Annotated in this window: 53 protein-coding genes and 2 pseudogenes (1 of these 55 running past the window's edge); 37 read left to right on the plus strand and 18 right to left on the minus strand. The window is 34.0% G+C overall.

Annotation, left to right across the window (positions count from 1 at the left end; all coding sequences use genetic code 11):
• The 5 genes and pseudogenes from ES674_RS13945 to ES674_RS13965 form a co-directional block, all read right to left on the minus strand.
• Positions 1 to 475 (minus strand): annotated as a pseudogene (locus ES674_RS13945) (helicase); the annotation flags it as partial.
• 2 nt (positions 476 to 477) lie between these two features.
• Positions 478 to 918: a hypothetical protein gene (locus tag ES674_RS13950; RefSeq protein WP_148405034.1), complete on the minus strand. Its 441-nt coding sequence runs from the start codon at positions 916 to 918 to the stop codon at positions 478 to 480.
• Between the two features lie 29 nt (positions 919 to 947).
• Positions 948 to 1,232 (minus strand): helix-turn-helix domain-containing protein, encoded by a 285-nt coding sequence (locus ES674_RS13955; protein WP_148405036.1) that lies wholly within the window; start codon positions 1,230 to 1,232, stop codon positions 948 to 950.
• Between the two features lie 109 nt (positions 1,233 to 1,341).
• Positions 1,342 to 2,400 (minus strand): hypothetical protein, encoded by a 1,059-nt coding sequence (locus tag ES674_RS13960; RefSeq protein ID WP_148405038.1) that lies wholly within the window; start codon positions 2,398 to 2,400, stop codon positions 1,342 to 1,344.
• A gap of 178 nt (positions 2,401 to 2,578) precedes the next feature.
• Positions 2,579 to 3,859, minus strand: coding sequence for a tyrosine-type recombinase/integrase (locus tag ES674_RS13965; RefSeq protein ID WP_148405040.1), 1,281 nt, complete (start codon positions 3,857 to 3,859; stop codon positions 2,579 to 2,581).
• A 399-nt stretch (positions 3,860 to 4,258) separates the two neighbouring features.
• On the opposite strand from ES674_RS13965, the gene ES674_RS13970 reads away from it, so the two are divergent.
• The 20 genes from ES674_RS13970 (at position 4,259) to ES674_RS14065 (ending at position 27,379) form a co-directional block, all read left to right on the plus strand.
• Positions 4,259 to 5,503, plus strand: a complete 1,245-nt coding sequence (locus ES674_RS13970; RefSeq protein ID WP_148405042.1) for a site-specific integrase — start codon at positions 4,259 to 4,261, stop codon at positions 5,501 to 5,503.
• Positions 5,504 to 5,574: 71 nt separating this feature from the next.
• Entirely contained in the window at positions 5,575 to 6,417 is an 843-nt protein-coding gene (locus tag ES674_RS13975; protein ID WP_148405044.1) for an RteC domain-containing protein, read from the plus strand.
• A gap of 251 nt (positions 6,418 to 6,668) precedes the next feature.
• Positions 6,669 to 6,938, plus strand: coding sequence for a helix-turn-helix domain-containing protein (locus ES674_RS13980; RefSeq protein WP_148405046.1), 270 nt, complete (start codon positions 6,669 to 6,671; stop codon positions 6,936 to 6,938).
• 110 nt (positions 6,939 to 7,048) lie between these two features.
• Positions 7,049 to 7,543, plus strand: coding sequence for a hypothetical protein (locus tag ES674_RS13985; protein WP_246126067.1), 495 nt, complete (start codon positions 7,049 to 7,051; stop codon positions 7,541 to 7,543).
• A 216-nt stretch (positions 7,544 to 7,759) separates the two neighbouring features.
• Positions 7,760 to 8,488: an ATPase gene (locus ES674_RS13990; protein ID WP_148405048.1), complete on the plus strand. Its 729-nt coding sequence runs from the start codon at positions 7,760 to 7,762 to the stop codon at positions 8,486 to 8,488.
• Between the two features lie 924 nt (positions 8,489 to 9,412).
• On the plus strand, positions 9,413 to 10,120 hold the full coding sequence (locus ES674_RS13995; protein WP_148405050.1) for a VIT1/CCC1 transporter family protein: 708 nt from the start codon (positions 9,413 to 9,415) through the stop codon (positions 10,118 to 10,120).
• Between the two features lie 29 nt (positions 10,121 to 10,149).
• On the plus strand, positions 10,150 to 10,728 hold the full coding sequence (locus tag ES674_RS14000) for a cytochrome b/b6 domain-containing protein (RefSeq protein WP_148405052.1): 579 nt from the start codon (positions 10,150 to 10,152) through the stop codon (positions 10,726 to 10,728).
• Between the two features lie 268 nt (positions 10,729 to 10,996).
• Positions 10,997 to 11,404: an OsmC family protein gene (locus ES674_RS14005; protein WP_148405054.1), complete on the plus strand. Its 408-nt coding sequence runs from the start codon at positions 10,997 to 10,999 to the stop codon at positions 11,402 to 11,404.
• Between the two features lie 749 nt (positions 11,405 to 12,153).
• Entirely contained in the window at positions 12,154 to 12,822 is a 669-nt protein-coding gene (locus tag ES674_RS14010) for a response regulator transcription factor (RefSeq protein ID WP_148405056.1), read from the plus strand.
• Positions 12,823 to 12,860: 38 nt separating this feature from the next.
• A complete protein-coding gene (locus ES674_RS14015; protein WP_246126068.1) occupies positions 12,861 to 14,195 on the plus strand; it encodes a sensor histidine kinase in 1,335 nt (444 codons plus the stop codon).
• An 86-nt stretch (positions 14,196 to 14,281) separates the two neighbouring features.
• Complete coding sequence (locus tag ES674_RS14020; protein ID WP_148405060.1) at positions 14,282 to 14,716, plus strand: thioredoxin family protein; 435 nt, start codon at positions 14,282 to 14,284, stop codon at positions 14,714 to 14,716.
• Positions 14,706 to 15,695: an FAD:protein FMN transferase gene (locus ES674_RS14025; RefSeq protein WP_246126069.1), complete on the plus strand. Its 990-nt coding sequence runs from the start codon at positions 14,706 to 14,708 to the stop codon at positions 15,693 to 15,695. Before ES674_RS14020 ends, ES674_RS14025 begins: the two co-directional genes overlap by 11 nt.
• Entirely contained in the window at positions 15,688 to 15,900 is a 213-nt protein-coding gene (locus ES674_RS14030; protein WP_148405064.1) for a DUF4266 domain-containing protein, read from the plus strand. The genes ES674_RS14025 and ES674_RS14030 overlap by 8 nt, the downstream gene beginning before the upstream one ends.
• 15 nt (positions 15,901 to 15,915) lie before the next feature.
• The gene (locus tag ES674_RS14035) at positions 15,916 to 17,307 is read left to right on the plus strand and encodes a DUF3570 domain-containing protein (RefSeq protein WP_148405066.1); all 1,392 of its coding nucleotides are present in this window, start codon (positions 15,916 to 15,918) and stop codon (positions 17,305 to 17,307) included.
• 357 nt (positions 17,308 to 17,664) lie between these two features.
• Complete coding sequence (locus ES674_RS14040) at positions 17,665 to 21,999, plus strand: CusA/CzcA family heavy metal efflux RND transporter (protein ID WP_148405068.1); 4,335 nt, start codon at positions 17,665 to 17,667, stop codon at positions 21,997 to 21,999.
• The gene (locus ES674_RS14045) at positions 21,999 to 23,168 is read left to right on the plus strand and encodes an efflux RND transporter periplasmic adaptor subunit (RefSeq protein WP_246126070.1); all 1,170 of its coding nucleotides are present in this window, start codon (positions 21,999 to 22,001) and stop codon (positions 23,166 to 23,168) included. The genes ES674_RS14040 and ES674_RS14045 overlap by 1 nt, the downstream gene beginning before the upstream one ends.
• 34 nt (positions 23,169 to 23,202) lie before the next feature.
• Entirely contained in the window at positions 23,203 to 23,694 is a 492-nt protein-coding gene (locus tag ES674_RS14050) for a hypothetical protein (protein ID WP_246126071.1), read from the plus strand.
• Positions 23,684 to 24,271, plus strand: a complete 588-nt coding sequence (locus tag ES674_RS14055; RefSeq protein WP_148405070.1) for an HD domain-containing protein — start codon at positions 23,684 to 23,686, stop codon at positions 24,269 to 24,271. Before ES674_RS14050 ends, ES674_RS14055 begins: the two co-directional genes overlap by 11 nt.
• An 87-nt stretch (positions 24,272 to 24,358) precedes the next feature.
• Positions 24,359 to 25,996, plus strand: a complete 1,638-nt coding sequence (locus ES674_RS14060) for an ArnT family glycosyltransferase (RefSeq protein ID WP_148405072.1) — start codon at positions 24,359 to 24,361, stop codon at positions 25,994 to 25,996.
• Between the two features lie 1,089 nt (positions 25,997 to 27,085).
• The gene (locus ES674_RS14065) at positions 27,086 to 27,379 is read left to right on the plus strand and encodes a helix-turn-helix domain-containing protein (protein WP_148405074.1); all 294 of its coding nucleotides are present in this window, start codon (positions 27,086 to 27,088) and stop codon (positions 27,377 to 27,379) included.
• Positions 27,380 to 27,688: 309 nt separating this feature from the next.
• On the opposite strand, the gene ES674_RS14070 is transcribed toward ES674_RS14065, so the two are convergent.
• The 4 genes from ES674_RS14070 to ES674_RS14085 form a co-directional block, all read right to left on the minus strand.
• On the minus strand, positions 27,689 to 27,868 hold the full coding sequence (locus ES674_RS14070) for a hypothetical protein (protein ID WP_148405075.1): 180 nt from the start codon (positions 27,866 to 27,868) through the stop codon (positions 27,689 to 27,691).
• 1 nt (position 27,869) lies between these two features.
• Positions 27,870 to 28,043 (minus strand): hypothetical protein, encoded by a 174-nt coding sequence (locus tag ES674_RS14075; RefSeq protein ID WP_246126072.1) that lies wholly within the window; start codon positions 28,041 to 28,043, stop codon positions 27,870 to 27,872.
• A 77-nt stretch (positions 28,044 to 28,120) separates the two neighbouring features.
• The gene (locus tag ES674_RS14080; RefSeq protein ID WP_148405078.1) at positions 28,121 to 28,549 is read right to left on the minus strand and encodes a DUF5675 family protein; all 429 of its coding nucleotides are present in this window, start codon (positions 28,547 to 28,549) and stop codon (positions 28,121 to 28,123) included.
• A gap of 1 nt (position 28,550) precedes the next feature.
• Complete coding sequence (locus ES674_RS14085; RefSeq protein ID WP_148405080.1) at positions 28,551 to 29,306, minus strand: hypothetical protein; 756 nt, start codon at positions 29,304 to 29,306, stop codon at positions 28,551 to 28,553.
• Between the two features lie 149 nt (positions 29,307 to 29,455).
• Between ES674_RS14085 and ES674_RS14090 the strand changes: the two genes are divergently transcribed.
• From ES674_RS14090 to ES674_RS14110, 5 genes are all read left to right on the plus strand, one after another.
• Positions 29,456 to 29,650 (plus strand): hypothetical protein, encoded by a 195-nt coding sequence (locus tag ES674_RS14090; protein WP_148405082.1) that lies wholly within the window; start codon positions 29,456 to 29,458, stop codon positions 29,648 to 29,650.
• 1,106 nt (positions 29,651 to 30,756) lie between these two features.
• Entirely contained in the window at positions 30,757 to 31,419 is a 663-nt protein-coding gene (gene ribB, locus ES674_RS14095; RefSeq protein WP_148405083.1) for a 3,4-dihydroxy-2-butanone-4-phosphate synthase, read from the plus strand.
• Positions 31,420 to 32,001 carry a Crp/Fnr family transcriptional regulator gene (locus tag ES674_RS14100; protein ID WP_148405085.1) on the plus strand — a complete coding sequence of 194 codons (582 nt, stop codon included), beginning with the start codon at positions 31,420 to 31,422 and terminating at the stop codon, positions 31,999 to 32,001. It abuts the gene before it with no gap.
• Between the two features lie 12 nt (positions 32,002 to 32,013).
• The gene (locus ES674_RS15495) at positions 32,014 to 32,757 is read left to right on the plus strand and encodes a hypothetical protein (RefSeq protein WP_211359300.1); all 744 of its coding nucleotides are present in this window, start codon (positions 32,014 to 32,016) and stop codon (positions 32,755 to 32,757) included.
• Between the two features lie 75 nt (positions 32,758 to 32,832).
• The gene (locus ES674_RS14110; RefSeq protein WP_148405087.1) at positions 32,833 to 33,498 is read left to right on the plus strand and encodes a metallophosphoesterase family protein; all 666 of its coding nucleotides are present in this window, start codon (positions 32,833 to 32,835) and stop codon (positions 33,496 to 33,498) included.
• 113 nt (positions 33,499 to 33,611) lie between these two features.
• Here the strand turns inward: ES674_RS14110 and ES674_RS14115 are convergent.
• Positions 33,612 to 34,576: pseudogene (locus ES674_RS14115) on the minus strand (IS110 family RNA-guided transposase).
• 773 nt (positions 34,577 to 35,349) lie between these two features.
• On the opposite strand from ES674_RS14115, the gene ES674_RS14120 reads away from it, so the two are divergent.
• From ES674_RS14120 to ES674_RS14145, 6 genes are all read left to right on the plus strand, one after another.
• Positions 35,350 to 35,712 carry a hypothetical protein gene (locus ES674_RS14120; protein WP_148405089.1) on the plus strand — a complete coding sequence of 121 codons (363 nt, stop codon included), beginning with the start codon at positions 35,350 to 35,352 and terminating at the stop codon, positions 35,710 to 35,712.
• 189 nt (positions 35,713 to 35,901) lie between these two features.
• Positions 35,902 to 37,179, plus strand: coding sequence for a DUF2130 domain-containing protein (locus ES674_RS14125; RefSeq protein ID WP_148405091.1), 1,278 nt, complete (start codon positions 35,902 to 35,904; stop codon positions 37,177 to 37,179).
• A 103-nt stretch (positions 37,180 to 37,282) separates the two neighbouring features.
• Positions 37,283 to 38,050 (plus strand): M90 family metallopeptidase, encoded by a 768-nt coding sequence (locus ES674_RS14130; RefSeq protein ID WP_148405092.1) that lies wholly within the window; start codon positions 37,283 to 37,285, stop codon positions 38,048 to 38,050.
• 921 nt (positions 38,051 to 38,971) lie between these two features.
• On the plus strand, positions 38,972 to 40,102 hold the full coding sequence (locus ES674_RS14135; protein WP_148405094.1) for a T9SS type A sorting domain-containing protein: 1,131 nt from the start codon (positions 38,972 to 38,974) through the stop codon (positions 40,100 to 40,102).
• Between the two features lie 539 nt (positions 40,103 to 40,641).
• Complete coding sequence (locus ES674_RS14140) at positions 40,642 to 41,304, plus strand: peroxiredoxin (protein WP_148405096.1); 663 nt, start codon at positions 40,642 to 40,644, stop codon at positions 41,302 to 41,304.
• A gap of 80 nt (positions 41,305 to 41,384) precedes the next feature.
• Positions 41,385 to 42,728 (plus strand): rhodanese-like domain-containing protein, encoded by a 1,344-nt coding sequence (locus tag ES674_RS14145; RefSeq protein ID WP_148405098.1) that lies wholly within the window; start codon positions 41,385 to 41,387, stop codon positions 42,726 to 42,728.
• A gap of 120 nt (positions 42,729 to 42,848) precedes the next feature.
• Here ES674_RS14145 and ES674_RS14150 read toward each other — a convergent pair whose 3' ends face one another.
• The 5 genes from ES674_RS14150 to ES674_RS14170 form a co-directional block, all read right to left on the minus strand.
• Positions 42,849 to 44,510, minus strand: a complete 1,662-nt coding sequence (locus tag ES674_RS14150; RefSeq protein WP_148405100.1) for a bifunctional metallophosphatase/5'-nucleotidase — start codon at positions 44,508 to 44,510, stop codon at positions 42,849 to 42,851.
• Positions 44,511 to 44,513: 3 nt separating this feature from the next.
• Positions 44,514 to 44,936, minus strand: coding sequence for a sulfur reduction protein DsrE (locus ES674_RS14155; RefSeq protein ID WP_148405102.1), 423 nt, complete (start codon positions 44,934 to 44,936; stop codon positions 44,514 to 44,516).
• 15 nt (positions 44,937 to 44,951) lie between these two features.
• On the minus strand, positions 44,952 to 45,350 hold the full coding sequence (locus ES674_RS14160) for a DoxX family protein (protein ID WP_148405104.1): 399 nt from the start codon (positions 45,348 to 45,350) through the stop codon (positions 44,952 to 44,954).
• 123 nt (positions 45,351 to 45,473) lie between these two features.
• Positions 45,474 to 45,806 carry a hypothetical protein gene (locus ES674_RS14165; protein WP_148405106.1) on the minus strand — a complete coding sequence of 111 codons (333 nt, stop codon included), beginning with the start codon at positions 45,804 to 45,806 and terminating at the stop codon, positions 45,474 to 45,476.
• A 169-nt stretch (positions 45,807 to 45,975) separates the two neighbouring features.
• The gene (locus tag ES674_RS14170; RefSeq protein ID WP_148405108.1) at positions 45,976 to 48,000 is read right to left on the minus strand and encodes a cation:proton antiporter; all 2,025 of its coding nucleotides are present in this window, start codon (positions 47,998 to 48,000) and stop codon (positions 45,976 to 45,978) included.
• A gap of 364 nt (positions 48,001 to 48,364) precedes the next feature.
• On the opposite strand from ES674_RS14170, the gene ES674_RS14175 reads away from it, so the two are divergent.
• From ES674_RS14175 to ES674_RS14190, 4 genes are all read left to right on the plus strand, one after another.
• Positions 48,365 to 49,696, plus strand: a complete 1,332-nt coding sequence (locus tag ES674_RS14175) for a cytochrome ubiquinol oxidase subunit I (RefSeq protein WP_148405110.1) — start codon at positions 48,365 to 48,367, stop codon at positions 49,694 to 49,696.
• 2 nt (positions 49,697 to 49,698) lie between these two features.
• Positions 49,699 to 50,775 carry a cytochrome d ubiquinol oxidase subunit II gene (cydB, locus tag ES674_RS14180; RefSeq protein WP_148405112.1) on the plus strand — a complete coding sequence of 359 codons (1,077 nt, stop codon included), beginning with the start codon at positions 49,699 to 49,701 and terminating at the stop codon, positions 50,773 to 50,775.
• 17 nt (positions 50,776 to 50,792) lie between these two features.
• Entirely contained in the window at positions 50,793 to 51,101 is a 309-nt protein-coding gene (locus ES674_RS14185) for a hypothetical protein (protein ID WP_148405114.1), read from the plus strand.
• Positions 51,102 to 51,173: 72 nt separating this feature from the next.
• Entirely contained in the window at positions 51,174 to 52,631 is a 1,458-nt protein-coding gene (locus tag ES674_RS14190; protein WP_148405116.1) for an NAD(P)/FAD-dependent oxidoreductase, read from the plus strand.
• 463 nt (positions 52,632 to 53,094) lie between these two features.
• On the opposite strand, the gene pncA is transcribed toward ES674_RS14190, so the two are convergent.
• The 3 genes from pncA to ES674_RS14205 all read right to left on the minus strand — a co-directional run bounded on the left by pncA (position 53,095) and on the right by ES674_RS14205 (position 55,863).
• Positions 53,095 to 53,700: a bifunctional nicotinamidase/pyrazinamidase gene (gene pncA, locus ES674_RS14195; RefSeq protein ID WP_148405118.1), complete on the minus strand. Its 606-nt coding sequence runs from the start codon at positions 53,698 to 53,700 to the stop codon at positions 53,095 to 53,097.
• 131 nt (positions 53,701 to 53,831) lie between these two features.
• Positions 53,832 to 55,229, minus strand: a complete 1,398-nt coding sequence (locus ES674_RS14200) for a nicotinate phosphoribosyltransferase (protein ID WP_148405120.1) — start codon at positions 55,227 to 55,229, stop codon at positions 53,832 to 53,834.
• A gap of 184 nt (positions 55,230 to 55,413) precedes the next feature.
• Entirely contained in the window at positions 55,414 to 55,863 is a 450-nt protein-coding gene (locus ES674_RS14205; RefSeq protein WP_148405122.1) for a KTSC domain-containing protein, read from the minus strand.
• 233 nt (positions 55,864 to 56,096) lie between these two features.
• On the opposite strand from ES674_RS14205, the gene ES674_RS14210 reads away from it, so the two are divergent.
• Both ES674_RS14210 and ES674_RS14215 read left to right on the plus strand, forming a co-directional pair.
• Complete coding sequence (locus ES674_RS14210; RefSeq protein ID WP_148405124.1) at positions 56,097 to 57,404, plus strand: TolC family protein; 1,308 nt, start codon at positions 56,097 to 56,099, stop codon at positions 57,402 to 57,404.
• 61 nt (positions 57,405 to 57,465) lie between these two features.
• On the plus strand, positions 57,466 to 57,671 hold the 5' end (the start) of the coding sequence (locus tag ES674_RS14215; RefSeq protein WP_148405125.1) for an efflux RND transporter periplasmic adaptor subunit. 874 nt of this gene lie beyond the right edge of the window; 206 of the gene's 1,080 nt are visible here — the first part of the coding sequence; it begins with the start codon at positions 57,466 to 57,468; the stop codon falls past the right edge of the window.

The raw sequence follows: 57,671 nt of genomic DNA on the forward strand, positions 1-57,671 counted from the left end.
TTCTAAAGTCCTCATTCTTATTAATAGTCATGTTACCTTGAAAAATTAGTTTTAGCCAATTTAAAAACGTCGTTTTACCCGTTTTGCGCTCTTCACTTACCAAACATAAAATTGGTAGTATTTGCGTTGGATGCTTCCAAAGAATTGTGAGATAATCTAAACCTATTTCATAATGCTCATCAAAAATGTGTTTTAAGAAGGCTTTAGTTTTTTTAAAATCACCACTTAAAAATTCATGTTGTAACTTTTCATATTCATTATAGAATCCATCAATATCTTGCTTGTAACTTACATGTGATGGTATTAAGCAAAATCCATTATATTTTTCAATTTCATCTAAATAATCCTTTCCTTCATCTGTAATTATTTCACCTTTTTTCCATTTTAATAGCGTACTCCATTTGTCTCCGCTATGTAAAGGCACCAAAGCTTTCTTATAGTATTCGGTGCCTATTCTTAAATATATGCTGTCCATTATTAAAACAATTGAACTTTTAATCTTCCAGCTCTAATAATTTGAGACGGTTTAATATCTAACTCCAAAATTATTTGTGTCATTTCAGGGTCTTTAATGCTCATTTCATTAATTTCAGAAGCAATAGCATTTAATTTCAAGGTTCTTTTACTTAAATTACTCATATTGTTTTGTAATATTTTTGAAGATGTTAATTTTGATGTTTTTTTATTGAAAGCTGAACTATTTTCTTGGATATTCTTTGAAAAATTAGACCTTTGAGGGCGTATTGAATTGAGTTTTTTAATGTTACCCATAGCACATACTTCTCCACTTAAGGAATCAAGATATTTTAATATTAATTCTGTGATTTTTTTAAGTTGAACGCTTGAGCTACTTTGCGCTAATAATTGTTCACAGCGCTTTTTCTCAATTCTGATAGCTTTTAGAAGTTCTTTTTGCATATCTGATATATTTGTTTTAGTCATCATCATTATCTTCTATATTTTAAAGATTTAACTTCAGATAATGCCACGTCAAAGTCTTGACGTTTTATAAAGACACGTCTTCCTATTTTAAAGGCGGGTAGAATACCTTTCTTAATATAATTATGGATTGTTAATTTTGCTACTCCTAATTCTTCGGCAGCTTCCTTAATGGAGAGTTTTGTGTTTTCTTTTGTAGAGAATAAAGGAGAGAGTCTCTTTTCAAATAGGGCATCTATATGACCTAGTAATTCTTGTTTAGTAAGTTCTTCAACTTGAAAAATTGTTTTCATTTATATAGTTTTACGATTAATAATACCGCTAAACTATATTGAATGAAGATGAATTAGTTTGACTTAATTTTACCTGTCAAAGAGTCAAAGAGTCAAAGAGTCAAAATAATTAAAAAGGGAAATCCACCATATTGGTCGCCTTGTCAATAAAAGATGTGTATGACAAATAAACATCTTGATTGGTGGAATTGAGGAATGCGTTGTAATTTTGCTTTGATATATTTACATTAAAAGTGTTATTTAAAGCCTGTACTTTGTCAACATCATTGCAAAACTTTAAATATCCCTTATTATCTAATTGAAACATAAGAGCACAAATAAAGAATTGAGCCCCGCGTTTTTCATATTTTACTGGAATTATAAACTCCATTTTTTCTGTAATAACCCCTTTGAGAATTAAATCACTTATAATAGTGAAATATTGCGAATTATTTATGAATAGTGATTGAGTAGTAATAATACTCCCATTTTTTTTGTTTTTATTTAAACATATTGGATTCTCTATTTTTTCAATTTCTAATTTAATATGGAAAAGCATATAACTACTTTCCATGAATTCTCTCCATAAATCTATTAAATCTGAAAACAAGAAATCATTTTCTAAATTTTTATTATCACTGAGTGTACTTCGGATCCATCCAAAAAATCCAATTTTTGGTGCATTCTCGTTTAAATACATTTGGGCGAATAAAGGATATGAACCTATAACATCATAAACTAAATCTTTCCAATTTGTAAATTCTTGATTTCGCGAAACAAGGTTATCATCATATAGAGAGTACAAATCACTTTCTGGAAATTGTTTTTGATGTTCTTGTTTTAGATATTTAAGTTTTTCGTCTTTTCCTATAAAGCCATCTAATCTATATATAAGTTTTTCTCTATCCACTTGAATACCCAATGCATCATAATTAATACAAAAACTTAAACACAGATAAACCTCTTCTAGAAACTCATCATTAAAACTATATATAACACCATTAAAATATAGAGGTACCTCAAATTCTTCAGAATTAAAACTAAAGCCTGAATTAAGGTTACTTATAAAAATAATCTCTTTTTTCAATAAAACACCAATCAAGGTTTCGTCAACCGTATCAAAGCTAACCTCTTCTAATATCCCAAAAAATTTGGGGACTAACTCTTCATTAGAATCATTTAGTATCATTTATATTATTTTTTTATTAGTTAAGCAACAATGATCCAAATTACAAATAAGCACCAAAATTTAGTGACTTACTGTTTATTAAGCCATCGAATTATGCCGTAAACATAATCAACATGCTTTTCAATTCAGCTCTAAAAGAAATAAAAAACATCAAACTTTTTGTCCCTCTATTTAACAATTAATTATCCTTGTTTTTACTTTCAGAGGTATCTTCTAACTTCCAAACATCCTGCATAAAATCATTTCTCTCTTCATTGTTTGGTTTATAATATTTATTAAAGACTTCTAGACTCCTATGCCCTGTATAACTCATAATAACCTTGTCTGGTATCTTTTTATTCTTCATAATGGTGATGAAGCTTCTGCGTGCTGTATGAGAGGATATACGGTCATATAGGTGGTCTATTTGCTCAATAATCTCCTTCCCTATTTTGGTAGTCTTTTTGATATTTTCATCAAATCCCATTTTAGAAAATGCCTCTTTCACATATTCATTAAATTTCTGATTAGATATTTTTGGTAAGTTATAATTATACTTCTCAAGTATGTAAGTTGAAAAATCATTTAAGGGCACTTTCAGGGTTTTATCATTATTCTTTTGATCCCTTACTACAATTGCGCCATCTTGAATATCCTTCTTCTGTACTTTAGAGTAATTACTATAACGCATACCTGTAGCGCATCCAAAAACAAATAAATCCCTTACCTTTTCTAGCCTTTCGTTTCCTGTGAAATCAAAATCAAATACTTCTTGAACTTGAACCAATGTTAACGCTACCTCTTCGGTTTCTTGAGCTTTAGGTGCCTTAAATTTTTGGAAGTCTAATTTATAAGTATGGTTATTCTCAACTGCCCAATACATAAAGGTTTTAAACAATCCTATATTTCTTCTTAAGGTATTAGAAGAATGCTTTTTAGTTTTAATGCAAAAGCTAACAAGGGAATTATAAAATGACTTATCAATTTGATTAAAGTAGATTTTCTTTTTTATACCTTCTTGATAATCCTCTAGCAATTTCCTGTTATACTCGTACCGTTTTATTGTAGTTGGGGAATTGGCTTCTTCTGTTTGGTCATTTTTCTTTTCATTTAAGAATAGGTCGTAAACCTCAAAAAACTGGGTTGAAATGGATTCTGTTCGTTTAAATTCTTTATTAAATTCCTCTTTTAGGCTTGCTAATAAAATCTCTCTATTAGATAGCTTATAATTCTGAATCGTATCAGAATAAAAATTATGATACCTATCTAATTGTCTTTTTATAACTCTGTGCTTTTCCGCCTTTACAGAACGTCCATTTAAGCCTTTTGGTTGCCTATTTTCAAAATCCCATTCATCAGGATGAATTACCTCTCCAGTTGAGTAAATAAATTTCCTTCCCTCGGTTTTAATATATGCAGAAAATAGTATTAACGTCTCCTTATTTCCTTTCGGTTCCTTAATATTAAATGTACTTCTCATAGATTTCCAGTTGACAGTATCGTTGACAGTAAAGGTATGTTTTAATAGTGTTTTGACCTAAAATCTAAATATAATATTTATTAACAATCCTTTGGAAACAAGCATTACGAGTACATTTAGCTATATTGAGGTACATAAGGTTCAATTACCTCTTTCTCCGCTAGGAATAGCATAAATTCCACCAAAACCCTATAAACACTATGTTTATGGGGTTTTTACTTTTCTGCAAATATCAAAATAAACCATCTAATTACATTCTATAGGTGCACTATTCGGTTCACTATTAAAAAACCTCCTACAGTGAACCGAATTTCAGCAAACACCCACAAATACAATGACTTACAGTAGGAGTTATATGAAATTTTACGTATTTTTATAAGGCATTTATAGAGTGAACCGATGTACAATACTTTTTCTATATTATTCTTTCTCCAAAAAAATAGGGTTACCCCGGATGGTAAAGCTCCTATTTACGTACGTATCACCGTAAATGGAAAAAGAGCCCAAACCACAATCAAACGTAAGGTATTAGTAGAAAAATGGGACAGCTCCAAAGGAATAGTTCTAGGCAGTTCCCCTGAATCTAAAGCAATAAATAAGTACATAGACGATGTTAGATACAAACTAAATAAAATTCAAGAACGCTTTTTAGATGCCAATAAACCATTCACGGCAATAGCTATTAAAAACCGCTATACGGGAAAAGACAACATTACTAAAATGCTCCTGGTAATATTTCAAGCTCATAATGATGAGGTAGACAGCTTAATAGGCAAAGACTTTGCCCCTGGCACTGCAGAACGTTATCGCACCACTAAAAAGCACGTGCAAGAATACATCCAGAAAGAATACAAAGTAGAAGACATACCTGTAAAGCATGTAGACCATAAATTTATTACCGGTTTAGAATACTACTTAAAAACCACTCGAAAAACCAGTCACAATACGGCCATTAAATACATTACCAATTTCAAGAAAATTATACGCATTGCCTATGCAAACGATTGGATAACTAAAGATCCGTTCTTCCATTGGAAAGCGAAACTCAAAACAATAGATCGAGAATTTCTTTCCAAAGAGGAACTTCAAACTATTATAGATAAGGAATTCAAAATCCAACGACTACAATTAGTCAAAGATATTTTTATCTTCAGCTGCTTTACCGGCCTTGCTTACATTGATGTCAAACAGTTATCCAAAAATGACATAGTAATTGGTATTGATGGCGAATTTTGGATTAAAACAAAGAGAGCCAAAACACACACGCGAAGTAATATACCGGTACTTCCCATTCCGTCAGATATTATTGAAACCTATAAAGAACATCCGCAGGTAATAAACACTGAAAAGCTCTTACCTATTTTAAGCAATCAGAAAATGAACTCTTATTTAAAAACGATTGCAGACAGTTGCGAAATAAACAAAAACCTAACCGATCATTTGGCTCGGCATACCTTTGCTACCACCGTAACATTAACCAACGGAGTTCCTATAGAGTCCGTTAGTAAAATGCTCGGTCATAAATCACTCAAAACGACACAGCACTACGCCAAAATTTTAGATAGAAAGGTAAGCGCCGATATGAATGCTCTAAAATCTATCTTAAGCAACCAAGAATTACAAGCCAAAGAAGCAAACAAATAGTTAATTCACTCACATTTAATCCTTTCATATTTTTTATTATATTTAATACCCCATCCTAAATCTCATCATTTATGAATAAGATTAACGCCTTGATTGATGATTTTAAACTAAAAATCAATAGTCTCCCTCAAGATAGACTAAATGAAATTACCTATTTAAAAAACTACGTAAGCTTAAGCAGTGAATATTTACACTTATTAAGACTATATATTCGAGAAAAAGATTTTTCATCACAATCTGATGAAATTTACTTTTTTAAAGAGGTAAAACCCCTAATCAATGGGCATTTAAAGTACTTCTCTCACGTTCATTATTATTTGCTGAATCGTCCCAAATTAAGCCTTCCTCGGCAAAGAAAATACATATATCTTATTTTAAAGAAGTTCGAAATTCAAAAAATTAGAGAATTTGATTTTGTGAAATATTATAGGCATAAAGAAACCAGGCTCGATCATATATATTTTCTTCGTGGTACAAATAACTTGGCAATTACAAATGCTATTTGTCATTTCACAGACCCGGAATTCTCAACAAGTCACGATGACCTCGTAGCTAAAATTATTACATATGATCTTTTGATGGTATATTACAAACATGAATTGAAATTATTAAAAGGAAATAAAAATTCATTACATACACAGCAACCAATTTGCATTCCTCCCGGAGTTTCATGGACAGCATCTAAAACTGACCTTGTCAAGTTAATGTATGCAACATTTGCCACCGGTGCATTTACAAATAGCAATATGGATTTAAAAAGTCTGGCCAAAATTTGTGAAACCGTGTTTAATATAGAACTCGGAAATTTCTATAAAACTTATGGTGAAATAAAAGCACGCGAAGGTAGCCGAACCAAGTTTTTAGATAAAATGCGCACTTCATTAATCAAAAAAATGGATAATGACTACAGATAATTTATCCATGGTTCTTGTCAAACTTTAAGTACACTTCTGCCCTATTCCCTTTTTCTAGTTTGTTCTAATTATGTTAAATTCTTTCGGTAGTTGTTCGGTACTACCGAAGAATTCTCAACAAACTACCTCAAATTTGCTGTATGATGGCCAGATTAATAGCAGCCATCATCTAAAGCGAAAGCTCATGATGATGGCTTTATTAAAAAACATCTAGTTAACATAAAAGCACGTATTAATTAAATCACATCATTATGCCAACAACAATCCTTACCACCGACGACCTCTATCAATTCAAAATGGAATTATTTCACGAGATTAAATCACTCCTTTCCAGCACCCAGCCTTCCAAGAAATACTTAAGGTCAACAGAAGTCATGAAGCTTTTACAACTAAGCCCAGGAACGCTTCAAAACCTCCGTGTTAATGGCACCATCCCCTACACCAAACTAGGGGGAATTATTTATTATGACCAAGAAGACATTAACAACGTCCTACAAGATAACCGCATGCATCACGTTTAGCCACAAATCCCGTGCTTGCCGCGGGATCTATTTAGTTTATTCATAACAACAACCATTCATCTGGCTTTAAGCCGAATAGTAGAATGCATAAAATTTAAGATTAAATAAACATGCCATCAATTAATTACATAAAGCACCTAAATGCGGTATTTCAACAGTTCTCTAAAGACAACAGGTTAAACCCAACGCATATCAGTTTGTATATGGCTTTTTTCCAATTATCGAATCACAGCCGGTTCCCAGTCCAGTTCCATGTTAATCGCGAAGAAGTTATGAATCTATCCAAAATAGGCTCTAAATCAACTTATCATCGGTGTGTCAAAGAATTAAATCACTACAAGTATCTAATTTATCACCCATCTCATAACCCATTTAAAGGGTCAAAAATTAACATGCTCATTTTTGGTACAACCTCTGGACAAGCAGTGGACTTAACCGTCCCAAATCAAGGACAAGCAGTGGACTTAACTGTCCCAAATCAAGGACAAGCACTGGTACCTTTATATAAACATAATAAACAAATAGAAAACATTAATAAACTTTCTAAACTAGCGCAGCCAAAAAAACAAAATGTAGTAATTGGATTTTTTAAATCCAAAAAATAGCCCACTACTGAAGCGCAAAAATTTTATAATCACTACCAGAGCATCGGTTGGAAATTAGGTGGGAAAACTAAAATTGTCGACTGGAAAGCCACAGCTCAAAATTGGATACTAAAATCCGAGGAAATTAAAAACGCACACCAACAGTCCCAAAACAAGGACAACCTAAAGACAACCAAAAACAAAAATTACAATCAGCCACTTTAAAAAAACAGCAAGATGAAAAACCTAAAACCAAATATCATCACAGAAGGCGGAATCGATTACAAACTAGGCAAAATAGAAAAAAACTGCATCCATTACGACTTTCAGAAAATCCTAATCTATCTTGAAGCCAAAGGTAAATTGTTGTTTGGTCAAGACTTCAAAATTCATGATGAAGATCACGCCATTCTTTTCAAACTTTGCATCTATACCATCCAAGACTTAGACTATTGTGCCAAACTAGGTATCGACCCAAACAAAGGTATTTTATTAACAGGCCCGGTAGGTTGTGGTAAAACAAGTTTAATGAAGCTCTTGCGTCACCTAACACCGCATCGAAGATTTTATAAAATAATCCCCTGTCGTAACGCCGTATTCAGCTTCAATCATCTAGGGTTTAAAACCATCGAAGATTATGGCAACGATGATTTCTATTGTTTTGACGACCTGGGCGTGGAACCAACCGGCAGACATTATGGCAAAGACTGCAATATGATGGGTGAAATACTATTATCTCGATATGAAATATCCCTGCGAAAGCACCAATCCTCACGAAAGTGGGGATCTCCTAATCCAAACGCAAAAAACTATCACCCCGAGCGCAGTCTAAAGATTAAAACCCACGCCACAACAAACCTAAACGCGCTAGAAATAGAAGAACGCTATGGAAACCGTGTCCGTTCCAGAATGCGAACCATGTTTAATCTACTGGCTTTTGACAAATCTTCTAAAGACAAACGATAACACCAAACATATTCTAAAATATAAGATTCACGAATTCATTACTTTAAAATAAAAACCTATGAGTAAATATTCAAAGGACAAGCGTTAAAAGCGTTCGTAGCTTTAAATTGAAGATTCACGAATTCCAAAATTTACAATGGAAACCTATGAGTAAAATTCACAAGACAAACGATAACTTTAAATCTCATTATTATGAAAAATCCAAATACCTTTTGGAATTGGTTCAAAGAAAATCAATATACAACCTCAACAAAATCATCCCTTATTCATTCCGACGACCTCTAAATCAAAATTAGCGATCTCGTGTTCCTCCCTACTAATTACTGTCCTAAATCTAAAACTTTTGTTATTGCAATAAATACATCAATGACCTTTGGAAATACCTACACCAAGGCTTATATCAAGCCACCTCTATCATGTTTCAATACCTCCTGGGAGAACATCTAGCCCATTCCAAATTAACTGACTCTCAATAAAACAATGCAAAAAAACATGAGCAAACTCTTTCATGTCTACGTCATGGAATTGTATCAAGAAAGATGCAACCTTGTTCAATAATTACAACTTTTCAGTTTTACCAAATACTTTAATCTAGTGAACTTAAAAATAAATACCTCATCGTACTGAAAAGGTACGTTCGTGGCTTTCATTTTTTATGACTTTGAAAAAACCTATTTTCAACTTCAACATACTTCCCATCAATTTCAACCAAAAACTAATATAATAGTACAGAAAGAATGAGTTACCAAAAGCTAGAATGCCAATAGGAAATTAGCATTTATTTCTTATAATTGCTCAAATCCATTGCAAAACAATAAAAGAACTTTTTCTTCACGCTCACGAAAAAATTAGGCAAATCTGATTAAAATCACATTATAGCTCAAAAACTATCGTACATTCACAATAGGAAATAAAAATTGAAAAATGTCAGAACTTGAAAACAATTATTTAGACAATCATTTTATCCACCGAAGTAATTGGTTAAGAGCAGCTGTTCTAGGTGCAAATGACGGTATTTTATCTACAGCAAGTATTGCCATAGGTATTGCTGCAGCAAGTGATTTTAGAGAACCCGTTATACTGGCAACGGTAGCTGGATTAGTTGCTGGTGCTTTATCAATGGCAGCAGGAGAATATGTTTCTGTAAGCTCTCAAACAGATGTAGAAAACGCCGACATTGAAAGAGAAAAGCAAGAACTGGAAGAAATGCCAGAAATTGAATTGCAACGCTTAGCTGAAATTTATGAGAAAAGAGGCCTAAAAAAAGAGACTGCCTTAGCTGTAGCTAAAGAATTAACGGAAAAAGACGCATTGGCTGCTCACATTAGAGATGAGTTAGGTATTAATGATATTAGTCAAGCCAAACCAACACAAGCCGCCTTTGCTTCTGGAGCGGCCTTTACTGTTGGAGGTATACTTCCTCTATTGGTAGCACTATTTCTACCTTTAAAAAACATAGAATATTATCTCTATGGTTCTGCCATTTTATTCCTGATTATTTTAGGAGGTTTAGCTGCTAAAACAGGGGGTTCTAGTATTGGGAGAGCAATAATTAGAATTACTTTTTGGGGAACAGTAGCTATGGGCCTGACAGCACTGGTCGGTTATTTGTTTAATGTGAATGTCGGATAAAAAAAATAAACATTTTAAAAGCAAACATTATGGAAAAGACAGAATATTCTAAAATATATCGAATAATTCATTGGGCAATAGCTGTTTCATTCCTGCTATTGTTAATTACAATTTTCTTACGATTAACATGGATGAATAAGTATAATGTGGCAACTATCATACAAGATTATTTGAGTGGTACCGACCAGGTTTTATCTCAAGAACAACTCATTACTTTAGCAAAAAAGATAAGACAACCTATGTGGAATTGGCATATTTACATTGGATATGTATTGACCGGATTATTTAGCATTCGTTTTATGCTTCCTGTTTTTGGACATATGAAGTTTCAATCCCCTTTTGCTAAAAGTCTGTCCATAAAGGAGAAATTTCAAAAATGGATATATCTCATTTTTTATTTCTGTGTTGTTTTTTCTTTGGTTACTGGACTTATCATAGTATTTGGGCCAAAAGAATGGAAAAATTCAATGGAAGAAATTCATGTATTAGGAATTTATTATTTGATTGGATTTATCGTACTCCATTTGGCCGGTATATTTAAAGCAGAATTTACAGATCAAAAAGGAATTATTTCAAGGATAGTGAGTGGCTCAAAAAAGGAAAATTAAAAACACGAAATCACGACAAAAAAATATAAAAAAAGAAGTTTAGAAAGAAAATAATACAAGGAAGTCACGGATGCTTTGACAAATTTCACTAAAGCTTTAGTCATCCAACTCGCCAGGTCATTTTAAAATATATTAAAAATAAGTCGTGTTGTTTTACGTGTAATCTGTTAGATCTATTGCCTTTGGCTTCATCTATACTCTATCAACATCCATAGATATTAAAACAAAATAAAGTATTGATAATTTTATATTAATTGAAAAAAGACTAATGAATTATCAAATTAAAGCTTCATCCAAACCCAATGAGGATGCTGTTATACATATAAAACAATCAAACATATATTTTGGTACGACTTCAAAGACAGCTGAAACCTTGCCAAATCCTGCCGAATTATTCTTAGGTTCTTTTACTGCCTGTATGTTAAAGAATGTTGAACGTTTTTCAGTTTTGATGCATTTTTCCTATTCTAAAGCTACAGTTGAAGTCAATGCAATACGTCTTGAAAATCCACCAAGGATGGAAAATATTGCTTACAATTTGACAATTTACAGCAGCGATAAAAAATTGAATACAGATTTACTTAAAAAGAACATAGAAAAGTTTGGCACTATATATAATACTATGAAATTGTCTTGTTCCATTTCAGGCACAATAAATACGGTCGATAATCCTTGATTGGTTACAAAATAAAGCAGATTGATTGGTTTTTAATATCTTAAGTTTTAACAAAGGACAACATATAGCAGAAACCCTTAAATTTTATATTTATGGCTCTAAATAGATTCTAAAATATCTTTCTATAATCATCAGCTTTATAGGTCTAGTTAATTGTTTTTTTCCTATTGGAAAGGTTAAACATTGTCTAACAATAAACAAATCACTTAATTCATAAATGGTAGTTTTTAAGCCAATCTTAAGAAAAACCAAATCTTAACTTAATTTATAATTGTGACTTTTACTGACTTAGTAAGTCGTTGCATGTTTCCAGGTGTTGTTATAGCAATTTAGGTAATACTGAATATGGTAAGATTGCAACCAATGGAAGGGAAGATATAGATAGATTAAAAAATGGGTAAAAAAAGGCGTATTAAAAGAAAAAGCAAGGTAAAACCTGATAAAAGTAATATTACCAAAAAGAATAAAATAGTTTGGATTATTGTTCTAATCGTTACTATCATATTAATCTGTTTTGTGCTGTTCTTAGAATTCCTAAAATACTTTGTATCTATTTGATAGATAGTTACGCATAATTCATAGTGAATTATTGATGTATTGAATTTAAAAAATAATATTAATTCATATAATGGAGCATTAAGGAAAAGTGATATTTATAGATGCTGGTCGCTAATATGAATTGATAAGTTTTAAGCCAATCTTAAGAAAAATCAAATCTTAACTTAATTAAAAATTGTAACTTTTACCCCATGAGAATTTTAATCGTAGAAGATGAGCCAGGTATCTTTAACTTCCTCAAACAAGGATTGGAAGAGGAGTCTTATGCAGTAGATATTGCCGAGGAAGGGAAAAGAGGCCTGCAATTAGCACTAACTGGAGATTATGATTTGTTGCTTTTAGATTGGATGGTACCAGGTTTGAGCGGTATTGAAATCTGTCGGCAATTCAGAACAGAATTTAAAGAGACCCCTGTCATTTTTTTAACAGCAAAAGACACGGTTGATGAAACCATCTTTGGACTCCAAGCGGGTGCTAATGATTACATCAAGAAGCCTTTTAATTTTGAAGAACTTTTAGAGCGCATCAAGGTACAACTGCGCCCAAAATCTGGGGAGCATTCTGTGTTTAAACTCGGCAATATTACACTAAACACTGCAACACATCAAGTCTTTAAATTAGAGGAAGAAATTAGCCTTACTCAAAAAGAATTTGCGTTGTTGGAATATCTAATACGCAATAAAGGTATAGTCTGCCGAAGAACCCGCATAATTGAAAGTGTTTGGGATATCCATTTTGAGTACAATACTGGGGTTATTGACGTATATATTAATGCGCTTCGTAAAAAATTAAAACTAGGAGATGATGAAAACTATATACAAACCGTTCGTGGGATAGGCTATGTAGCAAAAGAAATATGAACAACTTAAGTTTTAGAAATAGAATTGCAATACATTATATGATAGCCACTGCCGTGATTATGGCAGTGGCTTTTGCCGTTGTTTATTTTGTAGTTCAGGGTACGGTATATCAAAACCTAGATAACGACCTTTCTTTTGAAGCTGAAAAGCATACTACAGAAATTATAGTTGTTGGCGATAGTGTAAAAATAAGAAATAAACGAGAGTGGGAAGAAAGGGAGCATGGAGAGGTTCAAGTGAACCCTGTGTTTATTCAAATCCTAAATAAAAAAGGCGAATTTATGGACAAATCGCCAAACCTTAAAGAAGACGTTCTTGTCTTTAACCCAGAACAGAATTACGGCGGTCATTTTAATGAACTATTGAATAATAGAGCGATTAGACAGGTACAGATGCCTATAGAAGAAAACGGTAAAATCAAAGGGTTTATTTTGGCAGCCATGTCATTGGAAGCCTCCAAAATGGTACTGCTAAATCTGCGCAATGTGTTGATTATTTCGTATTTGTTTCTATTATCGGGACTCTATTTTATCTCTAGATATTTGGCAGGACGTGGCATCATCCCAGTAAAAATCATCACCGCTACCACAAAAAGAATCACAAAGAGCAATCTGAATGAAAGGGTCGTTTTACCCCAAAACAAAGACGAACTTTACGAATTATCTTCTGGGATTAACCAATTATTACAGCGTATTGAAAGCGCTATTGAACGAGAGCGCCAATTTACGTCGGACGCGTCACACGAATTGCGGACGCCGCTATCAACCTTAAAAGGAACTTTGGAAGTACTAATTCGAAAACCTAGGGAACGATCAGAATATGAAGATAAAATCAAATTCAGTCTTACTGAAATAGACCGAATGACGGCCATTATAGAACAACTGTTGGTGTTGGCAAGATTAGATACCAACTCAATAAAGGTGGATAGAAAGCTAGTTGCTTTACCAACCATCATTGACGACATTCTTTCAAGGCATAAGAAATTTATATTAGAAAGAAACCTCGCCATAGACTTTCATAATGGGGCTACTTTAGAAGCGCTTGTTCCGCAATATTATTCAAACTTAATCTTGGAGAACATCATTGGCAATGCCATAAAATATTCTAATGACGCTACCACGATACACATAGACATTGCGCTTCTAGATTCAAAAGTTGTTTGTGAAATTCGAGATGAAGGCATAGGCATCAAAAAAGCAGATTTGAATAATTTGTTCAGGCACTTTTTTAGATCTGATGCGCTAAACCATAAAAGTATTTCAGGAAACGGTTTAGGACTTTCCATAGCCAAGAAAGCTGCTGATGCCATACAAGCTGAAATTCTGATAGAAAGTGAATTTGGCATTGGTACCACTTTTACAATTCAATTTTAAGCCAATCTTAAGAATCACTTTAGATATTCTTTAAATTTTGGAACTATTTTTGTCAGGTTAACAGCTCTAAATTAACCTAAAATACTATGAAAATTATATTCATTGTCTGCACTTTAATGATTTCTTCAATTGCCTTTGCCCAAAATTGGGAGACTAATTGGAAAGATGCATCGGCAAAAGCAGAAAAAAACAATCAAAACATAGTGTTGGTGTTTTCAGGATCAGACTGGTGTGCACCTTGTATTAAATTGGATAAAGAAATTTGGAGCACGCCTAAATTTCAAGAACTTTCAAAAGACTCCTTTGTAATGTTGAGAGCAGATTTTCCTCGCAGAGGCAAAAATGCATTAACGAAAGAACAGCAGGACCATAATAATAGTCTGGCTGAAAAATATAACCAGAATGGATACTTTCCGTACGTGGTTGTTTTAAATCCAAAAGGCAAGGTTTTGGGAAGTTTAGGGTATGAAAAAACAAGCCCAGAATTGTATTTCAAAAAACTCAAAGCACTTGAAAAATAGTCTTTTTATAATCGCATTCATCATAACTTCTTTGGCTACTGCGCAAGATGTCGTTGTCAAGACTGTTAAACTTATGGGCAGTCGTTTTGACCTCACGGTTGTGGCTAAAGATTCTACCCAATGTTATGCATATATTGATCTCGCCATCAACGAAATTTCAAGGATTGAAAAATTGATTTCCTCTTGGGACAAAAATTCGCAGACCTCCGAAATCAATAGAAATGCAGGAATAAAACCTGTAGTCGTTGATGATGAGTTGTTTCGGCTTATAGAACGCGCCATAAAAATCTCAAAGTTGACCAACGGCGCCTTTGATATCAGTTATGCCTCTATGGATAAAGTTTGGTTTTTTGATGGCAGTATGACAAAAATGCCATCTGAAGAAGACATCAAGAAATCGGTAGAAAAAGTAGGCTATCAAAATATAATCCTTAACGAAACAACCCATTCCGTATTTCTAAAATTAGAAGGAATGAAAATAGGGTTTGGAGCTATTGGCAAAGGTTATGCCGCAGATAAAGCCAAAGAACTACTGCAAAGTAAAGGCGTAACCGCTGGGATTATAAATGCATCCGGTGACTTGAACACTTGGGGCAAACAGCCCAATGGAAAAGATTGGATGGTGGCCATTACTAATCCTTTAAATAAAGAAAAAGTCTTTTCCTGGATGCCAGTATATAATAGCGCCGTTGTTACTTCTGGGAATTACGAAAAATATGTGCGGTTCAATAATATGTTATACACGCATATTATTGACCCAAGAACCGGATATCCAGCCACAGGAATTTTAAGCGTTACCATTTTCACAAAGACGGCTGAACTTGCTGATGCTTTGGCAACATCCATTTTTGTAATGGGTGTTGATACTGGCTTGGATTTTATCAACCAATTGAATGGGGTGGAATGCATCATCGTTGATAAGGATAATAACATTATGACCTCAAAACACATAGAATTAAATCCAATTAAAAATGATTAGAAAAATAGTCTTGCTAATAGGTATTACAACAACACTGACGTCTTGTGTTGCCGTTAAAGAATACGAGAAAGTAAATATCAATGATCCTGATATGGCATTGTCACAAAGAAATATAGACAGGTTTGAAACCAATTTTCAAGTCTATAGGGAAGCTGCGGCCGGCGCCAACGGTGGAAAATCTGGTGGTGGATGCGGGTGTAATTAATTAATATAAAAGAAATTGAAAAAAATAATCATTATTGCTATTTTTCTGGTGGTTGGAAAAATAACGGCGCAACAAGATTCTACAAAAGTTTATAAAAAACGGGTATTAGAAACTACTGAAGTAGATTTTCTAACAAGTTATTATGTGCAAGATGGAACTAATGCGTCTGTAACTGGAGGTATCGGAAACGAACATCTAACCGATTTCACGCCTACCATCGTCGTGAGTATTCCTTTGAATGCGGATGATATCATTACTGTAGATGCAGGAATTTCAACCTATACCTCGGCATCATCCAGTAATGCGAACCCTTTTGATGGGGCAAAGTCAGCTGATTGGGTTACAGGAAGTCCATGGGTAGCGTCTTCTGGTGCTTCAAGACAAGATACTTGGGGCAGTGCGAGTGTCGACTATTCACATAGTTCTGATAGTAGAAATACAGTGTGGAATGCTGACGCGTCCTTTGCTACCGAATATGACTATTATTCCATAGGCTTTGGTGGCGGTGTAACCAAGTTGTTTAATGAAAAAAACACAACGGTTGGAGTGAGCGCAAAAGTGTATCTTGATGCTTGGAGCCCCGTTTATCCCACGGAATTGGAAGCCTATGCTGAAAATAACGGAAATTTGACCGATGGCTTTTTTCAGGGCGTCACTATTTTGGATCAAAATGGAAATGCAAGCGGCAATTGGCGTCCTGCAAACGGATTTACGCCGATCCAAGATAAAGCTCGAAATTCATATTCGGCCTCTTTCAGTTTTTCACAAATTTTGAGTAAGAATGCTCAAATTTCATTATTTATAGATGTGGTAAAACAACAAGGTTGGTTAGGTAACCCATTGCAAAGGGTTTATTTTGGCAATGTTCCCAATTATTATATTGGTAACTCGGCAAGTATACCTATTTATACATCGCCAAATAATACCGATGTGTTTCAATTAGCCGATGATATTGAAAGACTTCCAGATAGCAGATTTAAAATTCCTATTGGAGTACGTTTAAACTATTTTATTAATGAAACCTTTGCGTTAAGAACTTATTATAGATATTATTTTGATGATTGGGGTGTTTCAGCTCATACCGCTAGTATGGAAGTGTCTATTAAAATATCAGATAAATTTACACTCTACCCCTCCTTTAGGTATTATAATCAGACACAAGCAGATTATTTTGCACCATATGAACAGCATTTATCTACAAGTACTTACTATACCTCTGATTATGATTTATCAAAATTTAGTGCTAACCAATATGGTTTTGGAATAAGCTATACCGATATTTTTACAAAATTGCATATCTCAAAATTTGGACTTAAAAGTATTGATTTAAAATATGCTAATTATAAACGGAATACTGGCTTCGAAGCCAACATTGTTTCTTTTGGGCTAAAATTTGTATTAGATTAAAACAAGTGGTATTTAAGACTTAAATAATTATAAAAATTTGATATATCTACAACCTTGATTTTACTTTAAAATATTTAATCCAATGTTAAGGTTACCCTTAAACAATTCTTAAAATTCAAGCTTACATTTATATAAGAATTAGTTACATCTCTCTTAAAAAAGAAAATAATTACTCCCTGAACTTTTGAATGTTTTGGTTAGTGTTTATTGGTTAATTGCAACAAAAGCTCTGAGTACTCTCAGGGCTTTTGTTTTTGGTATAAAGTGAAATATTTTTTAAGCAAATTTTAAGAAACCATTTAGATGGCTTTTAGATACTCCAAATACTTTTGTTTTAAAATAATAAACCAGCATATAATGTTAGAACGTATTATCCAATACAGTATCCATCACAAACTTATTATACTCTTATTTACAGCGGGTATTGTAGGGTTTGGCCTATATTCTTTATCCAATATCCCTATTGGAGCTGTCCCTGACGTAACCAACAATCAAGTACAGGTGATTACAACCTCTAGAAATTTAGCAACGGAAGATGTAGAAAAGTTTTTAACATATCCAGTAGAACTGGAAATGGCAAACTTACCAGGTGTTAAAGAAATTCGTTCTGTTTCCAAGTTTGGCCTATCGGTGGTTACCGTTGTTTTCGATGATGACATGGGTACATACCTACCACGCCAACTTATCGCCGAGAAAATAAAAAGTGCTGAAGAAAAAATTCCAGCAGGCTTTGGCAAACCTTTCATGGGACCTGTTTCCACAGGTTTGGGCGAAATTTATCAATATGTAATCGATGTCGATGCAGAATACAAAGATCAGTATTCATTATCCGATGTCCGTACCATCCAAGATTGGGTAGTAAAGCGTCAACTTTCTGGAATTCCTGGAGTGGTAGAAGTAAATACTTGGGGAGGATACCTCAAAACTTATGAAGTCGCAGTTAATCCTGAACGACTTCGTTCAATGGACGTTTCTATCTTTGAAGTGTTCAGTGCATTGGAAAAAAACAATAGTGTTGCTGGAGGCGGTTATATAGAAAAAGCAAATGAAAGTTACTTTATAAGAGGAGAAGGCCTTGTGGGCTCTATACAAGACATTGAAGATATTGTTGTAACAAGAAAAGGTGATGTGCCAGTCTATGTAAGAGATATTGCTACAGTAGGTTTTGGTCATGCCAACCGTTTTGGTGCAATCACTGGAAATGGTGCAGGCGAAAAAGTATTGGGACAGGTAATGATGCTTAAAGATGCCAACTCCAATGCTGTTATTGAAGCTGTAAAAAAACGTGTGGCTGAAATAGAATCATCATTACCTCCAGGCATTTCAATCAACCCTTTTCTAGAGAGAAGTGAACTTATCTCTAAAACTACATTTACAATTGCAGAAAACTTAATATTGGGGAGTTTAATTGTGATATTCGTTGTGGTATTACTTTTAGGTAACTTAAGATCTGGTTTGGTCGTTGCCTCCGTTATTCCATTGTCTCTCCTATTTGCACTTTCTTTAATGTATATCTTCGGAGTAGATGCCAATTTAATGAGCTTAGGCGCAATAGATTTTGGGATTATCATCGATGGTGCAGTAATTATTGTTGAATATATTGCTTTTAAAATCACAAGTCAGCGTGCAAAATTATTGGCACTTCCTAAAAACGAAAGACAAGGATTAATAGATAAAATTACATATCAAGGAGCATCCAAAATGATGAACTCCGCAGTATTTGGACAGTTAATTATTATTATCGTTTTTATCCCTATACTTTCTTTAGTAAACGTGGAGGGTAAAATGTTCCGTCCAATGGCTTTGGTATTCACTTTTGCACTTATTGGTGCGATGATACTTTGTTTTACATACATTCCTGTTATGGCTTCTATGTTTATTAAGCCTACCAATACAGAAAAAAGAACTATTTCATCTAGGCTAATTGCCTTTCTTGAAAGAAAATATCAACCTACTATTTTATGGGCTTTACGTCAAAAGAAATTGGTTTTAGGTATTGCAATAGCCCTATTAATATTTACCGGGTTTTTATTCACTAAAATGGGAGGTGAATTCGTACCTACATTAGACGAGGGCGATTTCGTTATTCAACCAGTTTTAAAGACGGGAACATCGTTGAGCAAAACTGTTGAAGCTACTACCCGAATGGAGAAAATATTAAAAAAGTTTCCCGAAGTGGAACAAGTGGTTAGCCGGATCGGTGCTGCTGAAGTACCTACGGATCCAATGTCCATGGAAGAAAGTGATGTTATAATCAAATTAAGACCAAAAAGTGAATGGGTATCTGCAAAGACAAAAGACGAATTGGCAGATAAATTTAAAGAGGCTTTATCGGAAATAGCAGGTGTTGATTTTGAGTTTACCCAGCCTATCGAAATGCGATTCAATGAGTTGATTACAGGAGTACGTGCAGATTTAGCTATTAAGGTTTTTGGTGAAGATTTAGACATACTATCTTCTAAGGCTTTAGAAATAGAAAAAGCTATCCAAAATGTGGAAGGAGCTGCAGATATTTCTGTAGAGAAAACGGCTGGACTGCCACAGATGACAGTAAAATATGACCGTAGAAAAATTGCAAAATACGATTTAAATATTGAGGACTTAAATAAAGTCGTCACAATGGGTTTTGCAGGAATGACCGCAGGAACAGTTTTCGAAGGAGAAAAGCAATTTGATCTGGTACTTCGTTATGATGATGCCCATAGAAGAGATATTCAAAATATAGAAACAGCTTCGGTCTCTCTTCCCAATGGAACAAAATTACCATTAAGCGAATTCGCCAAAATAAGCTATACCAAAGGACCTGCAAAAATTTCGCGTGACGATACTAAGCGACGTATAGTCGTGGGCGTGAACGTTCGTAATCGAGATTTGGAATCGGTAGTTAAAGATGTTCAAACCATTATTGAAAGAGATGTTAAGCTACCTACAGGCTATTCTATAAGCTATGGTGGGCAATTTGAAAATCTTCGTACAGCAACGGCAAGATTGAAAGTTGCTGTCCCTATCGCACTTGTTCTAATTTTTGTGTTACTCTACTTTGCATTCGATTCCGTAAAGGAAGCCTTGATGATTTATAGTGCAATTCCTTTAGCCGCCATAGGTGGCGTATTGTTGCTTTACCTAAGAGGATTACCCTTTAGTATTTCAGCAGGCGTTGGCTTTATCGCTCTTTTTGGAATTGCTGTACTAAATGGTATTGTACTGATTGAAGAATTTAAAGAACTTAAAGCACACGGTGTAAATGATATTAATAGACGAATTTTAATGGGAACAAAAAACAGATTACGTCCTGTGTTGCTAACAGCAGCTGCAGCAGCTCTAGGCTTTTTGCCTATGGCTATTTCAACTTCTGCTGGAGCAGAAGTACAAAGACCTTTGGCAACAGTTGTTGTGGGTGGTTTAATTACCGCAACAATTTTGACCCTAGTGGTATTGCCAATCTTATATGCCATTTTTGATAGAAAAGGGCATCATCCAAAAGTTAAGACCAAAGTGAATTTCAAGGCACTCGGCATTATTGCCATAGTGTTCTTGCCTATTTTAGGAAATGCACAACAAAACCCTATCAATGCGGAAAAAGCTGTACAGATTGCCATTGAAAACAATAACGGACTTAAGGCTTCTGCCAAAAGGATAGACCAATCAAAACAGTTAGTAGGAAGTGCTTTCAACTTGGATAAAACCCAGGTGTATTATAGTTCTGATGAAAATAATATTGCGGAAAACGGGCTTCCATTAGAAGTTTTTGGAATTAGCCAGTCCCTGCAATTCCCGACGATTTATGGTGCTCAACAAAAGGTGGAAAAACAAAAAGTTGAATTATCCACCCAACAATACCGATTAAATGAAAGAGCCTTGACCAAAGAAGTTTACAAAGCCTATTACAATGTGGTGTATTATAACAGCCTTGTACAACAATACACTTTTCTGGACAGTCTTTATGGTCAATTTTCTAGGGCTGCCAACAAGCGCTATGATGTGGGCGAAACTAATTTGTTGGAGAAACTTATGGCAGAGACCAAGCAAAAAGAAATATCCATTTCGCTTGCACAAACAAAAGAAGGCGTAAAAAAAGCATTTACGATGCTACATCAATGGATGCAGACAGATTCTTTGGTTATCGTAGAAGAGAAAAGTTTGCCCAGACTGGAATTAAAACAACCTAATTTTAGTAACCATCCTGGAATACTATTCTACGATTCAGCTCAAAAATTGAGTAAATTTTCTCTCTCTCTGGAAAGGCAAAGATTGCTTCCCGATTTACATATTTCAGTCTTTCGAGGTACTAATAATGGTGTAAATGCAAAGCGATATAATGGTTTTCAAGCAGGCATATCCATTCCATTATGGTTTGGGGCAAACAAAGCGAAAATCAATGCGGCAAAAACAGAGACGATGATAATGGCCGATGAATCTGAAAATTATAAGATACAACTCGAATCAAGGTATCAGGGCTTGCTATCCGATTTAAAGAAATTTCAAGAAGCCGTTGATTATTATGAAATGACAGGTGGCAAACTTGCAAAAGAATTAACTACAAGTGCATCGAAATCATTTCAAAACGGCGAGATAGATTTTTTGCAATACGTACAGCTTTTAGAAAGTGCCAAAAATATTCAAATTACCTATTTACAAAACCTTAACGAGTATAACGCTACAGTTTTAGAATTAAATTATTTAACTAATTAATGATGAAAAATACAGTCAACAATTTTACCAATGTTATAAGTTTAACAAGCATTCTTTTACTACTTATGCTAACACTGGCTTCCTGTAATTCAAAAGAAAAATCAGAAACAGGAAATAGAGATGGAAGTATAGAAAATGTAGACCAAGAGGCCATTAACATAACCGAAAATCAATTCAAATCTGGTGGAATGGAATTGGGCAAAATATCGATGCAAGAATTTAATACGGTTGTTAAAGCTAACGGTATGTTTGCAGTGCCTCCACAAAACCAAGCAGATGTTAGTGCCTACTTTGCAGGCTACGTAAAAGATATCGAACTATTACCAGGGCATGCAGTCAAAAAAGGCCAAGTGCTGTTCACTATTGAAAATCCAGAATATGTTCAGGCACAACAAAACTTCTTAGAAGCAAAAGGACGTTTAAGCTATTTGAAATCCGATTATGAACGCCAGCAAGAGCTGATGGCTGACAATGTGACTTCAAAAAAGGTTTTTTTAAAGGCAGAATCTGAATATACCGTGACTTTGGCACAATATCAATCCCTTAAAAAGAGGTTGAGCCTTATGAATATTAATCCAAATACCCTTACTGGCGAAAACATTAGGTCGGTAATTAGTGTAACCTCACCATTATCGGGTTATGCAACTACTGTAAACGCAAGTAAAGGTATGTACCTTAACCCATCGGATATTGCCGTAACTGTAACAAATACAGACGACCTTCACATAGAATTGAAGATTTTTGAAAAAGACCTTCCCATGGTCAAAACAGGGCAGCAAATCAATGTGAGATTGCAAAACAATTTGGACAATGTATATAAGGGTATGGTACATTTAGTCAACAAGTCTATAAACGCTCAAAATAGAACGGTAGATGTTCACGGGGATTTAGTAAATGAGGAAGAAGTAAAATTATTTGCTCCTGGAATGTACATTGAAGCTGAAATTCTAACCACTTCTGCAGAACATCCTGCATTGCCATCGGAAGCGGTTGCAAACATTGATAATGATTTTTTTGTACTTGTAAAAAAAGATAGTACAAATTTCAAAAGAGTATTGGTCAAAATAGGTGCTAAAAACAATGGATTTACTCAAATCCTTAATGCAAGTGATTTCAAACCAGAAACCGAATTTTTAACAAATGGAGCATTTAATTTGATAACAGAGTAAACCCTAAAATTAAAATATTAATTATAACAACAATATGATGAACGACGCACATTTTCATTTAGTAGTGACCCATCTTCCCATCGTGGGTGTGTTAGTTGGTTTTCTGGTATTGCTGTCAGGTTATATCATAAAAAGCCCTCAAGTAAAGACAACGGCACTCGGTATTTTTATTTTTAGTGCCTTAACAGCTATTGCCGCTTTTTATACTGGTGAAGGAGCTGAACAAATCGTAGAGAATTTACCTGGAATCAGTGAAACCCTTATACATAATCACGAAGAATTAGCGGAACTCTTTTTTACGATGATGTTGGTTCTTGGCGGTGCTTCGCTACTAACCCTATTTTTACAATTCAAAAAATTCCCGTTCGTTAAACATGCCTTTGGGTTGGTTCTGCTACTATCTATAAGCTGTATAATTATTTCTAAATATGTGGGTACAACTGGAGGCGAAATAACCCATATTGAAATTAGAAACGATGCCAATGTCATTCAATTAGATTCGAACCACGACAGCCTTGACGATTAAAAGCATTACGAGGTATTGTTCAGATATACTTCATAATAATAAATGCAAGAATCTGCCTTTACACAACTTTGTCCATAACCAAGAGGTTATTGATAATGTTTTCTTGATTTCCAATGCTATAAGAATATGGCCAAAGGAAATAGATTATATAGTTATTGCAGCTTGCTTCCATGATACCGGATTCTCGAAAACCTATAAAAATTACGAAGCAACAAGCAAAAGAATTGCCGCTCAGTATCTGGCGAAAGCAAAGTATAACAACGAAGAGATCGATAAGGTTTGCTCCTATATAGAAGCTACAAAAATGCCTCAAGATCCCCAAGACATTTACGCCAAAGTTCTCTGTAATGCCATCTTGTTTCATTTGGGCACAACAGATTTCTGGTATAAGAATTTGCTCTTGCGAAAGGAATGGGAGCTATTTGATGGCATTGTTATGGTCGATAGCGAATGGCAAATGCTCAATATAAAATTTTTGGAAGCGCACCGCTTCAAGACCGATTATGGCAAAGAGGTCTTGGAAAAGGGGAAACAAGAAAATTTAAACAAACTAAAACAATTAATTCGAATAAGATGAAAAGATCCTCTACCATCTTAAGATAAGACCAAGACTTTTAATAAAATTTAGACTTGTACTCTATTTTCATATCTTAATTTAATCACCATGTCAAAAAGACTTTTCCTATTTTTACTTTTGGTATTTATAATTCTCAATATAGGCTTGGGTAGTTGGGGTCTTACTGAATCCAGCGAGGCACGGTATGCAGAGATTAGCCGTGAAATGCTCTTAAGTAAAGATTATATAAACCCCTCCCTATTGGGTGTTTACCACTACCACAAACCTCCCATTACGTACTGGATAACTACCTTGGGTTATAAAATTTTTGGTGTAAATGAGTTCGGGGCACGCTTCTTCTTACAAATAGCCATCATAATCCAACTTCTTCTGGTTTATAACATAGCCCAGTTGCTTTTTAATCAAAAAAAAGTTTCGCTCCTTGCCACTGTTGTTTATTTTTCATTTCCCATTGTATTAATATCCAGCAGAAACCTTACCACCGATGCTTATCTAACCACTTTTATAATGGCTACCATTTATTTTTGGCTTGCCCGGATCAAGAATGCACTTGGGTTGTGGGCGCTTTACGCTTTCTATATTTGTTTGGGTTTGGCAATACTTACAAAAGGACCGGTAGCACTACTATTTGTGATTACTTTTATTATTGTGCACCACTGGATGCTTAAAAAGAGAATCAGAACTTCCTTTCATGGAATTGTAGGTTTACTTTTATTTTTTGGTATTTCCACTAGCTGGTATGTATTCCTTTGGTTGAAAGACCCCTCTTTTCTGGATTATTTCCTGCACCGGCAGGTAGCGGATAGAATATTTTCAAATTCATTTAGTAGAACGAAGCCTTTTTATTTCTATATTATTATTTTGCCAGCTTTATTATTTCCTTGGGTGTTGGTGCTCCTCAAAAACATCTTTGGGAAAGGGAAAAGTTTTTTTAGAAGAAAGGATGGGATCTCTATTTTGGTCATTTCAGTAGTCATTCTTATTTTGCTCTTCTCCATCTTTAAGACCAAACTTATTCTATATATTCTTCCCCTATTTTGGATGGTAGCAATAGTAATTGCCAAAATGCTAGTAACCATGGAACCAAAAAAACTAAAGATTTTAAACATCACATATGCCATAATGTCCTTGTTGCTAGTAGTGGCCAGTCTGTTGTTTTATTTATTTAATATGTCATACCTCAATATTTCGCTGTGGGAAGTTCTGTTAACGCTTGGGCTGGTATCACTGTGGTTCTTCATTTATTTCAAGATAAAAAACACAAAACCACTAACCACTGGAATCCTGGCGGCTGGGTTCAGCACCATCCTTTTAATATTTGGTATGTTTATTATGGGAGATAATCCTGGCGAAATCAACAGTATTAAAAGGATCTCAAGTTTTGTTGAAAAAGTGAACCCTTCTTCCAAAAAATTCGTGCTGGTTTACAATTATCTATTGGATTCCGCCCCGTTCTATCTTAAAGGAGACATAGTGACTATAAATGCTGGTCATAATACCACCGAACGCGACATCCAATTTCAACCGAATGAACATTGGAAAAAAAATCTCATCAATTGGAGCGACGAATCACAGAAATCCTATCTTGTTTCGCTACTGGACAAACCAAACAGTTTTTTGATACTCCGTAAAAGAGATAGTGGAGATGACAAATTGAAAACTTTGTTGTACCATTTCCAAAAGAGAAAGGAATTTGAAAAGTGGATAGTTTATTATCACAACTAGCTGAAAGTAGAAAATTAAAGAAGTCTGGGAATCCCTCATTTTTGTTTTGCACAAAAAAATAATTTTTATGGAAATCTTCAGATATACTAAAAAGACCATAGGCTTTGGGTGTTTATAAGGTGTTCGTCAGTCGTTCCATTTTGTTCCATAAAACATATCTGCAAGAGCTTAAGAATGCCATTTCGAGATTTTGATAAAAAGTCGTGGCAATCTCATCTGGTATAACTATAATTATATAATAAAGCTCTTGCATATACCATAAATAGCACCACTGCGGCGACACGTCCTCGTTGGCCCTATTTATTTGTTTTATTGCACACATTCTCGCCTTCCTCACCCGTAGCTACTTTTTTACCCCAAACCCCAATAGGTTTGCGCTATCGCGCAGATATAATGTTTGGGGTAAAACCGCTACTTCATACAATGCGAGCCTGCGGGTCGCTTCGGGCAAAACCCACATAAAAATTAGCGTCAAAAGTTTATTTAGAGATTTAATTAAAATAACTAAATTATATAACATCTAATCTGATTAGGCATGTGGGTCTGCGGGTGTCACCTTTTTTGAACAACTCCAGCTTGCAAATAAGATAACCCCGTCCTCGCGAACGCGGGGACCTCTTCATTATTAATCAAAATTTTTATTAAAAGCCAATTATTATATAATTATGGGTTATCCTATTTCGCAAGAAATGCAAGAGCATCTCCTTAAGTCGGCCATTCCATCCTGGCTTAATAATTTTTACATTTCGGATTGGCTATAAGTAATACTTCAAATGGTTTAAGCATATATCCTTAAAACCATCATTACGCATGTGCTCCAACAAACGCCAAGCCTGAAATGAAAACTATTTCCAAACCCTTCCATTGCCTCTTTTATTCGTTGCACTTGCCAAAACTTAAACAGTCAGTTAGCATCCACACAAATCATCAAAAAATGCGCCACCCTTGCGGTAAACCGTTGCTGTGGTATGCACTTTTGCCGAAAAGGCAACGTGCTATTACCACACCACCCTTGCTAAACTCGCAGCCGGATCGAGCCTTAAGGATTACCTGCTGAAATCATATCTTTAGCTTACAAAAAAATCAAACATGATAACAAAAACAATTCAAATTACAGAATTATCAGTCGATGAATTAGCAAATCAAGTAGCAGATAAGCTTTTGCTAAAAATTGAAGCCTATTTAAATAAAATTGGCTCCACAAAAAATGAAGTATTATTAACAAGAAAAGAAACAGCCGAATACTTTAAAGTAAGTTTAGTCACAATACATCACTGGACTAAAAATGGTATTTTAAACGCGACTTATATTGGTAATCGCGTTTATTATAAAAAACAGGCCATTTTAGAAATTGTAGAAAAGCAAACTAGAAGATTAAAATAAAAAAGATAACAAACATAGTAGCCTCCCTCCGGCCCCACTGCAATACTATAAGGTTCAAGCCCTGCGGGTTTTGAATAAAACTTTTTAAAACAAAAAACTTTTACTCAAAAAACTTGACAGGTTATCCACTGCTACAATGGTTTGGCTTTCTTTTTTCTTTTTCTTCCGAAAAAATATTGAAGGGAATAGTTAGTTTTTAAAAGGAACTTTATAATGAAAGAATACTGAATGCAATCCTTATGAAACAATACGGCAAGTTATTTTTAAGAAAGAACCATAAAAAAAGATCCTTGAAGAAAGAGCCTTTGACTATTTTTTGAAGAAACTGAAAAGATAATTAAGAAGTTTAGCCACTACATAACTAACGGAAGCACCAATACTAGCCATAACAACTGTAAATAAAATAGCATCCAAACTAATATTTAAGGCGATAGAAAAAAGCGTACCACCCAAAAATCCGATTTTAGTATTTAAATCAGTAAAATCCATTCTACTCTTTTTTACTCGATCTATCATCAATAACCGCCGCCTGACTGACAGCTGTAGCAACAGTTCCCGCAACGGCCATATAAGTGGCAATGGTAATAACAATCGCGGGTAAACTAATAGGAGCGGTAATAATGGCGCCACCAGCCGCCGCCAATGCGATGCCAATATTTCTCAAAATTCTGAAAAACCTAGGAGTTGGTTCTTTATATCGTTCAACTAAATTCATAATGAAAAGTGTTTTATGAAACCGCTCTACATTCCCGCCCCTTTGGGGAGGATTAGGGAGGGGCTTTTTATGGTTAATAAAATTTGTTCTTTGCGATCAAAAGCTTGATGACAAAGTGAAAGGATTTTTTGCATTGCCAATTGGGAGGACCAACCAGTTCCTATACCCGAAAGTTGACTCACTGGTGCCAAACAGCCCTCTAATTCTTTAGCGGCATCATTTGCTTTATGAATCAATATCAATTGCCGACCATCCACAGCCATAACATGAATATGATTCCCTAAACGACTAGAAAATCGTGGTACTAATTCATAAATCCCTTCCGGAATACAGGAAACTTGACGTTTATTATTCAGCCAAGGCAATTCAATCATAAAACAGATAAACCGACCATTTATAAAGAGGGCACCATTGGTACCCTCTTCAAAATAGTGTCTTTGGAGTATTAAATCCATCTTATAGCGTGTCAACAAGAGCTGCAGAAAGCGCGTTGAAAGCACCATTTTTCAATGGGTACATGTCACCATTCACTTCTTGGTAAAACTCAACACCAACCACCTCAATAACCGGTAATACCGAGTTAGGCGTAAGTGCTGCGTTTAATGCAATAGGCAGCGTATCGGGTGCTGTATAAGGCAAAATGCCAGAACTTGCCATTTCAAAAACAAAGGTTTCCGTAATGAAATCCACTTCTGCTGCACCCATAACAACATTGAAGTGAGTGGTTCCTGAAGGAGCCGCAATTCTCACCATCGGACTAAAAGCCGCCAACGTAACATCAGCACTTCCCGTCACCCGATCAAAAGCCACCACAAAAGGAGCAAATAAAGTGGAGCCCAGTTTGCCGTTGAGGTTGAATTCAAAGCCTAAAAAACGACTCAAATCCCCATCTTGAACGGTACGCTCACCTCTTAAATTCACGAGGTCCGTTTTAATAATGGCCACCAAATCTTTGGTCAATCTACTAACCACACGTTTGTCTTGGGCGTTTTGCAGCAACACCCGAATCGCATTCCGAATCAGCTTGCCGGCTTTGCCAGCACGCCCAAATTCAGAGCCATTTTCACGCGTTCGCTGAAACGCAGGGTCATTAGCTATACGTTTGCCGTCTATACCGCCTTTAGTACGTGCTAAATGCCCATCACTTGATTTGTAAAAGGAAATATCATCCAGAGTTCCCTTTAATTTGATAATACCAGTTTGCCTAGCCATAATTCAAAGTTTTTTAGTTTTATCAAAACTCCGTATCTTTAAGAAGCAATCCCAAAAGCACTTCACTCCTATGCCGAAAAGTGTCTTTTTTGCCAATTTAAACCTATGGATGATGGTAGGATCATGTATAGATAAAGCATGGATAAAGTATGAGCAACATCAAAAGACTAGTTATTTACCGAAAAGATATTGGGCGTATTACAGGCAGAAGCGAACGCTATGGACGTCTTTTAATTAAGAAAATAAAGGTCCATTTTGATAAGGAAGAGCATCAATTTATTACATTTAAAGAATTCTCTGAATACTCTGGTATTGAGGAGTATATAGTAAATAAATACATTTAGAATCAAATGATTCGGTTCACTATTCGGTTCACTCTTATTTTATTAGATGTTTAATTAGTTGACACACAGCGTATAAAGAGGAACTGGATATTTCCTCTTTATACGCTGAAACCCATGTAAACACTTGATTTACAGGGGTTTATTTTTTTAGTTGATAGTCCAGTTGACAGTGCTGCAAGTTAACTCCCTAATATACTTTTTTGTTGACAACTTTGATTAAACTATATATTTCCACTCCTGTTAAGTACACAAATAATCTTATTATAATAAATTGAATCATCATTTCAATAATTAAGTTCTACTATTTTCTAATTACCTTATTATTAAAAGCCGCTTATTTTATAAGCTTCTGGAAATTTAATAGCCATGATGTTATAATCTCAATTTATCAAGCATGTCTAATAAAATTATATTCTTGCGTAAATGACTTTCTACCCAAAAGTCGTAAAACTCTGACTAATTTATGCTTACTTTAAAATAAGTAGAAACGCTATGTACAGCTTCAATCATTTGGCATATAAAACCATAGAAAATTATGGCAATAATAACTTTTATTGTTTAGACCATTTAGGCCTAGAACCTACGGGCTGACACTATGGTCAAGATGCAATATAATGAGCGAGATTTTATTAGCTCGTTATGACAAATCCCTACATCAGCATTAATCGCCTCTCATAAAGCAATCCCCAAATAACATAAACCTCACCCCTGCTTACAAAATGGCATTTTACTATGATGCTTTTACATCTAAAGAATACCTCCCTTCGCTGCTAACCAATTTTTATTAAAACCAATAATTAAAAGTACAAAAAATTAGCGATACCCCGGTAATTAGAACCTAAAACTATTATATTAGTGGACATATAAAAAGTTAGCTTTAAGGCCGAAAAAAACACCAGTATTTAAAGAACTGTTATTAATTAAACTTCATTCTCTTTATACTCAATCCTCTGACCATTAAAATATTGCTCTTTTTATTAAATACACCTTATGCGTAAAAATCTACTTGAGTATTTATTAAATAGATTAATTTATTGACTTAAGTCAAATAGTTTGGCTTAAAACAATATTAGTTTTGCTAATCGAAAAATAAATATAATTTAAAAATGGAATTAGCCGAATTAGATACCATACAAACCACTACTACCGAAAGTATAGAACGATTAGAAAAAGCATTAATACATCTTCGAAATGGAAATGGCGTTATTTTAACTGACGACAAAAATAGAGAAAATGAAGGAGACTTGATATTTTCGGCGCACAACATGACCAATAATCACATGGCACTTATGATTAGAAAATGTAGTGGTATTGTTTGCCTTTGTTTGACAAATGAAAAAGCCGATTCACTTAATTTACCCTATATGGTAAAGGAGAATACAAGTAGTTTTCAAACCCCTTTTACAATCACTATAGAAGCAAAAGAAGGTGTGACAACAGGGGTTTCTTCCAAAGATAGATTGACAACTATACAAGTTGCTTGCAATGAAAATGCTAAAAGCAATGACTTAGCGAAACCTGGTCATATATTTCCATTGAGAGGTAATGACAAAGGCGTGTTAGGAAGAAAAGGCCATACCGAAGGCAGTATTGATTTAATGAAACTAGCAGGCTTACAACCAGAAGCAGTATTGTGCGAATTAATGAATGATGACGGAACAATGGCAAATTCGGATACAATTACAGCATTTGGTAAAGAGAATAATTTGATAGTGCTATCGATACAAGATATTATCCATTATCGTAAATTTGTTAGAGACTACAACTAAATGACAAATAATATCGAACTCACTAATTTCATAAAAAAGAATATTACTATTGAAGATGAAGATTTAAAAATGATTTTGTCTTATTTTAAAACCATAAAAAAAAGTAAAAACGACATTTTACTTGCTACTGGAAAAATTAGTCAGGTTAGTTATTTTGTAAAAAAAGGGTGTCTAAGGTTATTTTTCATAGATGATAATGGAAAAGACGTTACCCGTTATATTGCATTTGAAAATCAATTTGCTACAGCACTTGTTAGTTTTATAACAAATGAACCTGCCCAAGAAACAATTCAAGTTATTGAAGATAGTGAGCTCCTATACATCACACACGATGACTTTAGGCATCTTATGAAAATTATTCCCAAATGGAAGGATTTTTATAGTATTTATTTAGAAAAAGCATATGTAAATAATTCAAAAAGACTCATGTCTTTTACTATTTTAAATGCTTCAGAAAGATATAATCAGTTATTTAAAATAAACCCAAATATTGTTAAACGCTTACCAAACAAAATAGTAGCTTCTTATATAAATATATCCCAAGAAACATTAAGTAGAATAAAATCGAAAGTCTTACAATAAAATTTATAAAATATGAAATACGCATTGTTACTCGCATTATTCGTACTGCAATTCACGGGTTATTCACAATCGCTTGATAAAAAGTCCAATTCTGAAAACGCTAATGACAAGATGTTACTAACAATCTTCCTTAAACATGATCAAAGCATGACTTTGAATGAGATTGAAGAGATAAGAACCAATCAAGGGTTTTATGAAAATCTCCCTCCAGAAGGTACTTCTGTAGTTAATTGGTTTGTAGTTATGGGACTTGGTCAAATGGTTGTATTGGAACTCCCTGCTTCAAAATTATCTGCTGTAAATTTGGCAATTGAAAGAACCGCATGGAAGGCTTTTACAACAGAAATGTATGCTACTTACAATTTGTATCCTATCATAAAACATAAGTTGAAAAATAAGTCAAAAGTAGTGCTTGATTCCAAACCCAGTTCTGAAAAAGCGAATGATAAGCTGTTATTAACCATCTTTCTTAAACATGATCAAAGCATGAATTTAAATGAGATTGAAGAGATAAGAACCAATCAAGGGTTTTATGAAAATCTCCCTCCAGAAGGTACTTCTGTAGTTAATTGGTTTGTAGTTATGGGACTTGGTCAAATGGTTGTATTGGAACTCCCTGCTTCAAAATTATCTGCTGTAAATTTGGCAATTGAAAGAACCGCATGGAAGGCTTTTACAACAGAAATTTATCCCACTTACAATCTATATCCTATCATAGAAAATAAATTGAAAAATAAGTCAAAAGTAAATTACTAGAATTTTAATGCTTATCAATAGTTAAACAAACTTAATATAAGCTTTGGGTTACACGTTATAAAAACAAAAGTAATTATGGCAATTTACGCAATTGGAGATATACATGGTAGTATTAACGCATTAAAAACTATTTTTCAGCAGGGTTGGATAAAGGAAGATGATAAAGTAGTTTTTCTTGGAGATTACATCGACAAAGGACCTGATAGCAAAGGCGTTATTGATTGGTTAATTGAAAAAAGTAAAACATTCGACTTCGAATTTATTCTTGGTAATCATGAGATAATGATGAGACGTGCCAAATCCTCAACTGAAATATTTGAGTATTGGCTAGAAGAGTATGGAGGATCACTTACATTAAACTCCTATAAAATTGGTGATAACCAAAATTGGATGAATCAGATAGATAAAACGCATTGGAACTTTATTGATTCTTGCTTACCCTATTTAGAAATTGGAGCCTTTATATTTGTTCATGCAGGACTTGAAGAAAACAAGAGTTTAGAGGAACAGAATGAGCATTATTTATTTTTCAAGAAGTTTGAAGAACCTCTAATTTATGATCCGGTAAAAACTGTGATTTGCGGACATACTGCTCGAGTAAATGGAAAAATAGCAGATTTTGGTCACACAATTTGTATTGATACTTTCGCACACGGAGGCATGTGGTTAACTTGTTTGAACGTCGAAACAGGCGAGTTTTTAAAAGCGAATAACAAAGGACAAATAGAAAAAGGAAAATGACTCCATCGAAATTTTGATCAAGATTACGGAAATCAAATACAAAGAATTTGATTATAATATAAAAGGCACTCAAAACTAACAAGGTACTGTGGTAAAAAACAAGTGAAAATACATTAACTTTTTACTAAAGTACTTCTGCAAGTATTCTCATACATTAACCCTGTTTTAGCTATTGCAAAAGCCTGTTTTAACAGTTTATTACACTCGGCTATTAACGCTAGTTTTTTGCTCATTCCTTTGGCCACAAGTCGCTCATAAATATCCCCACACACCTTATTATATCTGCCAGCCGGCAAGCAGGTTTACAGACATTGAAACTGCACATAACTAATAAATTACGAAGTTTTTGATTATCCATTTTACTAATGCGAGGTCGGCCTTTTAAACTGCTTCCACTTTGTCTAATTATTGACGTTAAGCTAGCATAACTACACAATTCACTTCCACTTGTAAAACGATCAAATCCATCGGTTAGAACCACCAACATGACAGCTGTTTTATTTCCAGTGCCTGGTATCGTTTTTAGTCTTATTAAAACATCTTGATGTGATTCTTTTACTAAAACCATTAGCTTGTCTTCCAAGTTTTTCATTTCTTTTTGGACATGTTTTAAACTACGTTTCAAACATTGCACAACTGCTTTAAATGGATTTCCTAAAACAACTTCGCCATGTAATTTGTTTTTTAACATTGTGCTCTGTTTTTTATATACAGAAAGGAGTCTGGTCATTTGCAGGCATTCTGTTTGATGTTTAAAGTTGCCTTTCCAAAGTTTTAATTCAACCTGTTTTGCATACTCACAAATAAGTTTAGAATCACTTTTATCCGTCTTGATATTGGAGAGCTTCATCTGGATAAAGCGTTTGACTAATAACGGATTTTCTACAAACAATTTTATCCCAGATTCAAGCAAAAAATAAGCCAACTGATAGTGATAATAGCCGGTTGCTTCCATTACGCAATGGCTATTAATATCCAAGAGTTTTACATACTTTTTGAAGCCAGAAGCACTGTTTTTAAATTGGTAATAATTGCCATTAGAATCCGTTACATCGAAAACCAAATGGCTAATGTCAATTTATTCATTCACTCATATTTTAATATATGTATTCATGATTTGCTTCGCAGTTAAAAATAATTTGTATTTCACACATAAGAAACTATTTTTTAAAGGACAATCTACGCGAGTTTCAACGACTTAAAATCGAGGTCTAAAAGCCTCATAGTCCCGATAGCTATCGGGAGCACGAAATCTTTGTAGAAACCGAAGAATGAGGTTCTTGAAAACAAAAAAAATACAAAAAATAATGAACAAAAAGATAGAGGATTTTCAATGTTGACGAGATCAATGTCTCTGCGTATATAAAAACCTTACCCCTCTCTTTTGTGCTTTCTTATTTATAGGTCTTAATTTAGTGTTTTTATTAAAATGCTAACTTAAGCTGTATAAAAAAAATATGTAGTTTAGTTCTAAAGCAAAGGGAAAATGCGTACTTGCTTTCATCCGATTTTCGTTCCTAAAATCCTCGCACACAAGCACCCACTTTTCACACACCAAACGTTACCACAAATATGAGAAAAACGTTAACATCAATATTCATGCTTTCGGTTTTCACCTTGTTTTTCTAGAATTGTAAAGAAGAAAAAACCATTAGTGAAAGTGAATTTGATCAAACCGCTTTCTACGAAATATTTCCTGCAATTTTAGATTCAATCTACTACGAGAAAAGACTACTACCACCGCCTCCATCACCACCTAAATTTTTCCAAAAATAGGAATACCAAAACAAGCTCGATAAAGGAATTCAGTACTATAACCAAACTGACAAGTACAAGAAAGATATTAAAAAATTGGAAAGAAAAAAAGACTCTCTGCAAAGGGATAAGACTTTAATATATTTGGTCGTTTCTGATTCTATTAGTGGAATTGAAAACTATAAAATTGAACTAAATAAATTGAAATCGAACAATGAAAAGATTAGATTCAAATATCGTTCAGAATTCCCAAATGGTCGTGAATTTTGGATAACTGATTATGACTATTTTATTGCGGGAAACATTCAATTTGGCGGAATAATATTTGACAAAACTAAAAATAATGGCGTGCTGAATGGAGGTTATACAATGGGAGTTTTAAACGGAAGTGGATCTAGAATTTTTATCAAAAAAAATAAAAGTGGTAATTGGATAATAGATAAAATTGAGGGAACTTGAATTTCATAAAAAATGCGTGTGGTAACAACCTATAAAAGCTATGGCTTGGTCTGTCCTCACTTTAAAAATCCTTCCGCATATTCCAAAGCCAGTTTTTATTTATAAATTCGCTACCTAAACGTAGCATTCTATTTTAAAAACAAGAGTTGCTACATTTTAATTAACTTCCTATAATAAATATCAAAAACCATGAACGAAATAATTTGTCCTAATTGTAAAAAAGCTTTTAAAGTGGATGAAGCTGGATTTGCTGATATATTAAAACAAGTTCGCGATCATCAATTTGAGGAAGAACTGAACAACCGCTTGGCGCTTGCCGAAAAGGAAAAGAACAGCGCTGTGGAACTTGCTAAAGCCAACATAAAGAACGCTTTGCAGGAACAACTAACCAGAAAGGATCAAGAATTATATGCCTTAAAAGCCAAAACCGATTCGGAGCTTGCTGAAAAATTAGCAAAGAAAGAAATGGAAATTGCTGACATGAGATCCAAGATTCAAAGTGCTGAAATTCAGAAAAAATTAGATGTTTCAGAAGCTATAAAAATCGTTGAGAAACAACGCGATAATCTGGCAAGCGATTTAAGAATTAAGGAAACAGAAACGCAATTACTAGAAAAATCTATTAAGGAACAGTTTAACAGTAAACTAGGAATCAAAGATGAAACCATCAGAATGAAAGATGATGAAATTGCGCGTTTAAAAGATTACAAACAGAAACTATCCACAAAAATGGTTGGTGAAACTTTAGAGCAACACTGTGAAAACGAATTTAATAAGTTGCGCGCTACCGCTTTTCAGAATGCCTATTTTGAGAAAGATAATGATGCTAGAGGTGGCAATAAAGGCGATTTCATTTATAAAGAATCTGATCATGCTGGAAATGAAATCATTTCTATCATGTTTGAAATGAAAAATGAAAATGATGAAACGGCTACCAAAAAGAGAAACGAAGATTTCTTTGCAAAACTGGACAAAGACCGTAAAGAAAAGAATTGTGAATATGCCGTTTTAGTGTCGCTCTTGGAATCTGATAACGAGTTTTACAATACGGGAATAGTGGATGTGTCTCATAAGTACGAGAAAATGTATGTTATACGACCTCAATTTTTTATACCCATTATTACCCTACTTCGTAATGCTGCTATGAATTCTCTGAAATATAAAGCAGAGTTGAATTTAATGAGAAATCAGAATATTGACATTACCAATTTTGAAGAAAAGATAGATACGTTTAGAAAAGGTTTTGCTTACAATTATGATTTGGCTAGCCGGAAATTCACCACAGCTATTGAGGAAATTGATAAAACTATCAATCATTTAAACAAAACCAAAGAAGCTTTATTATCTTCAGAAAACAACTTGCGTTTGGCAAATAATAAAGCAGATGAATTAACTATTAAAAAACTAACTCACGGAAATCCCACCATGAAAGCCAAATTTGATGATCTTTCCAATAATGAGGAATAGTAAATAGAACCATTTTCATACTATATCGATTATCAAGGTTAAAATAAAATAGAATCTATAATTCTTAAAAATATACTACGTTTACATTTCAAGTACTTTATTTATGACCTTTACAATAGTTGCGCTTATTGCTTTTGCTGGTTTTGGAATTTTCGCATTAATTGCAACCAGGAAAAAATCAGTTAAACCTTTTCCTGAAGCTTGGAAGGCCTTACTTCTAGAACATGTCAATTTTTATAGTGAACTTTCTAAAGTGGATCAAAAGCGTTTTCAAAAGCGCATGATGGTCTTTTTAAGTGAAGTATATTTAGACAGCGTCGGTTTTGAACTTGAGGATTTAGATAAAATCTTGATTGCTTCCAGTGCCGTTATTCCTGTTTTTAGTTTTTCTGAATGGCATTATCATAATTTAAGCACGGTTTTGGTGTATCCCGAAAATTTTAATGAAGATTTAGGTTTTAAAGATACCGATGAAAAACGTCATATTGCGGGTGTAGTTGGCAATGGTCGGTTTGAGAAACAGATGATTCTTTCTCGGAAAGCACTGCATTTCGGGTTTCAATCGAGCTCCCATAAAACCAATACCGCTGTGCATGAATTTGTGCATTTAATTGACAAAATGGATGGAATAACGGATGGTGTTCCAGAGCGTTTAATTTCGCAACCCTATGTAATTCCTTGGTTAAAACTAATTCACCGCGAAATGGAAGCTATTAATGATAACAAATCGGATATCAGACATTATGGTGGCACCAATGAAGCGGAATTTTTAGCAGTTGCTTCCGAGTACTTTTTTGAGCAACCTAAACTGATGAAAAAAAAGCATCCTGAATTATACAAAATGCTTACCGCCTGTTTTAGGACCAATTGATTCCTTTTTTTTCAAGAACAACTAATCTAAAAATTTGATGCGACAGGTATACATGAAAACTGGCTGATTTAAATACATTCAAGAATACCCATATTAAAATTTTACGCCGTTAAAGCCTTATTATAAAGGTCAAATTAATATATAAGTTTAAGGAAATTCTATAATTGTAGTTGAAAGATTAAAAGATAAGTCTAGAATTATAAAGACAAAGGAGTTCCTATTTGATTAAAATATCATTGTTACAATAGCTTTTTCTTGAAAACAATGTTTTTATTATCCTTAAATTTTTGTAAAACAAACGAATTTCTATTTCTCACTTCAAGAATGAAGAAAGTTATTTTCTAGCCAGAGCAATCCATCACACATCACATTCCATACTGATTGACATTGAGCAGGATCTCCTTTCTACAGTTTTTAAATGTCTAACTCAGAAAAAACTTAAAACACGATTTTGAAGTGTTTAGTTATTCAAACGCTCTCTTTTCGCAAAACGATCGTTATTCTGCTAAGGAAAAACATCATTTATAGGTATATCAGTGAGCAATTACATCATTTAAAGGCACATAAGCATATCTTCAAAAAAGAGAAAAGATTGAGCATAAAACAATTTTTTTTTCCTAATTAGTTCTGCTTACCCCAAAACAACCGTTCCAATTAATTTTACACGTGTAAAAGATTTACCCAACTAATATCAATTGTATTCTCTTTATAGAAACGCAATTGTCAAAGTTATTTAAAAGGATTTATTTCTATTCTACACATATAAATTAGCATTATATGGTAACAATTTCAAAGGTGGATTGATATAGAGGTATAAACCCTAAAAAATTAATATATGATGTAAGTACACTTTGGAATTCATTTAAATAAAGCGCAACCCGAAAAGCTTAAAGAGTAGGGAACCTTAAAACTTAAAATATTATGAAACAAAATTCATTTAATTTAAAAACGTTAAGAAATGTCATGTTATTGCTTTTCTTAAATTTATCATTTTCAGCATTTGCAAATAATTATATTGATGTAGAAGTAGCATCCAATAGTAATGCCGTAGACAAGGCGATTTCTGGATCATCTAATGGAATTAATACATATAAGACTTTTACATTTACAATTCCTTTTTATAGCTCAACGCTAAATGAGATAAATATTAAATCAAATTGGCCCTATGGCTGTAATGGTGACGTGATGATAAATGTGGATGGTATCAATTCAACCTATTCCGGATATCAAGACACTTCTTTGCATAAATGGTTTAAAATCTCAAATTTATCAGTGGGTACTACAACTTACCTGGTAAAAACGCTTTGTGGTCCAAATGAGGTAGAAGTTGCCAACTCAAGACATCTAATAAAAGTAGTTGTAGTCAAAGAAGCTGACCCTGTAATAAATTTAACTTTAGGTGCCAAATGTGCTAAAGATAAAAATGGCAAATATACTGGTTACATAAATTTAACTGCGGAAGGTTCTTACACCAATGCCAGTAAACTATATCTCAAGATTACTACTCCTGCAAGTGGTTGTAACTATAGTCCACTTTATAAAATGGTGCATTTAGGTAATAGTAATGCTCCAAATAATACTGTTTCAAATTCAGGGTTCTATAATTGTAGTTCAAATGGAATCTATAAAGTTGAATTATTTTATAAAAGTCCGTCTCCAAGTGGAAACGGTGTAATGGAAAAAATTAATAGTGGCCAATTTGGTTGGACAGATTACTCTTTTAATAAGTGGAGTAAAACATGCAGGAATTTAGTAATAGCGGAACCCGTATTAATGCATTTCAAAAATGCAGCCCCATTAGAAGAGTCACCTGTAGTCTTAACAAATCCTGTTAAAGAAGAATTAGATTTATTTTTAAATTCAGATACTAATACTAACTATGAAGTTGAAATTTATGATTTCTCTGGTATTAGTGTGAAAAGAGCTAGTTTTAAAAACGTAACGAGTAAGTCTAAGAATACTATTAACGTTCAAGATTTGAAAAAAGGAATTTATGTAGTTTCAATTAAAAATGGTGATTCAATAATAAGGAAAAAAATGATTAAAGAGTAAGCACTATTTAAAGCTTAAAAACTCCAGTAATTATGCTGGAGTTTTTTGTTTTAAAGTTTAAGCAAATATATTGATGCTTACATCACAACCCGATAATAATTGACATGTAGGATTGCATTCAGCTTAATATAATAATTTACATAAAAATTGTTGTTTTTGGTATTTAAAAACTGACAAACAAGATCGTTAGATATCTTTTATATTCATTTTCAATACGTTTCTTCTCTTCCTTTACGAGGTTTAAGTGCTCCTTTGATAACCTACTGTTACATTAAGCAATTATAGATCTTCCACTATACGCTGCATTACTTCTCATAAACTAATAGCATGTTATTCCTAACTCTATTAGCAAATGAGTAGGACTAGCTTTTGTTTTTTAAATGGCGTATATTTAATGTCAAATAGAGATAGCAAATAGTCAAGACCATTAAACGTCTTTTACCTTATAAATACTCGTTCAGTAACTTATGTTACTGTCCAAAATAGGATTGCAGCGTATCTTTATAGGAAACTTAAAAACAATATTTAAAACAGTCATTATGGAAACAAATGTAAACATGCAGGAGGTAAATTCAATGCCTAGAATCGGTGATCAAGCACCAGATTTTGAAGCGGTAACAACGACAGGTAAAATAAAATTTTCTGATTTCGCTAAAGATAAATGGGTCATTATGTTTTCGCATCCAGCCGATTTCACACCCGTTTGTACAACCGAGTTATCTGGTTTTGCTAAACGCAAAGGTGAGTTTGATGCCCTGAATACCCAACTTTTAGGTTTAAGTATTGATAGTATTCATTCGCATTTAGGATGGGTTCAAAACGTTAGAGAAAATACAGGCGTTTATTTTGATTTCCCTATTATAGCGGATATTGACATGAAAGTTGCCAAACTTTACGGAATGTTGCAGCCTAATGAAAGTGAAACTGCTGCTGTACGCGCCGTTTTCTTTATAGATCCAAGTAAAAAGATTCGATTAATCATGTATTACCCATTAAATGTAGGTAGAAATATGAATGAAATCTTACGTGCTTTAGAAGCGCTTCAAATTTCAGATAAACATAAAGTCGCCATGCCATTAGATTGGAAAAAAGGCGATCGCGTTATTGTTGGTCCTCCAAAAACTTTAGATGAATTGAATGCGCGATTAGCAGATGATTCCGTTGAAAAAGTAGATTGGTACCTGGCTACAAAAAATCTTTAATACCTTATGTCAGTCTTGATTTAATAAAAAATCAGGACTGATATTTTTTTTATTTACAGTAGAATTTAATACCACTAATTATGATAATAAAGCAATTTCAAGATAAGCCTTTAGCTCATTATTCCTATGCTATTATTAGCGACGGTAAAATGGCGTTGGTAGATCCGGCTAGGAACCCTATGCCCTATTATACATATGCTGAAGAAAATAACGCCAAAATTGTAGCGGTTTTTGAAACCCATCCGCATGCCGATTTTGTTAGTAGTCATTTACAAATACACGAAGAAAAAGGCGCCACCATTTATGTCAGTAAATTGGTTGCAGCCAATTATCCACATCAAGCTTTTGATGATGGTGATACTTTAAAAATGGGGAACGTAACATTTTCCGCCATTAATTCGCCCGGCCATTCACCAGACGGTATTACAATTATAGCCAAAGACGAAAAAGATAAACATGCCATGTTTTCTGGAGACACCTTATTTATTGGCGATGTTGGAAGACCCGATTTGCGTGAAAAAGCAGGAAATATGAGAGCAACCAGAGAAAAACTGGCTAAAAGCATGTATGATACCATTCAAAATAAATTCAATCATTTACCAGATGACACATTAGTTTATCCAGCTCATGGCGCTGGTTCTTTGTGTGGAAAAAATATGAGTACAGATCCATCCAGTACTTTAGGCGAAGAACGCGCTGGCAACTGGGCGTTTAAAAAACAAACGGAAGATGAGTTTGTAAAAACTATTTTAAAAGATCAACCCTTTATTCCTGCCTATTTTGGATATAATGTAGATATCAATAAAACGGGGGCTGATAATTTCGTTAAAGAAATAGCTGATATTCCTATCAAAAAAGACGTTAAAAGTCTGCAGGGATCTACTTTAATCATAGACATTAGAGATGAGGCCGATTTCAAAAAGAATCATCTTTCGGGAAGTATCAATATTATGGCGCGAAATGAAGATGATAAAATTGAAACCTGGTTGGGATCTATTGTGAAACCTAAAGAGAAATTCTATTTGGTGCTTAAATCCGTTGATGATAAAGATGACATCATCTCGCGTATAGCTAAAATAGGTTATGAAAGTCAAATTGAAGCCATCGTAACATTGGCAGATAGTGATTTAGAAAAATCAGAAAGTTTTGATATAGCACATTTCAAAAAAAATAAGGATGCTTATACTATTGTTGATATTCGAAATAAAAGTGAAGTGGCTGAAGGTAAAATTTTTGAAAACGCCATTAATATTCCGCTTAACGAATTGAGAGATTCTGATGAAACCATTCCTGCCAACAAACCAATTATGGTGCATTGTGCTGGTGGCTATAGAAGTGCTGCAGGCAGTAGCATCATTCAAAATAAACTTGAAAATGCAACGGTTTACGACTTGAGTGATGCCGTAAAAGAATTTCAAGAATAAAGACGTTTTCAGCTTTTAAGATTTATACTTGAAGGTATTACTATTGAAGATGAAACTATAAAAGAAACCGCATGAGATTTAAAATCTGATGCGGTTTTTTCTTGTTATGACTTGAAAAATTTAGTGAAACTTATAATCCGTTCCGGGAACTGTAGAAAAGGAATATTCTCCCAAATAATCACAATAAGCGCGACCATCTAATTTTGGAGACACTGGCGAATGTACTTTCAAGTATTCTTCAATAACATCATGAATGGTGTAATCCATTTCCTTCACATCTTTAACATTGGACATGCGGCATAAATTATCAATAGGATCTCCAGGACGCACACAAGCCGAAATGGTATAATATTGGTCGTCTTTCATTTCTTCACCCTTCACTTTGATACTCGTTATGCGCTCACCTCTTGGATTCTGACTTTTAAAATCGACATCCATTCCAGAGAACCGGACCAACCAACCGCCAAAACGTTCCGTTGGGTTTTGAGCAAAGGCATTATGCATTTCTTTTTCTAACCAATCTTTAATTTGTTTTCCAGTAGCTTTTCCTGTTTTAACATTTTCGTTAACTGGTAGTAAATTCCATAGGTTAGCACGCGTTATTGCAGCAGGTTCGCCATTTACAGGAACCACTGGGTTACCAAAACGGAATCCATTTGAAATAGAGATGTCTGCTCCTGTTTTCCAACGTGCGGCATCTGTAAACAAGTTATCCATTGGGTTTTCTACCGTTAAATAACGGAACAAAGGTGCGTTTGTATAACCAATAATAGTTTCTAAATTTTCGCGGTAAGGTTCTTTTTCTTTATTAACCAAAGCTTGCATCTCTTTATCGGCTGGATAAATTTTAGGATCTACATCAATTAAATCATAATCATCACTTACCAATTTACCATCCACAAAATTCAAGGTTAATTTTCCAACAAAGGATCCAAAGGCTCCTGGTTCTGTAACTTTGGCGTATTTTCCTTGAATCATTTCGCGAACGCGCTCATGGGTATCATTTCCTAAAATATAATCCGCATTTTCAGCAATTGGACTATTAGACAGTTCCACTTGCTTAAAAATTCCGATATGTGTCACCAAGAAAATAACATCTGCTCTTTCCTTAAATTTAATATCATCAACCAATTGTTTTACGCTACTATCTAATCCGCTAAAAGCAATACCTTCACTAAAAATTGGGTTTTGTCTTACAGGAATATCAGGATCATTAACACCTATAAATGCCAATCGAATGCCTTCAATTTCCTTAATAGCATAGGAAGGAAATAAAGGTTCTTTGCCGTCTTCATGATACATATTTTGAACAATTACATCTGTGTCAAAATCAGTCATGACTTCCATCATAATATCTTTACCATAAACCACTTCCCAGTTTCCTGGAATAATAACATCATAGCCCATGTTTTTTATAATATTGGACATCACGCGACCTTCAGACAAGGCTGCGTAACCGCTACCTTGAATTAAATCACCACCATCTACTATTAACGTGCGACCCGGATTTTTTTGTCGCTCCAGATTAAAAATGGTTTTAATATTCGCAAGGCCACCGCGTTCTTTAAAAACGATTTCATTATTTTCCCAAAACAACTCGGGATGCGAATCCAATTGTCCATGAATATCCGCCGTTTGAAGAATAGTGATACTCATAGTATCTGAAGTCTTAGTCATATTTTCTACCACTGTATTTTCTTTTTCAGATTTGCAGGAAACGGAAAGTGCTAACATTCCCATAAGTCCAACGGTTGCTAAAATAGTTTGTTTCTTATTTTTCATAATTTATATGCTTAAGCTTTTATATCCTTTTTTTTGTAATTGTAAATTGTATAATATCCCATTTTCTACGGAAGTCACTTTATTGGGAATTTTTGTTTTATCCACTTTAAATTTATTCATAGAAAAACCACAGGCTATGATCTCTACACCTGCTTGTTCTGCTTCTTCAATAAAGTTTTTCATTTTTTCAGGGTTAGTAATATCCCCAATATTCTGACCACAAATAATAACTTTGAAATCACCAAAATCATCACCTTCTTCTGCTTTTAAAGCTTGGGCAGTTAAAATAATGGGTTGTAACTGCGGAACTTTTTTGGTTAAAATCACATAGTTATTTTTGCTAGGATCTATTTGTTGCGCCTGAATATCCGTTTGCGCAAAGAATGTAATTATGAATAAAATGGAACTAAAAATGTATGTTTTCATGATGTTTATTTTGTTTTATATTAGTTTTTTTTCGGTATCATTCAGAATAAAAAATAGAAGTCCACCTAAAATGGCTATGTTTTTAAATAGTGGTCCAAGCGATGTGATTTGTCCGACTTGAACTGTTAAGGTGATGGGAATTAAAACTGCCATCAAAATAATAGCCGCCCATTTGGTTTTATAGCCTATAAGGAATAAAAAACCTGCCGAGAGCATTACGATACCCGATAGAATAATGAGCCACTGCGGTTCACCGAAAAAATAGGCAATACCCTTAAAGTTAGCTTGTTCTATTCGTTGCGCTGTTTTTTCCACGTTTAGCAAGTGATTTAAACCTGCAACAAGGAAAATTCCGCTGACTAGTATCCGCAGTATCTGTATGGAACGGCGATTGATTAATATATTGGTCGTCATTATAAAAATGTAAAAGAAAGGTTAGAATTATACGAAGCTCTAGCATTCTAATTCACCAAACTGTATAATTACAGAAATTGAATTAGCGCAAAACAACGATTTGAATTGTGTGGGAATAGAGAATTAAGCCAACCTAGGTGGTGGCGATACGCTTTCTAAAAAGCGATAATTTAAAAGGGATGGAAAATAATCATCGAAAACAGCAATGGATGTTGAAGAATGGGTTTCCCAAGAAAAAAGATCAAAATGAAATGCGGTATTACAATTAGTGCTAATACTCATTAATTGAACAGCACCCTTATCTTGTTGTGAGAAATTAGTGTTTTCCTTCGCTTTTTTTGAAGGATTATCTTTCTTACAATACGGATTCAACAACGTAATTTCACCGTCATTAAAAAACATTTTAAAGCCATTAGCATCTACAGCAAAAAGTTTTGCCGTAAAAATAAATATCATGAGGAACGCTATGTAATTTTTTGTTTTCAATGTTAGGACAAACATAAAGAATGGCTCGGAACTTTGTGTAACTTTTGTTACTTATGGATGTTAAAGTATTATTAAAACACGGAAATATCATTTTGCGAATCCAACATTAACATTATAATTTCAATCTTTTTTGACAAATCTATTGCGGATAAATTACCATTTTACTTAAATTAGGAAAATGCTTTTCAAGTTTTGCGGGTATTCTATCCAATTGTCCGAAATGGGAAATATAACCTCTTCTGGCTGAAACTAAAATGATGAAATCAGAATCCGAAATATCTTTTGAAAGAATCAAGAAATCTTCCCAATCTATAAATTCGTGATAGTTAAGTGTTAAAGTCAACTTACTCTCTTTGGCAAATTTCAATAGGGCTTTGTGAGTTTCATCATTACAATGCACGTGAATTGGAATGGACAATTCCAAAGATAATTTGGCGATTTTATGAACCCAAATAGGGAAACCTTCTTCAAATTCAGCATTTGGTGGAACTATCATAAACAATCTTTTATGATTGACTAACGGCATTTCAAAACCGCCTATAAAAAGTGTTTTCTCTGTGTTTTCTAAAATACTTTCCATTTTGTCGCCTATAATTTTATCCAAAAAGCCTGTTTTTTGAGGCCAGCCCAATAAAATAATATCGGCCATAACCTCTTTGGCCGTTCGTGAAATCCCACTCGCCGCATTATGATCTATAGTCGCCATAATTTTCGCATTGGTATCAGAAGCAGTTGTTTCCATAATATAACTTTCTAGACCTTGCTTTGCTTTAACCATGGTGATTTCGGCTTCATTGGTATTGGGAACAACCGTTAATATATACAGCGGGTTTTTGGATTTCTTCTCTTTTATTAAAACAGCAAAATCGAGAACTTTATCAATGTTTATTAAATTAGCTATGGGAATAAGTATGGTTTCTCTTTGAGATAAAGCCTTTAATTGTGGAAGATCATCATCACCTGAATTTCGTATTATTTCTTTAGCTGCACTTTCCGTTGCAAAAGAGGCAATGATGCAAGTCACAAGGATAAGCACAACGGTTCCGTTTAAAATATTGTCGTTTAAAATCCCCGCTTTATAACCAACTAAAATAACCGCTAAAGTAGCCGCAGCGTGAGCACTACTTAAACCGAAAATTAGTTTACGCTGCCCTTTTGAAAATTTAAAGATTATTTGCGTAAAAAATGCAGCCAGCCATTTCCCCGTAATAGCTACAACCGTTAACGTTCCCGCAATAATTAGCGCCATGGGACCACTAAAAATAACACTAATATCCACAAGCATTCCGACACTGATAAGAAAAAAAGGAATGAATAAGGAATTTCCAATAAACTCAATCCTGTTCATAAGCGCCGATGAATGTGGAATAAGCTTGTTAAGCGCTAAACCAGCAACGAAGGCACCAATAATAGATTCCAAGCCGGCTAACTCGGCTAAAAACGCTGAAAAGAAAACTACTGATAATACAAAAATATAGTGTGAATGCCTTTCACTTTCTAATTTTCGGAAAAACCATTTGGCAATTTTCGGAATTACCACAAACATAAAGGCAGAAAATAAAACCAATGAAATGCCCAAACGAATCCAGAATTCCGATGTTAATCCGCCATCATGAGCCCCTAAAATTACCGCTAACATGATAAGAACCGCCGTATCAGTAAGAATGGTGCCTCCAACGGTTATGGCTACAGCGGCATTTTTTGAAACACCTAACTTACTCACTATAGGATAGGTTACCAAGGTATGTGTAGCAAACATACTGGACGTAAGAAGGCTGGCATTAAAGTCAAAACCCAAAATATAATGACATATTGGAAAGCCAAGGGTTAAAGGAATAGAAAACGTTAGCAAACCAAATACAAGACTTTTATTGCGCGTTGCTTTAAACTCATTTAAATCTAGTTCCAAGCCCGCAATAAACATAATATAAAGTAGGCCTATGGTTGAGAAAACATCTACAAACAGACTTTTTTCTAAAATATTTAATCCGGCAGGACCAATTATAATTCCCGCCACAATAAGACCTATAATACTTGGAATTCGAATTCGATTTAATAAAACAGGCGCTAGCAGAATAATAAAAAGAATTAAGGAAAATATTAAAACAGGATTTTCAAGCGGCATGTGAAAATCTTCCATAAGTTGATTCATTATAGTATTCATAATTTTGAATAGAGCTAAAAAATTAAACTAATATTTAAATGAAAAATAATGGGTATCTACTTAATGGTATAGTCTTTTAAAGCTAGATTTTAATAATAAAGTATAGTAAATGATTCCAGTTTCATTTCAATCAAAAATAAGTAATAGTTTGGCTATTATGGGTAATCAAATTGTTTGGAAACGTTAAATATTCGTGAAATTATTGAGCTTTTTTTGTGATTTGAAATAGTACTATAAGTTTAATGGGAATTAACTTTCTTATAAGAAAACCTATTATTTAAATGGTGCGTGCTACTTATGTTACACAAATTAATGTCAAGTTGTTTCACCTTTGCATATAATTTCAATTTAAGAAAGCTTCATTATGGAAGACATGCTCTTTTATGATAGAATGCAATTTGCATTTACTATCACATTTCATTATCTATTTCCCCAGTTAACCATGGGACTATCCTTAATGATTGTTTATTTTAAATGGAAATTTTTAAGAACCAAAATTTACAAATACAATGATGCTGCCAAATTTTGGATGAAAATTTTTGCGCTTAATTTTGCAATGGGTGTCGTTACCGGAATCCCAATGGAGTTTCAGTTTGGAACCAATTGGGCGAAATTCTCCGAACTTACAGGTAGCATAATCGGGCAAACACTCGCCATGGAAGGCATGTTTTCCTTTTTTTTAGAGTCTTCTTTTTTAGGTCTCTTTTTATTTGGAGAAAAATTGTTAGGGCATAAACTGCATTTTGTTACAGGATTTTTAGTTTTTCTGGGTTCTTGGGCTAGTGGGTACCTAATTATTGCTACACATTCTTGGATGCAATATCCGGTAGGTTATGAAATTTTAGAGAATGGCAAGTTTGTTCTAAATAATTTTAGTGCTTTATTTTCCAATCCTTGGCTATTGCCCTCTTATTTGCATAACCAAGCTGGTTCTATGGTAACGTCCGCATTTGTGGTAGCTGCTGTGGGTGCATTTTACTTGCTAAGTAATAAACATAATGAATTTGGAAAGCTATTTGTTAAAACAGGTGTTGTTTTCGGATTGATTTCAAGTTTATTAGTTGCTTTTCCAACTGGTGATTTAATTGCTAAAAATGTGGCAAAATATCAACCTGTAACCTTTGCCGCTATGGAAGGTGTTTTTGAAACCGAAGAAGGTGGATCTGAAATTATACTAATTGGCCAACCCAATATGCTGGAGAAAAAGTTAGATAATAAAATTGCCGTTCCTAATATTTTAAGCTTTCTAACCTATCAAGAATGGAATGCTGAAATTAAAGGTTTAAATGAGTTTGATGAAAAAGATTATCCAACCAATGTCCCAGGATTGTATTATGCCTACCATATAATGGTTGGTTTAGGTACCATTTTTATTGGGTTAATGCTTCTGGCAACCGTACAATTATTTAGGAAAAAACTTTACAAAACAAAATGGATTTTATGGTCGCTTATGTTTATGCTCCCTTTTCCATACATAGCTAACACTACTGGTTGGTATACTGCTGAATTAGGCCGTCAACCTTGGTTGGTTTATAACTTACTTCGTACTGCAGACGGCGCATCACCAACCGTTTCATCTGGAAACACCTTATTTACATTACTTGGTTTTATGGGCTTGTATTTGCTTTTAGGATTATTGTTTTTAATGTTAGCAGGAAAAATAATTAATAAAGGACCTGAACTAAATCAACACTAACTATGGAATTATTTTGGTATATCGTTTTAATGGGCATGCTAGCCGGTTATGTAATTTTGGATGGTTATGATTTTGGGGCTGGAATTATTCACTTATTTTTTGCAAAAACGGAAAAGGATAAAAAAGCAATCACTCACGCCATTGGACCTTTTTGGGATGCTAATGAAGTTTGGCTTATTGCTGCCGGTGGTATTTTGTTTTTTGCTTTCCCAACTTTATACGCTTCGGCTTTTAGTGGATTTTACTTACCATTAATTATGATTTTATGGCTATTAATTTTTCGAGCCATTGGCTTGGAATTACGTAGCCAAATTAAAAATAGTATGTGGGAAGCCATTTGGGACAAAGCTTTTGGCGTATCCAGTTTACTTTTAGCACTTTTTTTTGGCATTGCTCTCGGAAATATTGTTAGAGGTGTTAATTTAGGTAATGTAGTAAATGGCGTGTCGGCCTATGAAGGCCACTACTTCTTTTTACCTCTATGGAATCAAACTTTTAGTCCGCAAGCTGAACAATTAGGCGTTATAGACTGGTTCACCTTACTATTAGGAATAATAGGAGTTGTTGCTCTAACCATACATGGTGCTAACTGGATTATCTTTAAAACGAATTCCGATTTAAACCCTAAACTTAAAAAAGTGGTTTTTAATCTTAATTTTGTACTTCTTGCATTAGTTATTACATCTCTTTTAATTTGGCACATTATTGAACCCAAGCCATTTCATAATTTCATGCAAAATCCGTGGTTATGGATATTTCCAGCCATTACTTTTACAGGATTATTTGGAATTTTTAAGGTTAAATCTTATAAAAAACATGGATTAGGTTTCTTATTTTCATCGCTGTTTCTTTTTGGTGGATTCGCTTCAACGGTAGCATCTATTTTCCCTAAAGTGCTTCCCTCAACCAATTCTGTAAATCCCGATTTAACTATATATAATACTGCCGCGGAAAATTACGGCTTGTCCGTGGGAATTTATTGGTTTGCTATTGCTATAGTTTTAGTTGCCGTTTACATGGTGATTCAATATAAAGTTTTTAAAGGAAAAATGGACGATGTTGGATACGGCGAACATTAATCATTTAAAATAATATTATGACTGGAACTTTAATTTCGCTTATTAGTATTTTTACAGGAATTCTGGGCGCTAACGTATTCGGTTATTTCAGAAAAAAATATTCCTTCGGCTTCACAGGAAATACTATAATTGGTGTTTTTGGAAGTATTTTATTTATTAAATCGTTTGGTAGATTGGGTTTTGATCCTTGGTCTATAATGTACAATGATTCTTTTAATAGCAACTTATTTATTTTGAACCTAATCGTCTCATTTTTAGGTGGAATAATAGGTGTTTTAGTATTTAAATCACTAATTTATAAGATGAATAAAGATTCAATTCAATAATCGTTTGGCTATGTAACTAAAGTTACCGAGCACCATTAAAAAGCGTCCTATCTTTCATAAAAATTCAAAGCAATGGCTAAAATTGTAATTCTAGGTGCAGGTATTTCGGGTCATGTTGCGGCAGCGCATTTACGCCGGAAATTAAATAAAGATCACGAGGTTATCGTGGTATCGCCTAACAGTAATTATCAATGGATTCCGTCCAATATTTGGGTTGGAATTGGTAGAATGAAATCTAAAGAAATTTTATTTCCACTCGCGCCACTTTATAAAAAGAAAAACATTGGTTTTATACAAGCCAAGGCGGTTACTTTTCATCCGGAAGGCGATGCTATAGAAACAAAACCTTATATTTTTGTAGAATATGTAACGGCTGATAAAAAGGGCCAACAAGAAAAGGTTACGTATGATTATTTAATTAATGCCACAGGTCCTAAACTAAATTTTGAAGGCACCGAAGGCTTAATTCCTGGAGAAAATAAAGCTTATTCTGTTTGTACCTATACACATGCTGATCATGCTTGGGAAGGTTTAAATGCCCTTATCCAAGAAATGAAACAAGGCAAAAAAGCCAAAATACTAATTGGAACGGGTCATGCCAAATCAACCTGTCAAGGTGCTGCTTTTGAGTATATTTTAAATGTAGAACAAGAGTTAGTTAAACATGGCGTTCGCGATATGGCTGAAGTTACTTGGATTTCCAACGAATATAAACTAGGAGATTTTGGTATGGACGGTATGCTTTTAAGTTATGGGAGCATGACAATGAAATCCCATGAAATGATTGAAATGATTTTTGAAGATCGCGACATTAAATGGATTTTAGGCGCTGGCGTTAACAAAATTGAAGATGGCATTGCCCATTACGAAAACCTAGATGGCGAAACAAAATCTGAAACCTATGATTTTGCCATGCTAATTCCTGCTTTTTCAGGTCATGGTTTCAAAGCCTTTGATAAAAACGACATGGATATCACCCATAAACTTTTTAAAGGATTTATGATTGTTGATGCTGATTATACGCCAAAACCTTATGAAGAATGGTCGGTTAAAGATTGGCCTGAAACCTATCAAAACCCGAGTTACCAGAATATTTTTGCGCCAGGAATTGCTTTTGCTCCGCCGCACAGTATTTCCAAACCGCGAACCAATAAAAATGGAACGGAAATATTTCCAGCGCCACCAAGAACAGGAATGCCTTCAGGGATTACCGCAAAAATAGTGGCCGATAATATTATTGATTCTATTAAAAACGGTAAAGAATCTCGTGAACATAAAGGTTCTTTGGGAAATATGGGCGCAGCTTGTATTGCATCGGCTGGATTTGGGATGACGTCAGGAAGTGGTGTCAGTATTACGACATTCCCGATTGTTCCGGATTATGAAAAATATCCAAAAACACAAGGTAGACAGTTAAGTAAAACCTTTGGTGAAATCGGTTTAGCCGGACATTGGCTCAAGCTAACCTTACATTACGCCTTTATTTACAAAGCAAAAATGAAACCATTTTGGTGGTTGATTCCCGAATAGGAATCAAACTTAAAAGAGTTGATTCCCGAATAGGAATCAAACTTAAAAGAGTTGATTCCCGAGTAGGAATTAAACTTAAAAGAGTTGATTCCTGAATAGGAATCACATCTAAACGAGTTGATTCCTGAATAGGAATCACACTTAAAAAGGATGATTCATGAATAGTAATAAAATTGTGAAAAGTAGAATTTAATAAAATAAAATAAGAGGTTTAATTCAGTTACAAAAGCATACGATTATGACACAACGAATTTCAAAATATCAAAGGTTTAAGATGATGAATCCCATTCTTCAGTTTTTCAAATACATTTATTTAAGTCTAAAAATAATGATAATTGTAGCTGGAGGTCATGGTGGCACTCGAAAAGCAAACTGATGTGATGGTCAGTATTTATTGGTGATTAGTGGAAAGCACTCATGTAAAAATGGGTGCTTTTTTTGTATTAAGGGAGTAATCAAAGATCTAAATTTCTTCAGAAGAAATAATTTGAATACCCAGTTTTATCATTTCCTGTTTAAGATCTTTAAAATTTTCAACATCTAGAGGTTGAGAAGCATCTTCAACATAAAAACATGCAAAGCCTTCCTTAAAAGCATCATAAATTGAAAAGTATACGCAAATATCGGCGGCTAGGCCGCATAGAAATAATTGAGAAGTTCCTTTTTCTTTTAAATAGCCCGCCAACCCTGTAGATTTTAAATGGCCATTATCATAAAAAGCACTGTAACTATCTATGGTTTTGTCCGTTCCTTTTCTAAAAATAGCCTCCCAAGGTTTCGTGTCTAAATCAGAATGAAACTCCGCACCTTCTGTTCCTTGAACGCAGTGATCTGGCCAAAGAGTTTGGGGTTTACCTTGAATTTCAATTTCATCAAAAGTCTTTTTACCCGAATGATTAGAAGCAAAACTCACGTGATCTTTAGGATGCCAATCTTGTGAAGCGACTACCAGATCAAATTTATATTGCATGGTATTAATAACAGAAACAATTTTATCTCCGTTTGGAATGGCCAGTGAGCCACCAGGCATAAAATCGTTTTGAACATCAATTATAAGAAGGGTTTTCATGGTTATGTTGATTCTAATTTAAAATGTTTTTTTGACACGAATTTCACTAATGATCGCGAATAACAATTCTTTTATATTAATGTAACCTATCGAATATTAGGTGAATTACAATTTGAATTTATAAACTTTCTCTAGAACTTGTGCTTCGCAACCAAGGTATCACGTTCTTGTTTAAGTTCCTTACTCAATCCAATTTTATATATGTGCGGGTTTTGAAATCGTTTATATTCTTCAGGAAGTTTTTCTAAACGCGATTTGGAATAGGCAGCAATTTCAGCAACAGAACGCTGTGGCTGTGTTTTCTTTCCTTTTTCCATCACCTTTTGCAATAAAGGTTCTTGATTGAAATCATTCAGCGTTAAACTTTTGGAAGTATCATAAGCATGCGTCATTTCAGTTATTTTATCTTCTTTGAAAAGTGCAATAGCATCCGCACCGTAAAACATGCCGTTTTGATCCAGCATTCGGTAAACTTGCTTTTTATGTGGTAATGAAACCTTAATTATATTTTCAGACAATTTAATACGCGGTTCGCCATTATATTCCGATAATTTATAGACGCCATCTAATGCGGCGTCTGGTTTTCCGGTTACTAAATTTGTTCCTACTCCAAAAATATCTATAGGTGCACCTTGTTCCTTCAAACTTTTTATTACAAATTCATCCAATTGATTGGATGCTACAATTTTCACATAGCCCAAGTCTGCATCATCCAACATTTTTCGTGTTTTCTTGGATAAATAGGCCAAATCACCACTATCCAAACGAACGCCGAGTAATTTTTCGCCTTGACTTTCCATTTCCTTGGCCACTGTAATGGCATTTGGCAATCCACTTTTAAGTGTATTGTATGTATCCACTAAAAGCACGCAGTTTTTTGGTCTGTATTGCGCAAAATCGCGAAAGGCTTGCAATTCGTCTTCGTAACTTTGAATAAAAGAATGAGCCATGGTTCCAGATGAAGAAATGTTATAATCTTCCGCAGCCTTCACATTACTTGTGCTATCAAAACCACCTATAGCTGCAGCTCTAGAAGCATAATATCCGCCAGTGGCATGGGCACGACGCAATCCCATATCCAATAAAATTTCATTTTTTGCACTATGACGAATGCGACTTGCTTTCGTGGCAATTAACGTTTGGAAATTAAGCATATTCAGCAAAAATGTTTCAATAATTTGTGCTTCAATAATATTTGCTTCAACCTGTAGAATGGGACGATTTGGAAAAACAACATCGCCTTCTTGGCTGGAATATATGGTTCCTTTAAATTGAAAATCTTTTAAATATTCTAGAAAATCTTTTTCAAATCCATGTTGTTCCAAATATGAAATGTCCGACGATGAGAATTTAAGCGTTTCAAGAACATTCAACACATCTTCCAAACCAGCAAAAATGGCGTAACCACCTTTAAACGGATTGTTTCTAAAGTAATAATCAAAAACCGCGTGTCCAACTGGTTTTGTAGCAAAATAAACTTGTGCCATGGTTAATTGATAGAGGTCGGTATATGCAGCAGTAAAATTCATAAATGTCGATTTTTAAAGCTTCAAGATATCCAAAAATCGGCTAATTCCTTGTTAAGAATATCAAAAAAAAAAGGGAACACATTTAAATTAAATGTGTTCCCTTTAAAAATTATATAAACGTATCAGCCTTAATCCATTCGAAATTTCATCAAAGCATTTTCGAATAAATATGAAATGAAAAATTTTAAACCTGCTCTAAATCTCTTTTAGATTTTCTGTAAAGATAATTAGGATAAATACTACGCTTGGCAAAACGATTCAATTTATCGCTATTAATCATTTTAATATAAACCGGCTTGGTTACACCAAAATACTCATAAGTAGAACCATCCAAAAAGGTGATTTCAAGTAATAAACCTTTATGTTGAAAGTCAGAAATACCAGAATTAGTAATGGTTTCATTATAATTATCTAAATTGGATTCCAGCGTTTCAGGAGCTATGCTCACTAAAAAATGGTATCCATCAATAATTTTACGACTTTGAATTTCCGCTTCTTCTTGTAAAGCATCTCCGTTCTGAAATTTATCAGGATGCCATTCCTTCACTAAATCACGGTAACTCTTTTTTAAAGTCTTTAATTCCAATTCATTTTCAACTCCAAAGAGTTTCTTGTATTCACTTATGCGTTTCATATCAAATTTTATTTGAGGGCGCAAAAGTACGATTTAATCTAATATAAATTACAAATCTTTCATATTTCAACAGTTAGTATGGCTTTACTCCTATTTATTAGTTGAAAATAAAATATAAAACAGGAGCGATTTCCTAAAAATTAAAAATTATTTCCCTTGTTTTCGGCTTGGTAACATTGGTTACTGACCAACATGAATTAACAGTCTACATTTGTTTCAGAAATAAAATAATAATGAAAAGAATAATTTACACAGCCATATTTTTTAGTCTGTTTTGGAATTACAATCTGCAAGCTCAAGAGCTGGTTGAAATTTCAAAAACGGAAGTTTTACAGAAGGTTTCTGAAAATAACACTTCTATTAAAATTTCGGAAAAAGCTTTTAACATGGCTAAAGCAGATTTTAATCAGACGAACGCGGTGTTTTTACCAAACATTACAGCTAGTCATACAGGAATTGCTACAACCAATCCTTTAATGGCATTTGGTTCTAAATTAAATCAGGAAATATTAACGCAAAATGATTTTAATCCTGCGATGCTTAATGATCCGTCGCAGATTCAAAGTTTTGCTACCAAATTCGAAATTCAACAACCTATAATTAATGTAGATGGAATTTATCAACGAAAAGCTGCAAAATCGAAAATGGAAGCTATGGCATTGCAAACGGAGCGCACCATGGATTATTTAGATTTCGAAGTTGAAAAAGCCTATATGCAATTACAATTAGCTTATAAAGGCGTTGATGTTTTAGATCAAGCTTTAGAGGCTTCCAATGCCAATAAACAATTAGCAGACAATAGTTTCAAGCAAGGTTACTTGCAACGCGCCGATGTTTTAAATGTGGAGGTTCGCGTAACGGAAGTTCAAAACCAGTTGCAAATGGCTAAAAGTAATGTGCAAAATGCATCAAACTATTTGTCATTTTTAATGAATGATGAATCTTATGTTATTTATATACCAAGTGATAGTTTAACGGTTTCAACTTTATCCATTGCTGACAAAACAATTTCTGAAAGCCGTTCAGATATTAAAGCTATGGGATTAGCTACTAACGCCTATGAAGCCATGAATAAGGCCGATAAAATGGCGTTTTTACCCAGACTAAATGCTTTTGGAAGCTATGAATTATATGATGATCAGGTATTTCAAGGCGATGCTAGCGGGTATTTATTTGGTGCCCAATTAAGCTGGGATGTATTTCAAGGTTCTAAACGTTTTGGGAAAGCCCAAAAGAGTAAAGCAGAATTGGAAAAATCTAAATTAGAATACACACAGTATGTTTCCCAAAGCAATTTAGAATTGCGCAAAGCGAAACGTGCGTTTTTAGATGCTGAAAATAAGTTGACATTAACCACTTTGGCTTTAGAGCAATCTGAAGAATCTTTACGAATCAGAACCAACAGATTTCAAGAAGGTCTAGAAAAAACGTCAGACTTACTGACAGCTGAAACGCAGTTTTCTCAAAAAAAGTTAGAATACTATCAAACCATTTTTGAATACAATTACGCACAAGCGTACTTACAATTTTTAACTAAATAAAAACCAATCATATTTAGCGCTCTACAAGTGCTTACATTATTAAAACACTAATTCAATAACAATGAAAAAATACATATACTTATTAAGCCTAACTACAGCATCACTTTTTATGGCAAGTTGTGGTAGCGATGACAAAAAAGCGGTCGCGAATAATTCTCCGGCAATTCCTGTAACGGTGAGTCAAATAACCTCAAATGGTAACAGTCCGTTTTTATCTGTCAGCGGTAAAATTCAAGCATCTAATAGTGCTGATTTAAGCACCAGAAT

The sequence above is a fragment of the Bizionia myxarmorum genome, from assembly GCF_008086205.1.
Lineage (GTDB): Bacteria > Bacteroidota > Bacteroidia > Flavobacteriales > Flavobacteriaceae > Algorimicrobium > Algorimicrobium myxarmorum.

Coding starts and splice junctions, on each gene's coding strand:
- ES674_RS14010 (WP_148405056.1), top strand. CDS start 12,154: ATGAGAATTTTAATCGTAGAAGATGAGCCAGGTATCTTTAACTTCCTC.
- ES674_RS13970 (WP_148405042.1), top strand. CDS start 4,259: ATGTACAATACTTTTTCTATATTATTCTTTCTCCAAAAAAATAGGGTT.
- ribB (WP_148405083.1), top strand. CDS start 30,757: ATGGAATTAGCCGAATTAGATACCATACAAACCACTACTACCGAAAGT.
- ES674_RS14210 (WP_148405124.1), top strand. CDS start 56,097: ATGAAAAGAATAATTTACACAGCCATATTTTTTAGTCTGTTTTGGAAT.
- ES674_RS14050 (WP_246126071.1), top strand. CDS start 23,203: ATGATGAACGACGCACATTTTCATTTAGTAGTGACCCATCTTCCCATC.
- ES674_RS13955 (WP_148405036.1), bottom strand. CDS start 1,232: ATGAAAACAATTTTTCAAGTTGAAGAACTTACTAAACAAGAATTACTA.
- ES674_RS15495 (WP_211359300.1), top strand. CDS start 32,014: ATGAAATACGCATTGTTACTCGCATTATTCGTACTGCAATTCACGGGT.
- ES674_RS14160 (WP_148405104.1), bottom strand. CDS start 45,350: ATGACGACCAATATATTAATCAATCGCCGTTCCATACAGATACTGCGG.
- ES674_RS14045 (WP_246126070.1), top strand. CDS start 21,999: ATGATGAAAAATACAGTCAACAATTTTACCAATGTTATAAGTTTAACA.
- ES674_RS14135 (WP_148405094.1), top strand. CDS start 38,972: ATGAAACAAAATTCATTTAATTTAAAAACGTTAAGAAATGTCATGTTA.
- ES674_RS14130 (WP_148405092.1), top strand. CDS start 37,283: ATGACCTTTACAATAGTTGCGCTTATTGCTTTTGCTGGTTTTGGAATT.
- ES674_RS14165 (WP_148405106.1), bottom strand. CDS start 45,806: ATGATATTTATTTTTACGGCAAAACTTTTTGCTGTAGATGCTAATGGC.
- ES674_RS14015 (WP_246126068.1), top strand. CDS start 12,861: ATGATAGCCACTGCCGTGATTATGGCAGTGGCTTTTGCCGTTGTTTAT.
- ES674_RS13965 (WP_148405040.1), bottom strand. CDS start 3,859: ATGAGAAGTACATTTAATATTAAGGAACCGAAAGGAAATAAGGAGACG.
- ES674_RS13950 (WP_148405034.1), bottom strand. CDS start 918: ATGCAAAAAGAACTTCTAAAAGCTATCAGAATTGAGAAAAAGCGCTGT.
- ES674_RS13960 (WP_148405038.1), bottom strand. CDS start 2,400: ATGATACTAAATGATTCTAATGAAGAGTTAGTCCCCAAATTTTTTGGG.
- ES674_RS14030 (WP_148405064.1), top strand. CDS start 15,688: ATGATTAGAAAAATAGTCTTGCTAATAGGTATTACAACAACACTGACG.
- ES674_RS14040 (WP_148405068.1), top strand. CDS start 17,665: ATGTTAGAACGTATTATCCAATACAGTATCCATCACAAACTTATTATA.
- ES674_RS14140 (WP_148405096.1), top strand. CDS start 40,642: ATGGAAACAAATGTAAACATGCAGGAGGTAAATTCAATGCCTAGAATC.
- cydB (WP_148405112.1), top strand. CDS start 49,699: ATGGAATTATTTTGGTATATCGTTTTAATGGGCATGCTAGCCGGTTAT.
- ES674_RS14070 (WP_148405075.1), bottom strand. CDS start 27,868: ATGGATTTTACTGATTTAAATACTAAAATCGGATTTTTGGGTGGTACG.
- ES674_RS14085 (WP_148405080.1), bottom strand. CDS start 29,306: ATGGCTAGGCAAACTGGTATTATCAAATTAAAGGGAACTCTGGATGAT.
- ES674_RS13995 (WP_148405050.1), top strand. CDS start 9,413: ATGTCAGAACTTGAAAACAATTATTTAGACAATCATTTTATCCACCGA.
- ES674_RS14200 (WP_148405120.1), bottom strand. CDS start 55,229: ATGAATTTTACTGCTGCATATACCGACCTCTATCAATTAACCATGGCA.
- ES674_RS13990 (WP_148405048.1), top strand. CDS start 7,760: ATGAAAAACCTAAAACCAAATATCATCACAGAAGGCGGAATCGATTAC.
- ES674_RS14065 (WP_148405074.1), top strand. CDS start 27,086: ATGATAACAAAAACAATTCAAATTACAGAATTATCAGTCGATGAATTA.
- ES674_RS14060 (WP_148405072.1), top strand. CDS start 24,359: ATGTCAAAAAGACTTTTCCTATTTTTACTTTTGGTATTTATAATTCTC.
- ES674_RS14170 (WP_148405108.1), bottom strand. CDS start 48,000: ATGAATACTATAATGAATCAACTTATGGAAGATTTTCACATGCCGCTT.
- ES674_RS14150 (WP_148405100.1), bottom strand. CDS start 44,510: ATGAAAAATAAGAAACAAACTATTTTAGCAACCGTTGGACTTATGGGA.
- pncA (WP_148405118.1), bottom strand. CDS start 53,700: ATGAAAACCCTTCTTATAATTGATGTTCAAAACGATTTTATGCCTGGT.
- ES674_RS14000 (WP_148405052.1), top strand. CDS start 10,150: ATGGAAAAGACAGAATATTCTAAAATATATCGAATAATTCATTGGGCA.
- ES674_RS13975 (WP_148405044.1), top strand. CDS start 5,575: ATGAATAAGATTAACGCCTTGATTGATGATTTTAAACTAAAAATCAAT.
- ES674_RS14175 (WP_148405110.1), top strand. CDS start 48,365: ATGGAAGACATGCTCTTTTATGATAGAATGCAATTTGCATTTACTATC.
- ES674_RS13985 (WP_246126067.1), top strand. CDS start 7,049: ATGCCATCAATTAATTACATAAAGCACCTAAATGCGGTATTTCAACAG.
- ES674_RS14090 (WP_148405082.1), top strand. CDS start 29,456: ATGAGCAACATCAAAAGACTAGTTATTTACCGAAAAGATATTGGGCGT.
- ES674_RS14190 (WP_148405116.1), top strand. CDS start 51,174: ATGGCTAAAATTGTAATTCTAGGTGCAGGTATTTCGGGTCATGTTGCG.
- ES674_RS14005 (WP_148405054.1), top strand. CDS start 10,997: ATGAATTATCAAATTAAAGCTTCATCCAAACCCAATGAGGATGCTGTT.
- ES674_RS14125 (WP_148405091.1), top strand. CDS start 35,902: ATGAACGAAATAATTTGTCCTAATTGTAAAAAAGCTTTTAAAGTGGAT.
- ES674_RS14155 (WP_148405102.1), bottom strand. CDS start 44,936: ATGAAAACATACATTTTTAGTTCCATTTTATTCATAATTACATTCTTT.
- ES674_RS14100 (WP_148405085.1), top strand. CDS start 31,420: ATGACAAATAATATCGAACTCACTAATTTCATAAAAAAGAATATTACT.
- ES674_RS14110 (WP_148405087.1), top strand. CDS start 32,833: ATGGCAATTTACGCAATTGGAGATATACATGGTAGTATTAACGCATTA.
- ES674_RS14080 (WP_148405078.1), bottom strand. CDS start 28,549: ATGGATTTAATACTCCAAAGACACTATTTTGAAGAGGGTACCAATGGT.
- ES674_RS14205 (WP_148405122.1), bottom strand. CDS start 55,863: ATGAAACGCATAAGTGAATACAAGAAACTCTTTGGAGTTGAAAATGAA.
- ES674_RS13980 (WP_148405046.1), top strand. CDS start 6,669: ATGCCAACAACAATCCTTACCACCGACGACCTCTATCAATTCAAAATG.
- ES674_RS14145 (WP_148405098.1), top strand. CDS start 41,385: ATGATAATAAAGCAATTTCAAGATAAGCCTTTAGCTCATTATTCCTAT.
- ES674_RS14185 (WP_148405114.1), top strand. CDS start 50,793: ATGACTGGAACTTTAATTTCGCTTATTAGTATTTTTACAGGAATTCTG.
- ES674_RS14020 (WP_148405060.1), top strand. CDS start 14,282: ATGAAAATTATATTCATTGTCTGCACTTTAATGATTTCTTCAATTGCC.